Genomic DNA, 57,671 nt, shown 5'->3' on the forward strand with positions numbered 1-57,671 from the left:
TTTGTGATTATATATATACATATGTTCGTTGCCATTTATTATGGTTCATATAAAAATGGGCGCGAGATGATTTGGATTAGCGGCATGATACTTTTTGTTGTATTCTCTGCAGAAGCATTTAGCGGATATATGTTACCTTGGGGGCAGATGAGTTATTGGGCTGCGGCTGTTATTACCAATCTTTTTGGAGGTATTCCTTTGATTGGTAGTGATGTTGTTGAATGGGTTCGTGGTAATTATGTGGTAGCAGATTCCACATTGACTAGATTTTTTATGTTGCATGTTTTCTTATTGCCTGTTGTAATCTTAAGTATGATAGCTGTGCACTTTTATGCTCTTAGAACCCCACATGTAAATAATCAAGATGGAGAAGAAATTGATTTTGAGGCAGAAGCTTCTAAGTATATGGCTGGCGATAGAAGAGGAGCTAAGGTTATTAGGTTTTGGCCTGATTTTCTATGTAAGGATATTTTTATAATCTCTTTATTTATGATTCTATTTTTTGCTTTGGTTTGTTATCATTTTGATTTTGCTATGGATCCTATCAATTTTGAGAGGGCTAATCCTCTTGCTACTCCTCCTCATATCTATCCGGAGTGGTATTTCCTTTGGAGTTATGAAGTATTACGTGGGATATTCTTTAGTGCGAATCTAGGTTTGGTATTTTTTGGTATTGCGCAAGTGGTATTTTTATTATTACCTTGGCTTGATAGGAGTAATGTTGTTAAACCAGCTCACAAAAGACCTGGATTCTTGTTATTTTTTATATTATTAATCATTGATCTGATTGTATTAACGGTATATGGCAAGTTGCCACCAGAGGGTAGTGCTAAATATGTAGGATTAGTAGCCTCTATAAGCTTTCTTATCTTATTGTTTGTTGTCTTGCCTTATGTAACTATGAAAGAAAATAAGCAGGGAGATAACCTATGAGAGAGATAAAGATATTTATTATAGTTGCTTTTATTATTGGAGTGATGTATTATGGTGTTGAACCATTGGCACACCATGCCATGCATCCTGATACTGCTCCTAGCGATTACCAATTTAAAGATTTGGATAAGTTTGGCAAGATTAATGTAGATTTGGGTGATGTGCAAGCAGGTAAAGAGTTATTTGCTGATAATTGTGTTTCTTGTCATACATTAAATTCGCAGTTAGAAACTGTATTTAATGAACGTAATCCAAAATCTATTCAGCCAGCAGGTAATGATGGTGGTGTTGTACCTCCAGATTTATCAAATGCTGGTTTGATATTTGATCCTAATTTTTTAGCACATTTTATCAAAGACCCTGTTCGAGCTTCGTTATTAGATTCCAAGTTTCAGGTATCTTGTGATGGATTAGATGATGGTTCTATGTCTGCATGTGAAGCGTCTAATGAGGGTAAGGAAACTTACCCTATGAATGCGTTTAATGGCATATTAAACGATGATGAAATATCTAGCATTGTGGCTTATTTAAGGTATATTGCGCCTAAGGAGCTTAGTGATAAAGAGGTATTTATAGAATCCTGTAATAGATGTCATTCTGCCGTATATGATAAGAATCAATATGATTCAAAATTTTATGCAGCTCATAATGCTAGTGTTGCTTCTCTTATTGCTAAGGTTGAAAAATATGGTGAAGAATCTTTCATGAACAATCTTGGCGAAGATGAAGCATCTTTCTTAAATTTGTTATTAGCTCATGCTAAATCAAAAGAGAAAAACTCCCTTACGGAAGCTCAAATTGATGAACAAAATGACAATATAAACAATAAAACTATTGAAGATTACGGTTTAGTTCCTTTGTTAAGAGATTCGCTTTATGAATCAACATTTAACAAACATGGCTTGCAAGCTATGACTAGTTCAGATATGATTAAGTCATATTTAGGCAATAATCCTCCAGATTTGTCAATGATGATTCGGGCTAAAGGTGCTCATGAATTATCTGAATTTATCAATAATCCTCAAAGAGTTCCACTTATTGAAATTCAACAGGCAATTATTAATAAGCTTGTAAAGGATAAGAGAGAAGAAGATAAGGCTGCATTATCTTCTGATTTGAGCGATGAGCAAAGAAATAATGAATATGAGAAAATTGATTTAAGAGGAGCGGAATACTATCATATATCTCTACCAGCCAATACAACTAAAAGTTCTTGGCAAAGTGATAATGACTATACTAATATGGCTAAAGAAATGGGAGTTATGCCATTTGGTAAATCTATGCCAAGAGTGGGACTGACACAAAAGGCAGAAGAACAGGTTGTCAATTATCTACAAACTATAGGAGATAGCAAGAAAGAAGAACGTGATTCACTTGGGCTATGGATTATAGCTTTCTTTGCATTGTTATCATTAATCGCATATATGTGGAAATCTAAAATATGGAGAGATTTACACTAGCATATAATTTATCTAGTCTATTAGCTTATACTTGCAATATTTCTAGCACTTATATGGTGCTATACTTAATACTATTTTTGTAATACTTTCTTCAAGTTTTGTGAGTTTATTGTTAGTTTTTAATAATATTTGTTTTGTTGTTCATTTGCTATGTTATTTTGATAGTTTAGTGTAAATTGTGTTTGTTGTGTTACAATACATATTATTAATTTATTATTATGTTATATTGGATTATAGACTATGAAACAAAATAGTAAAAAAGTTGCATTATTAATGAGTGGCGGTGTTGATAGTTCTTATTCTGCATATCTATTACAACAACAAGGTTATGAGGTTATGGGGATTTATTTAAAACTTCATGACAAGAAAAATAAACATCAAGTTTTTATAAAGAATTGTGAAAAAGTTTCTTCTTTTTTAAATATTGATTTCCAAATTATTGATATTAGAGATGAATTCAAAAAATCTGTTTATGACGAATTTATTTCATCATATAAAAGAGGGGAAACTCCAAACCCTTGTGCTTTATGCAATCCATTAATGAAGTTTGGCATAGCCCTTAATATTGCCTTGCAAAATGGTTGTGAATATATTGCAACAGGACATTATGCTCGTATTAGTGAGATAAATGGAATAAAGAGGATTCAAGAAGCAGTTGATAAGAGCAAAGATCAAAGCTATTTTCTTTATGCAATTTCTCAAGATGCAATTAACAGGCTCATTTTCCCACTTGGTGATATGCTTAAAGAAGATGTAAAGCCAAGGGCATTTGAAGCATTGCCAATATTGGGCAGCTTGGATACATATAAAGAGTCTCAAGAGATTTGTTTTGTAGAAACTGATTATATTGATATTTTAAAAAAACATATAAACGTAAATCAAAGTGGAATTGTACGTGATACTAATGGCAATGTTGTTGGTGAGCATAAAGGCTATATGCAATATACCATTGGCAAGAGACGAGGATTTAATGTGAAGGGTGCTCATGAGCCTCATTTTGTGCTAAAAATAGATCCTAGCAAAAATGAAATTGTTGTAGGAAGCAAGGAAGATCTGAAGACTTTTCATGTAACCGCCATTAATAAGTCTTTGCCTAGAAGCTTTGATGGAGGTAACTTTAAAGCTAAAGTGCGCTATCGTAGCACGCCCAGTAATGCTAAGATTGTTATTAGCGATGATAAGATCATAGCATCTTTGGAGGAACCAGTCTATGGTGTAGCAAAGGGTCAAGCACTAGTTATATATCAAGATGATATAGTTTTAGGCGGCGGTGTTATTATCGAATAGAGATTTTATTGCTCTATTAAATTACTTATCATCAAATATATAATTATATCAAATCTTTTTAAAAACTATTAGACTGGAAAATATCTTTTTAAATTTATGTAAATTGTATAGCAAATATTTATAGCCAATTCACATGGTAATATAAATTTAATTTATTAGAATCTCCATTTTTATATCGTATGATTCTAGTCTTGGAGGCATTATATCTAGGAGTGCCTGCTGTGTTGGCAATGAGCATGATTCAATATATAGTTTGATAATCAAAGTAGAATCCATAATATCGGTTTGTATATTAAAAATAGCTTCTTTTTGTTTAGCAAGAGTTACACCTATTGCTAATGTGAAACTAAGCACTTGTAAAACATAATCACTAGGTAATAAATTTATATATGATTGCGATATTTGTTTTGGTCTTTTCTTGTGTGAAGTTTCTAGTAATGTTGCTATTGTATATCTTTGTTGATGTGAGAATCCATAATTCAAGCAATTTAGGGCAATGTATGAACTATGTTTATGCGCTTGATAGAAGTTAAAATTTGCCCCGATATTATAAAGTTCACTAGCTACCTTTAGATAATATAGATATTCAAATTTTAGATCTAGTCTTTGCGATAGATGCTTTTGAAACAGTATAAAAAGTTTCTTTGCATGATTATAGATAGACCTAGAATCATTAACATTTATCAGAAATATGTCTTGAAGAGATCTTACGCTTGGATTAAATCCGACTGGAAGTATACCATTTTGATTCCTTAACATATCATTTAAGAATACCCCCTCTCTCACACCAACACCGCTAATAATTAGCTTATGTGCTTGTAATTCCTCTAATATGACTTGCAAAATGAGTAGTCCCGGTCGAATAGAATCTATCCTACTATTTTCTATTCCCATATCTAATAATTCTTGTGTATTGGCATGAACGATTTTGTTTATATCTTGGATAATATCTTTTGCGTTTAGCTCATAGCCGTGTAAAAAATTTAGAGGATATGATAGTTTGCTCATTTTATACTTTGCATATGCTCTTATGCTCCCACCGATTCCAAAAACATTTAGTTCATCGTTTAGCCCAGACTTATGACAAAAATCAATGATTGATTTACTACCTGTTCTTACATATTCTTTTGTATATCTATATGCTTCTTCGATTTTATTATGATCAAAAAATAACTCTTTTAGTCGAATGCTGCCTAGGTTCAAAGATACCATGTCTTTTATATTTCTGTTATTAATGCAAGCCAACTCTGTGCTTCCACCGCCTATGTCTATTGTGATTCCGCTTGCTTTGTGTATTAAATTTGCACATGCTATAGCACCGAAAAATGCTTCTTTTGTACCATTGATAATTTTTATATCAATGCTACATTCCTTTTTTACTTCTCTTATAAATTCCATATTATTTGGAGCATCTCTTATAGCAGAAGTTGCTATGCAAATTAGTTTTCGGCTTTTAAATGATTGACTTACTTGTTTAAAATTTTTTAGTGCAATTAGTGCCCTTTTCATTGCTTGGGGTTGTAAATAAGAATCATGCTCATAGCTTCCTTCTGAAATTCTTACCTTTGATTTTAATTCATGTATTAAATGGAATCCGTATCGACTTGTTTTTTGAAATATAGCCATTCTAGCAGAGTTTGAACCTATGTCAATAACTGTTGTTACTTTAGCCATATATATCCTTAAATGATTGTGTAATTAGATATTGCTATGAGCCTTTTTCTCCAAATCTGAATACATGATTGCATCCATAGGGCATACTTCTATACATTGCGGATTTGAGGTGTAACCGTTGCACATAATGCAATGTTCTTGTTTTATTGTGTAGATTGGATCGGCAACTTTAATTGCTCTAGTTGGACATACTTCATTACACGCATCGCAGGCAATACAATTATGGTTTATGAAGAGCATATATTTCCTTAAGAATTATTGTATGAAAATTGTAGCTAAAAATATTAAGGATTATTTGTCTTATTGTGCTAAGGCTTTAAAAAATTTGATATTCTTTTAATAACTTGAATGTTTGAGATTATAATTACAATAAAAAACATAAAGGTTTCTATGATGTCATCTAAAGATATACTTTCATTGGTAGCAGAAGACAATATTGATGGTTTAAGCATTATGGAGCTTAGTAAACTCTATGACTATGATATTTTTACATTGGGTGAGGTTGCAGATTCTATTCGTAGGGATAGATATGGTAGTAAGGTTTTTTTTAATATCAATAGGCATATAAATCCTACAAATATCTGTGCTGATGTTTGTAAATTTTGTGCATTCTCTGCGAGTAGAAAGAATCCAAATCCATACAGTATGAGTATTGATGAAGTTCTAAACCAATGTATAGACGCGTATAATCGTGGGGCAAAAGAGGTGCATATTGTATCTGCACATAGTCCAGATTATAATTATGATCATTATTTATCAATGTTTGCCACTATTAAAAAGGCATTGCCAAATTTGCATATAAAGGCTATGGGTGGAGCCGAGGTTGATTATCTTACAAGGAAATTTAATCTTCCATTAGAAAAAGTATTAGAAGATTTGTTGGAATCTGGAGTTGATTCTTTGCCTGGTGGTGGAGCTGAAATTTTCGATGAAGAAATTCGCAAAAAGATTTGCCATGGTAAGGCGAATTCGAATCGTTGGTTTGAGGTGCATAAATATTGGCATAGTATGGGAAAGATGAGCAATGCTACTATGCTCTTTGGTCATATAGAATCTCGTCATCATAGAATAGATCATATGTTGCGACTAAGGGCAGCACAGACTTCACTAGATAGAGCTAATAATAAGGAAGGAGGCTTTAATGCCTTTATCCCATTGCTTTATCAAAGATTTAATAATTTTCTTAAGGTTAAAGACAGCCTTAGCGGGCAAGAGATTTTGAAGACTATTTCTATTGCTAGGATATTGCTTCAAAATATTCCACATATTAAAGCTTATTGGGCTTCTATATCATTTAATCTTGCAATGGTGGCGCAAGAATTTGGGGCAAATGATATGGATGGCACAATAGAAAATGAAAGTATACAATCAGCCGCTGGAGCAAAGAGTAAAAATGGCGTTTCTATGCAAGAGATGATATATCAAATTCAAAATGCAGGATTTGTTCCAGTAGAACGCGATAGTCTATATAATGAATTGCATAGCTATCAAAAGGCATCTTAGAATCTTTAGGTTTTTTTAAATGTTAAAATAAAGGTTTTTTGGTTATTTTATGTATTGGATTTCATGTCTGAATAAAGTTCAATTTAATTGCAATTTGACTAGCAAGGTTTTGTTGTATATAGTTAGATGATAAGGAGCTATTACGCTGATTGATGCATTACTGAAGTGATATAAAACAATAAACTATGATTATACTAAAAATATTAAAACTTCTTTTTCTTGCTTGGCATGAATTGCCTATATATTGATATAATATTTAGCATTGGCTAGTGTTTACGTTTTTGATATATGTTGTAGCATTCTGTGAATGAAATTGAAGGTTGCCTTTAATATATCAGAAACCTACAAAGTGATTCTATTTATCAAAACCTCAAGCAAGAAAATTCTCACCTCTTGGGGCAGGAGATGAATTGCTTACCTCCATTTAGGCGGTTTGTATTCTTAGGCAAAAATTGACTATAATATTTATTATATTCAATTTCCAGTTCCAACCTCCCTTTTGGAGCACAGAGACTTCTTTCCAGTCGTTTTGGGTTAGGAATTAGCCTAGTTAAGATTCTAAACAAAAAAGTCTATCAGTTGGCTAACAATATTTAGCTTTAGTTTGTTGCTATCACGACTTTTTAAGTAGGGTTGATTTATGAATAGTGATTGCTGTTTGCTTAAAAATCCAAAATAAATAATGTATAAATTAATTTGCTTGAGTAATGATAAATATATATCCGTATAATTTACAAGCTAAGATATAAAATCTACTTATTACCATATATCAATAATTATTATTTTGATAAGTCTTGAGTATAATTCATAAAGTTAGTTTAAAGAATGTTAAAACAATCTTTAATGATTTGTATAGGCAATCTAGCAAAAAGAATAATCCATTGTGCAGATAGCGACTAAGCCCATCTAATAAGCTTATTTGGGATTATAAAAAGAATAAGAAATTGTAACAAGGCAAAATAAATTGCTCTTATTAAGAAATGTCTATTTACGATTTTGTATATTTTAAAACTAATAACAACTATATTTATCTATTTTGTAATGTATCAAATGAACATTATGATTTTGAATTTTCTACTATATCTATGATTGTATTTGCCACTTTTCTAGCAGTTTTGTCAAGGAATTCTATCGGAGAAGTAAAGCCTACGCAAGAACAGTTAATCTCACCTAGAACATACTTGTCTTTGCCATTTGCGTCTGTATCAAGGATAAAGTCTGCTGTCCAAATCAAAGGCAAGTCATAATTGCCAAGTTTTGTTTTAATCTCTGGCAAATTGCTTAGGAAGTAGCCTACAAGTTCACTCCATTGCTCTGGTTTATCATAGCGGTATTTTGCACCACTAAAGAGTGTAGCAGAGAATGCATCCGCACCTTCAGCTGGTTTTTTATGCACAACATAAATAGGGTCTTTATAAAGCATAAGGATTCTAATCTCACCCTCTTTGATACGAGGCAGGAAAGTCATATCTACGAGCATTCCATTATCACCTTTGAGGTATTTTTCACAAAAATCCATAAATTCGCCAAGTTTGCGCTCTTCTACGTGATTATCTACCGCTTCAGTGCAGCGAATCTCTGCATCAAGTGGTAATTCACTCACGCCTTTATATTTATTTGGGTTTTTGATTTGCACACGCCAAATACCCTCACCTGTTGAACCGCGATTTTGTTTCAAAACTCTCTCGCCCTTTGCTAAAGTCTTAGGAAAGTTTTTCTTAAAATCGTGTTCACCACCTGCTTCCCATTTTACGCCAATTCTTTGTGCTTCTGCTGGGTCATAATATGCTAAAGTGTCTGTTGGCACAAGTTCTGTATTGCGGAGTTTTGTCAAGGCATCTTTTGCGCCATAGCCAATCATTGCATCAGGGTGTGGCATACCAATTACCCCATCAGCACAAAGTTTTCGTAATACATCAAAGTAGAGTTTTTCTTCTTTTAGATTTCCAGGATTCACACGAGAAACATACGCGTCAGCACCTTTTTTGACATATTCGTAAATCTCATTTTTCTTTGTCTCATCTTTTAGAATCTCATCAGTAAAGAATACGACTTCAGCACTCCAACCAAGTTTTTTGAGATAGTCCATCATGGGCACAGTGTCTTTTCTATGCCCATCTTTGCCCTTATCGCTACCGCCTACTGCTTCAAAAAACACAATATGTTTTTTCATAATGCCTCCTAAATAAAGTATATTAGCAACTATAACACATTTTATAGCATTATTGCATGTTAGTGTGCCTGATTTTATGAATTTTTGATCAATATTTGCTTGTTTTATATAATTTTCTATCATTTCAAATGAAAAATTAATTATTTGTGGTGTCTAATGTCAATTCTTAACAAATTATGTAACTCAAATCTTATAGATAATCATATAATGTGGAAGTACTTAAGTATTTTGATTCTAGCAGTTGCAATAACTGCTAGGATATTTCAATTTATTTTTCATAAAGATTTGTGGCTTGATGAGGCTATGCTTAGTGCTGCGCTATATGAGATAGATTTTAGCGATATATTCTTCTCTCCACTGCCTTATACTCAAGCTGCTCCGTTTGGATTTTTAGCTGTTATCAAGCTTGCTTGCTTATTATTTGGATATTCTGAATATAGTCTTTATTTTTTTCCGCTTATTTGCGGTATTGCCTCACTTATTTTATCCCTAAAGATTGCTAATAAAATCTATGGGGGGGGGGGGGGTGATTGCCTCTCTTGTGCCTTTGTGGCAATTTGTGCTGGTTCACTTGGGTTAATTCATTATTCAACTGAGTTTAAACAATATGGAATAGAAGCTTTTGTGGCATTTTTGCTTACATATATATACGTATCAGGTAAGAATTTTAAGATTTTTTCTTTATTTAGTGTTATATTAATCTTTTTTTCCAATACTATAATTTTTATAATTTTTGGTTTTTTTTGTGCTTATTTATATCGTAACATATATAATCTAAAAAGCTTTATTTCGAAAAATTTCCTGTATATTTTAGTTATACCATTTGTATTTATAATTTACTATCTAGGATACATAAGGTATCAGGCTGTGAGTGGATTCTATGAATATTGGGATAATTTTTTCTTGCCACATGATATTTTATCTTATCCCAAGTTTATTTCAGAAGTTCTACTAGATATATTTGTTGGCTATACTCCATTTGGGAAGACAAGAGTATTACCTATATATATTCATTTCTACATTGGGTTTATATTGGCTATATTGCAATTACAAAGATATATTTGTAGCTTGTATTGTGATCCTAGCTATTGCTATACTTCTTAGTATATGTAGAATATATCCTTTTGGTCATGGCGGTATTATTGGTGGTAGGCTTTCTTTATATCTAAGTGTGATTTTTTTATTTGCTATGCGCGTGCGGACTTGCTTTTATTATTCAATTTTGCAAGGGCATTTATTGGCGGAATTTTTGGGCAATTTTTATCATGTTATTAATGATTGTAGATATATGTAGATATTGGCAGAATCTATACAAACGTGAATATTATATACAGCAAACTCACGAGTTAATACTTCGTATAAGTAAGGATTTTAATTCTAATGATTGTCTTTTTGTCTATAATGGCGCAAATCCAGCCTTTAAGTATTATAGTTTCCTTGAAGGGTTATCTTTACCAAACAGGGTATTTAGAGAGATTTCAGATTTGCATATAGATTCTAAAGAGCATGTAAAATGTAGAAAAATCTTTGTGCTATTAAGCCATTCTTCTAATGAATTAGAAAAAGATATTAGCTCTAGCTTTATAGATGCTGGATATGATACATTGGTAATTAAGCCAAAATATCACGGATATGGGACATTTCTTATAATTGCAAATAACTATTGAAGTAAACTAGAATTAAAAATTTCTATCTAATTTTTTGTTATGGAAAATTCAATAGATAGCGAATCTTAAACATGTTTAATTAAATGATATTAGAAAGTTTAGTATAGCATAGATGCCAATATTATAATAATTCCAGTTATAAGTAACGCCTACATCTCCTTGCATTTTTATGTATTTTGCACTTATTACTTGCGCACTACCTCTAACATCTATTGATGTAGCTACTCCCTGCATAGATAATGATTGTAAATCCGCTAGCACAATAGTTTCATTGCTGCTACCTCTTTTTATATCTCTTCTTATTGCTATGTCAATATAGGCATTTCCACGTTTAAATGTAGCAAATGTACGTAATCCCAAATCAATATATATTCCAATGATACTTCCTGCTTTTTCTGTGCTTGCTATATAAAATGATGACTTTAAAAATGGGCGAAATACAACCCATTTGTATGGAAAATCGACTCCTAGATATTGCTGACTTAAATAATTAGATGTAGGATGTAATGAGCTATATCCACTATTTAGCCCAATGATAAAGTATGATGTTTGCTTAGATTTTATTGGTAGGCTTATTTCTGTTCCTATTATTCCTGATACTATAGATGATTTTATATTATTTTGTAGCCCGCTAACAGAAGATGATGTATATCCAAAATTACTTTTAGCATAAGCCCTTAGTTGCAATATATCAAAGCTATGCAGATATTCATATCCCAAGTTTATACCATTGATATTTAATAACTCAAAGTTTGAAAAGCTAAACATAGCAAGATATCCAATATTTATATTTCCCAAGTCTAAACCATTAGTGCTTTTATTATTGTTTTCAAAAGTAGGATTATTTGCGCTTATTTTGATTTCATTATCTCTACTCCAATCTGGTTCATTGTTATCTATTTGGCTTGATTGGCTATTATAATCTTTGAAAGTATTAGATAGGGATTTTTGTGAGAATGACATCATAATTGTAATTGCGAATAATATAATCCAAACTAGTTGTTTCATGCTTTGCTCCATTCTGTGTTATTTATACCACCAATAATAATACGCGCTAAATGGTGAGCCATACAGAGGAAAATTTGGCATAGCTATGTTGCTTTTTATGGCTATACGGAAGCTTTGGCTATAATAGTGTGGCACTACATAGAATCCCCATAGCAAAATTCTATCTATTGCGCGAATATTTGCTACTCTCTCATTATGGTTTTGTGTTTTATTTAGCATATCAATGAGTTTATCAATAGCTTTATTTTTAACTCCAGAAAAGTTTCTTGATCCATATATATCAGCACTCTTAGATGAGAAAAAATACTCTTGCTCATTGCCTGGGAATAGGCTTTGTGGAATTACACCTACGATTATGTCATAGTCAAATTTCTTTATTCTATTTTCATATTGTGCTGAATCTACAACTGAAATATCAAGTTGGATTCCTAAAATTGCTAGATTTTTTTTAAATGGTAATACAATTCTCTCAAATAATGGCGTATTGAGCAAAATCGTAAGTCTTACAGTTTCTCCATTTGAATCTACTAATACATTATCTACCACCTTATAGCCCGCGTTATCTAAGAGCCTCTTAGCGTATTTTAGATTCTCTCTTTTGGATTGGTGTAGTGTTGATGGAATAGGATAACTCTTAGTTAGTATACGAGAATCTATATCATCTAAATAATCTTTAGCAATAAGTAATTTAGAACTATTGGAGTTACTCATATATTTATGTTGAGAATTATTTATTTGACTATCCAATCTATCATCATTTTTATTTTTTGTATTTGAACTATTAGTGATGTTAGATTGGGTAGCAATGTTAGATTTGGAATCTGGAACTTCCTCCAGTATTCCAAGTTTTTTTAAAATTATCACCTCTGCTTTATTTTGGGAATCTAGCAAAAAGCCACTCGAAGCATATTCGGAATTTTCATAATAGCTTTTTGTGCGTTTATATTGCGAATAGAACAAGTAGCGATTAGTCCAATCAAAGTCAAAGCATTGCATGATTGCCTCCCGCAAGGCTTTATCTTTTAAGATTGTTTTTCTTGTATTGAGATAGAATCCCTGCATTCCCGCTGGCAATCCATGCAAAAGCTCAACTTTTTTAAATTTTCTTTCCTTGTAGCTCTTTACATCGTAGTCATTTGCCCATGACTTTGCTTTTCTCTCAAAGCGATAATCATAGCTTCCAGCCAAAAATGCGCGTAATGCTACATTTTCATCCTTATAGTATTCAACTACAATTTTATCAAAATTATATACTCCCTTATTTGCCATAAGGTCTTTTGCCCAATAGTTTTTATTGCGTTTATATGTTATGAATTTATTTACTTCAAATTTATCTATGCTATATGGACCACTTCCAATTGGGATTCTAAGTGGTTGTTTGCCAAAGAAGTTTTCTCCTTGTGCGTCTACATATAAATGCTTAGGTATAACATATAGTTGGGATATTATGAATGGTAATTCCTTATTTGTGTTAGTCTTGAATCTAAATTCAATTATGTGTTTATTTATAGTTCTTGCTTCTTTTATGTCGGCATAATAGATAGCATATGTTGGATCTCCTTTTTGTATTAGCATATCAAAGCTAAATTTCACATCTTCTGCGGTTATTGGTATTCCATCGTTAAACTTTGCTTTTTCGTTAATGTGAAATCTAACGCTATTTTTATCATTAGCTAGGCATATTTGTTTGGCTATCAATGGGTATATTGCAAAGGGTTCATCAAGACTTTGAGTCATTAAGCTATCATAAATTAGATTTAATGAATCTGCTTTATTTCCTTTTAGCACAAACAAATCTAAGCTATCAAATCCGCCAATTGCCATAGTCTTAAAAGTGCCTTCTTTTTTGGCATCTGGATTTGCGTATGGTAGATGTTTTGCTGTTATATGTTTAGGTTTGTTGTCCATAGATAATGCGCTATAGCATGTATAGATTTGATCTTTTTGCATGTTCTGATTTATGTTTTTGTGTTGATTTGCAATATTTTCTATGTTTTTGGAATCTAATGTATTTGCTTTTCCTACACTATTCACTATACTAAATATAAGCATAGTAATTATAATAGTAGGTGATATGATATTAAATTTTAGATTCTTTAGATTTTGCATTTTATTTAACTTACTTTTAATCATATTTTTCCAATTAGAATAAAACATACATATTTACATGCCACACAGGGGACATTCTAATACTATGACTTTGTATTAGGAGTTGCTCAAAAAAGACTGGATTATGTGGTGGAGCCGGTGGAGCTGGATTGGCTGGTGGACTAGTTGCTTGTTGTAGATACCATCTTGAAGATTCTCTAGCAGTAGAATCTAACTTTGCTCCAATGTCAATTCGTAAATTATTGCTAATGTAGAAATTAAATCCCGCGTGGAAAAACCAACCGCCTCCCGCGGCATATAATGTATCATTTCTAGTATTTGATATGATTTGACTGCGGTTCGTATCGTCAAATACTGGGACTTGATTACTGTATGTTCTATCGTCGTAAGTTCCTATGCTATATGATGTGAATTGATATCCACCACCAAGATATAATCCAACTCTTAGAGATATAATTTTATATCCTGATGTCTTTTCAATTACTACATGGATTGGTATATTTATACCTATGTCAGCTCCCGCACTATAGCTTAGCATTAACGCATTTGAGCTAATGCTATTGGCAAATCCAGGATTTGTGTTAAGAGGCACAGTTACACCTGGCTGTGATGTAGGAAATTGATCACGAAAGCAAATTGTTGTTAGGGTTGGCAACTCATTTTGATTACATGGTCTTAAATTTCCGTTTCTAACACCCTTTAGATTCCCAAAATTCACACTATTTGAGTAGCTAGCACTTATAAAGCCGCGCACAGTAAAAATATCCCAATCATCAATAGTAGTTTCTATACCTGCGTATATGCTTCTAATATCTTTTGCATTACCCTCATAGTTTCCTAGTTGCTCTTGGTTATAATAAAACCCACCGCTTTCATTTACACTAGAAGTATTCTTTGTCATTTGGTTTTTTGAATCTGTGTAAACCTTTGGTTCTGTAATAGAGCTTCCAAGTCCTAAGAAAAATTGCGTTCTTGATGCTTGAGATATGGAGTTAGATATGAAAAGCAAAAGGAATACTTTGGGCATTATTTTTATAGTTTGCTTTATTGGCTGTGAACATATATATAGTTTAACATATAGTATATAGCTTTGCTGCAAGTCTGTGTTTATTAATGGTATATCGCTACATGAAGCATTATATGTTTCTATAACGTTAGAGTTTTGGGAATTATTGATATGTTTTATGGTAGTATCATTTTGAGTTACATTTTGCTGCGTATTGTAAGATTTATATCGCTTGGTATTGCTCAATTTGTATTTGCATTGCAAGATTTTTAAAGAGTGTTTTTTGCTTTGTTTTATTATACGACTTAAGGTTATACGAGAATTGCCTTGTTTTGCATTCAACACAGTGCATAAAGCACTCCAGCATCTTGTATAATCATATTTCATAATTACCCCTTTTATATGAATATCTGTATTATGCGAAAAAAGATTGTATTGATTCTCTAATCCTATAGTAATTTTTCTCCCCATTCACAAAGTCTTTATATTTGCTTGAGTTTTTATATCCTTTCGCATATGAATGTAAATTCTTGCGAAACATAATGACCCCTCTATCTCCATAGAACTCAAACATCGAATCAAAATGACTAAGCACTAAATCTCTTTTAAGTATAATAGGTAATTCTTTAGTATTGCATCTAATCTGCCAAAATATCCAAGGTGATTTGAGTGCTGCTCTGCCTATCATTGCTCCGTCTGCGTTGGTAATTTGCATAACTTTTTGATATGTTTCTAGACTATCAATCTCTCCATTAGCAATAAGTGGTATATGCAAGATTTCCTTCATACTAGCTAAAGAATCATAATCAATTCTTTCTTTTTTATAGCAATCTGTCTTAGTTCTAGCATGCACAACGCAATAATCTACACCACTTTCATTGATTGCATGCGCTAGCTCGATTGGAATCTTTTTATCAAAACCTAATCTAACTTTCACAGAATGAATTTTTTTCGTGCTGTGTTTTTGTATATATTGAAGCAGTGATACAAATTTTGGTAAATCTTTAAGTAATGCGCTACCGTTACCATGATTTGCTACTTTTGGTGCTGGGCAACCGCAGTTAAAATCAATAATATCTACCCATTCAAGCATGTTAATCTTCTCTATTGCTTGTTTAAGTATGGATTCTTGGCTACCTGATATCTGCAATGCAAATGGGATTTCGTTTTGATTTTTTAATGTCATTTTCATTGTTTTCGTATTATCATATACAAGTGCATGCGAGCTTATCATTTCGCTAACTGTTATATCTACGCCAAAATCTTTTACAACTTTACGAAATGGCACATCGCTATATCCTGCTAGAGGTGCTAGCATTAATAGCGGAACAGGTAGATAAGATTGTTGTTTTGAGATTATACCTTGGTTTTGTATTGATATCTTTGGTGTTACATTTTTTTTGTCATTATTTTGCTCTGTTATATGTGGTTTGCTAGCCAAGTGGTTTTGTGTTTTTGTATTCTTAAAGGATTCTAAATATTGTTTTAAAGCCGTAACGCTATGATAGTGGTTTTTGTAGCACAACGATTTTTTCACTTTATCCTCTTTTGATATATTTAACATTCAAGTGTTGTATTTAGGTATAGTATATAGATTTATTTATGATTTATTAAGAATTTTTAATTTTTAATTAGCCGTATTTTGAAATCTAAAGCCCAATATAAAATATCTTTTTGCTAACTTATGCCAAATAAACTCAATTTACAACTATAGCACTAGATTCCAAAATTATCGGCAAATATTAAGCCTACTGCACTTCAAATAATTCAGTTGATAAATATCTCTCACCTGTGTCGTTTAGCATAGTAAGTATATTTGCATTTGGATGTTTTTTTGCTAGAATCTTTGCTGCATGCACATTAGCACCGCTTGATATTCCGACTAATATACCTTCTTTTGTAGCAACAATTCTTGCCATAGCAAATGCTTCATCATTTTCTACTTTGATAATTTCGCTATAAGCATTTGTATCTAATATTTGTGGGACAAATCCAGCTCCAATTCCTTGTATCTTATGTGGGCTTGGTGCTCCACCACTCAAAACCGGCGAGTTAGCTGGTTCTACTGCTACTATTTGCACACTAGGATAATGTTGTTTTAGCACCGCTGAAATACCAGTAATGCTACCACCTGTTCCAACGCCAGCTACAAAAATATCAACTTTTTCCCTACCAAATGAGCTAACTATTTCTTGTGCTGTGGTTTCTTTGTGAATCTTTACATTTGCTTTATTCTCAAATTGCCTAAGAATGATTGAATTTTTATTTGATTCATTTATTTCTTTTGCTCTTTCTAACGCACCCTTCATTCCTTTCTCTGGTGGTGTAAGCTCTAATTTTGCTCCTAACGCAGCTATAATTTTTCTTCTTTCTATGCTCATGGAGCTTGGCATTACAATAGTAAGCTTTAATCCAAGTGACGCACATACTCCTGCTAATCCTACACCTGTATTGCCACTTGTAGCTTCTATGATATTTGTGTCTTGATTAATCTGTCCGCTTTTTAGTCCTTCTGTAACCATTGCTATGGCAATTCTATCTTTAATAGAACCATTTGGGTTCATAAATTCGCATTTGCCAAATATATTTGCTCCGAATTTTTGGGATAGCTTATTTAGTTTTACTATTGGTGTATTACCAATAAGTTCTGTTACATTTTGTGCTATCATTGGAAAAACTCCTGTTTCAAAATATTGTATGTTAAGTGTATGTTTAAGCCTTTAGGCTAGAATTATTTTAACTATCAAAGGTTAATCGGGATTGGTTTTCTGATCATTTAAAGGAGAAGTTATGGGATTAAGTAATTTTATAGAAAAATATAATAACCTTGTGAAAGAAAGAAAACAGCAAGGTGTTCCTCCATTAGCATTAAATGTAGACCAAACAAAGGAGCTTATTGAAATTTTATCAAATAAAAGCAGTGGAGATAGGACATTTTGCAAAGAATTGTTAGTAAATCGTATAAGCCCTGGAGTAGATGATTCTGCGAAATTAAAGGCGGAATTTTTAGGAAAGATTGTCTCAGGTGATTTAAAAAGTATCGATTTTACACCTTCAGAAGCAGTTAAGATTTTAGGAACTATGCTTGGTGGATATAATGTTCCTTACTTAGTTCGTGCATTACAAAGTAATGATGAAAGCATATCTAGGGCTGCATCAGATGCACTTAAGCATACGTTGCTTGTATATGATGCATTTGATGATGTAGCTAGTCTTAGCGCGACTAACTCTTATGCCAAGGATGTTATAGAATCTTGGGCAAATGCAGAGTGGTTCTTATCTAAAACAAAGCTACCAGAAGAGATTAAGCTTGTTGTTTTAAAAATAGACGGAGAAACTAATACCGATGACTTAAGTCCTGCAAGCGATGCTTTTACTAGGAGTGATATCCCCCTGCATGCAAATGCAATGTTAAAAAGCAGAATTGATAATTATGAATCTCGTCTTAACAATATCAAGGAAGTGGCAGCTAAAAATAGTGCAGATGTGGTTTATGTTGGCGATGTTGTTGGCACAGGTAGTAGTAGAAAGTCGGCTTGCAATTCTATCGTATGGCATTTTGGCAAAGATATTCCTTATGTGCCAAATAAAAAAAGCGGTGGTTTTGTGATTGGTGGAATTATTGCTCCAATATTCTTTGCGACTTGTGAAGATAGCGGATGTTTACCTATTGTAGCAAATGTTGATGAGCTTAAAGAAGGAGATATTATTACTCTAAAACCTTATGAAGGTGAGATTATTAAGGATTCTAAAGTTGTTAGTAATTTTAGCCTTACTCCTAATACTATATTTGATGAAATTCGTGCAGGAGGTAGAATCCCGCTTATTATAGGTAGAGGGTTGACAAACAAAGCAAGAAAATTTTTAGGTTTGGGAGAATCTGATGTATTTACTAAACCAATTCAACCAGCTTCAAGTAGCAAAGGATTTACTTTAGCTCAAAAAATGGTAGGCATTGCATGCGGAAAAGATGGCGTTAGAGCAGGGGAGTATTGCGAGCCAAAAGCTACTACAGTTGGCTCTCAAGATACAACAGGTGCTATGACAAGAGATGAGGTAAAGGAATTGGCTAGTTTAAGCTATAGTTCTGATTTTGTTATGCAAAGCTTCTGCCATACTGCTGCATATCCAAAGCCAGCTGATGTAAGTTTGCAGGCTACCTTGCCGGATTTTATGACAAGTCGAGGTGGTGTGGCACTTCGCCCAAAAGATGGTGTAATACATTCTTGGCTTAATAGATTTTGCTTACCTGATACAGTTGGCACTGGTGGAGATTCTCATACTAGGTTTCCAATAGGTATTAGTTTTCCTGCAGGAAGCGGTCTTGTAGCATTTGCAGCTGTTACAGGAAGCATGCCTTTAAATATGCCAGAATCTGTATTAGTCAGATTTAAAGGAAAGATGAATCCGGGTATTACCCTGCGAGATTTAGTGAATGCAATTCCATACTATGCTATTAAAAATGGTCTTTTAACTGTGCCTAAGCAAAATAAGAAGAATATCTTTAGCGGCAAGGTGCTAGAGATTGAAGGATTAGAAGATATTAAGGTGGAGCAAGCCTTTGAGCTATCTGATGCAAGCGCAGAAAGAAGTGCGGCAGCTTGCACTATAGCTTTAAATAAAGAACCAATTATTGAATATTTAGAATCTAATATTGCCCTTATTGAAGCTATGATAAAAGATGGCTATGGAAATGTCCAGACGTTAAAGAGGAGAGCGCAGAAAATGAGAGATTGGATCAATAATCCAATTCTTTTAAGAGCTGATAAGGACGCAGAATATGCCGCAGTGATTGAAATTGATCTCGCAGAAATTAAAGAACCAATCCTTGCTTGTCCAAATGATCCAGATGATGTGGCCACTTTGGGTGAGGTTTTAGCAGATCCTAATAGACCAAAGAATATTGATGAAGTATTTATTGGGAGTTGCATGACAAATATTGGACATTTTAGAGCCTTTGGTGAAATTATGAAGAATGAGGGGCAAAGTGCTACTAGAACTTGGCTTGTGCCACCTACCAAGATGGATTCTAAGCAATTGAGCGACGAGGGCTATTTTAGTTTATTTGGTGCAACAGGTGCTAGGATAGAGATACCTGGATGTAGTCTATGTATGGGTAATCAGGCAAGAGTTAGAGATAATGCGGTTGTGTTTTCTACTTCTACTAGAAATTTTGATAACCGTATGGGTAAGGGTGCGAAAGTATATCTAGGAAGCGCGGAACTTGCAGCTGTTTGCGCAAAGCTAGGTAGACTTCCAAGTATAGATGAATATCTAAAAATAGTCCCACAAAAATTAGGTGAGAATACTAGTAAGGTATATCGATATTTAGAGTTTGACAAAATTAAAGATTTTACACTTTAATTTGCATTCTAGCTAATGTTTATATATTTTGATTTGGTTGGTTTTTGTGTTGTAGTTGTGAACGAAGATTCTATAATTTAAGTTTTTATTTTATTGTTGCAATTGCTTATTAATTACATGCTATTACTAATTAATTATGCACTTTCAAAAATATATAAGGCTTATGATAAAGTAGGTATATAAATAGTGTTTTCCTAGTGGCTCAAAAATTTTATTTTTTATAATTCATATAATGATTAAAGTATAATAACTTAATAGTTTATAAAGGTGTTAATATATAAAACTTAATTTATAAATAATAGCAAATATTAATAGTATTATAAATGGTAAATAAATGTTACCTATTTGTTTTACTTAGAGTTTGATTGATTATTATTTTTCTTTGTTAACATGAATTGCATAATAATCTTAAATCCGTTAAGAATATTTTACTAATTATTATAGTTTTATTCTAGTTTTGAAATAGTTATAAATTTAATTCAAAATGTGCATTCTATATATGTGTTTTGCTATAATCCTCTGACTACGAAAACAAGGAATTCCATGCCAATATATACCCCCCATAGTGCAATTGCTAAGCAAGATTTTACTAGTAAGAAAGAATGTTTTGATATTGACTTTGAAGCATTGGCAAAGTATTCAAAACCCGGACCACGTTATACAAGCTACCCTACTGCAAATGAATTTTCTAATAATTTTACCCATATAAATCTACGAGAATGTCTTAAAGATTCTGATGTACATTATAAAGATAAACCGCTTTCGTTATATACACATTTGCCTTTTTGTAAAAGTGCATGTTATTTTTGTGGTTGTAATGTCATTTATACAAGCAAGGAAGAGCGAAAAGAGCGATATATAAATTATCTTGAAAAAGAGCTAAGTATCCTTTCTAATTCCTTTGATACTAATCGCGATGTTGTTCAATTCCATTTTGGTGGTGGCACTCCGACATTCTTTAATGCTTCGCAATTGCACAGGGTTTTTACTATGATACGACATGTTTTTCCAAATTTTAGTAATGATTGCGAAATTAGCTGTGAGATAGATCCTAGATATTTTCAAGATGAGCAAATGGCGGTTTTAAGAGAGAATGGCTGCAATCGCGTAAGCTTTGGCGTGCAGGACTTTGATTCTAAAGTTCAGCAAGCAGTTAATAGAATTCAACCTATAGAATTGGTAGCAAATAGCGTATTAATGGCTAGGAAATATGGTATCAGCTCGATTAATTTTGACTTGATTTATGGATTGCCATATCAAAATGTTGATAGCTTTATTGCGACTCTGCAAACTGTTATTTCCTTGCAACCTGATAGATTGGCAATCTTTAATTATGCTCATGTACCTTGGGTTAAGAAAACTATGCGAAAGATCAATGAAGATACTTTGCCTAATCCATCACATAAGTTACTTATGTTAAGGGAGATTATTTCTTTTTTAAAATCTAATGGCTATCAAATGATTGGCATGGATCATTTTGCAAAAACTAATGATTCTTTATATGATTCGTTACAAAAAGGTAAGTTAAGGCGTAATTTTCAAGGATATACTACAAAAGGTTTTTCTCAAACTATTGGCATTGGTGTAACCTCTATTGGCGAAGGTGTAAATTATTACACACAAAACCATAAGGATATACAAAAGTATGAAATAGCATTAGATTCCAATGAGTTACCTGTTGCATGTGGAATTATCTTGCAACCTGAAGATATATTGCGCAAGGAAGTGATAATGAGCCTTATGAATACATCTAGGCTAGATTTTAGATATTTTAATAGAACGTTTGATATTGACTTTATATCTCATTTTGATAAAGAATTGCAGCAAATTAGTAATTTTGCAGAACTTGGATTTTTAGAATTAGATTCTAGCGGAGTTAGGGTTAATCCTACAGGGAATATGCTTATTCGTAATATTGCTATGATATTTGATACATATTTAGTAAGTAATGTTACTAAACGATTTAGTAAAACTATTTAGTCCTTTGGGGGAATTATGAGCGAGAACCATTCAACCATTATGCAGAAGAGCGCGTTAAGCTGTGTAAAATGCGCAAAATGTATTCCAACTTGCACAATATATTCCATTAATAGAGATGAAGTTACTGCACCTAGGGGCTATCTAGATTTAGTTAGTGCTTATGCAGAGGGTAAGCTTAAAATGGACATGGAGTTTAAAGATTCTATAGAATCTTGTTTCCTATGCACTACTTGTGTTACTCAATGTCCAATAAGCTTACCAATAGATGTAGTAATTGAACGTGCTCGTGTGGATATTGCGCAGAAGTATGGTATCCCACTCTATAAAAGGATAGCTTTTTATCTGCTTGGGAATCGAAAAGTTTTGAATATTCTTTTTTCGTTTGGATTTTATTTTAATCCTTGCTTATTCAAGACATCTAATGGGCATAAGAAATTGCGCTTTGTCCCATCTAGATTTAGAGATTTGCTTGATGGTAGGGTGATTGCTCCCTTGCTATCAAAGAGTTTTTTACAACGTTATAGTGGTTGGCAGAGAATTAATAATACAATCAAGGGATATACATCAGATTCTAAGCCATTACAAAAAGTTGGTATTTATATTGGTTGTTTAAGCAATTACAATTATATTGATGTAGGAATTAGCCTTGTTAAGATACTTCAGAGGTTAGATATTGATGTTTTTATCCCGAATAAACAGGAATGTTGCGGGGCACCAGCATTTTTTAGCGGCGATATTCGCAATACAACAAGACTTATAAAAAAGAATTTAGATTATTTCATGACATTTATTCATGAGATAGATGTTGTTCTTATCCCAGAGGCTACTTGTGCATCTATGTTAAAGCTTGATTGGTTACATGCCTTAGAGATAGAAACTGAAGTTTTTGGAATGGATAATACGGAGTATATACAAAAGCTTGATATTCTAACCAAAAAGACATTTATGGCTAGTGAATGGCTTTATAAACACACGAGATTAATGGACTTGCTAAAAAATTTTCCTATTGATAAAAATATTGATAAAGTTATTACATATCATGATCCATGTCATGCTAAGAAAACTTTGAAGATTTTTCAAGAGCCGAGACATCTTTTATCAAACTTTCATATAGTGGAGATGAAAGATAGCAATGTTTGTTGTGGGTTTGGAGGGGTAACAATACAGAGTGAAAAATATCATCTAGCAAAGCATATTGGTGATAATAAGGCTTTAAATATTGCAAACAGTGGAGCAAATGTTGTTAGTGCCGAGTGTAGTGCATGTCGCATGCAGATTAATGATTCGCTAGAGCGCAATAATGTGCAAGTTGAGTTCAAACATCCTTTAGAGTTAATCGCTCAAAATCTAGGATTGTAATAATTCATGCTTAAAAGCTTTTAAGAATTTATTTTTTGGATCAAAGTTCTGCCAAATTTTATCTTGCCATTGACTATTGGGTCATATTGTTTGACACTAAAAATCTTATACCACCTTTTCTAAGATTCCATTTAAATGGCTCTAACAGACATAGCATTTTTCTTTTATAATCACTAGTGATATAATAATTATCCATAACTAATATTCCATGATCATCAAAGTATTTACATTTCTCTGGAATCTCATCTAGTAGCAAAATCTTTAATTTCTTATATCTAGGATGCTATTTTATTTTAATATTTGTATACCAAAATCCAGCTGCTCTAACTAGCTCTCTTTTGGGATTTAAAAACCAATCAATCTCACTATTCCCGCACATACTTGTTTTTTGTGAAATATAGCAAATAAGTGTTATTTTTGGCGTTTGTAATATTTGAGATAATTATAAACTTCTTTTTAGATTCTATTAATATTTTCCAGAAATTTCTCATGCGTGAAAGAGCAGATTGGTACAAGCAATATCTGCTTGCATTTTTAGAATCCTAAAGATAAAGGAGAATTAAAGCTACCTAATAGCCCCTTGGCGATTCTCTTAACTCCCTTATTCCCTCTTTGCTTAAAATATATCCGGTGCGTCCAGCATTAAACAAATCAGTAGGAGTGCCATAATACGTGCAAATAGGCTTTTTAAACCCCAATTGAAAGAAGTTTTTAATAAAAAATAAAGCAAAAGTAGGGCTATCTTTTTAGTCTCTATTTCTCCTACAGCATTATCACAGTTACAAAACACAACCTTATCTTTCCAAATAGATTTGGGATATATACAAAGCTCTTTTTTTATAGTCTTCTAAACTTGTATAGAATTCATCATTTTTTACTATCCTTGCTTTGTTGAGTAATGCTTGTTTATTTAAGCCTCTCTCCTCTAAACTTGGCATAATTTTTGGCACGACTTTTATATAGTTTTGCTTTTCTGACTTTTTATAAAGACTTCTTTGATAAAATCATCATGAGCTTAGATAAATCCACATATACAGAAAACAAGAATTCATTATAAAATACATTTCTTTATTAGCCTGCTCTCGCAAATGCAAAAAAGTATTTTTTATATCTTTTTCAATTTGTCACATATTTTTGACATCACAGGTAAAACTATAGCTATAAATATTATCTTTGCTTTTGCCTGTGAGTGATATTCTTTTAGTTGTCTTGCTGGGTCATTAGTATACCAATTTTGCATTTTGTAGATTCTAAAGAAGCTTGAATGATATAGAGATTCTTTCATTATTAGCCTTTTCTTGGCTTTTATAACGCATTTTATTACTCAAAGCAAGGCTTTGCTTTAAAGCTTACCAAAGCTTTGCTAGGTAATTAGTTGATATTTTTAAATGTAGCACTTTCTAAGTTTTCCTGCCAAGTTTTAAAATACAAAAAGTTTTGTATTTTAAATAGCAATCAATGCTATTTAAAATATTTTTTGCAATAATATATCACCAAATCATAATTTCCTTAATAATTTCGTTACGTTTATTTCAATTCATTTGGCGGATACGTCTATTCCATACCATCATAATCTTCTTATATTATAGGTTTTACTCATGAAATCTATATAATAAACAGGACAATTTCCATATTTACCAAATGTAGTATCCATGCTAGATTCCGCATAGTGATAATTGCTTTTATCGGTATTTATCTCTCCTATAGCTTGGATTAGATTATACAAGTTTGCTTCCATAAGATTAAAAGCACTATCGCTTTTGCAGCCTTTGCGCACCTTTATTCTTACATTATGCAAGATGCTTGCCAAAGTTATGGGCTGGCATTATGTGTTCAAACTCAATACTATTAACCCTAATGTTTGCTTTATTATTTTTTGTTAAAGGCTTTCTTGGTGTTTAATAAATGCTTGAAATGATTTACATGCCATTATCTGTGAATTGAAAAGTGGCTTGACAATAAAAATCTTGTGTAAATTATGCCTACCACATGCTTTTAGTGAGCAATTTCTTTGATTCTGCGAAGTTTTGCTGGCTAGCATTTCCCATGAATATAAATCACGTTGCTATCGCAAATATAATTAGGGGAAATAATAAATGTTTTTATTGCCAAGTAATACTTGGAATCTTTTAGCCATAATTACCATTATTGTTAGAATAAATCTGAGAGTTTACGAATAAAAATTGTGCATACCATAATCGGAGCTAGAACTCTAAGTGAATATAGCCATGAAAAAAACAATATATCACTTTTGAAATAGGGTTTAGTCCACTCTCTTAATTTCTGTTTGGGAACAACATATGCGATAAATATTGAGAAGAAGAATCCGCACCAAGTAAGCAATATATTCGCGCTAAGCCAATCTGCTATATCAAAAAGACTTTTGCCTAATATAGTAAAATACTTTCCATATTCTGCATTCATTGATAATATGATGAAAATACCGCATACAAAGATTCCAAATGTAACAGAATATGTAATTATATATCTAGGATATTTACTTCTATCGCAGATATATTTTATGCATGGTTCAAGCAAGGATACAGTGGAAGAGATTCCAGCAAATATTAGCCCTGCCATAAAAAGGAAGCAAAGTATAGTTCCAAGAGATCCAAATTTTTCAAACATTACAGGTAATGTAACAAAAATTAATCCAGGGCCTTCTGATATATTGCTTTCACTTCCGTATGTAAATACAAATGTAAAAATTATTAGTCCAGCCATAATGGAAATAATTATGCCTGGAATAAGAATATATAGGGACGTTTTTAGCAAATTTTGATTCTTGCTTGAGTGTGAAGAATATGTAAGTATTGTCCCTGCTCCAATAGATAGAGAAAAGAACACTTGTCCCATTGCATTTACCAATACATTAGAATCTATTTTTGAGAAATCTGGCTTAAACATAAATATTAGGCTATCTGTGAATTTTGGTAGAAATGCAGCGTAGCATAGTAAGCCAAAGAATATACAAAAAAGTAATGGAATTAGAACTATGTTTAACTTTTCTATACCTTTGATTCCGTGTACTATACTATATGCTGTTGCTATTAAGATTAACCCAAAACAAACAATTTGATATAACATTTGTTTGTTACTTGAAATTAGGGCTTCAAATATTATGCCACTCTCATCAAATGTTTGCGGTAGATTAAAGCTAACAAAAAATAGATAATAAAGCACCCAGCCTAATACCACGCAATAGAATGTTAAAATAATAGGTCCTGCAAACAACGCTACACCCATGAATCTCCATTTAGTATTTGGATTTCCTGTGATAACCTTAAAGCTATCTGGGACATTTTTTCTACCTTGTTGTCCAATTAACATTTCTGCAATCAGCATAGCACAACCAATTACAATTGAAATACCTAAGAATACAAGTACAAACGCAGCTCCCCCGCTAGTCCCAGTTACAGCTGGGAAACGCCAAATATGACCTAATCCAATTGAGCTACCAAGCACTGCAAGAACGAATCCTATTTTACCAAAATTATTTTGCATGAACGATCCTTATTGCTGTAGTATTTATCTAGTCTTAATTAAGAGAGCAACATAAACCATTCTCAAAGCTAGACATGCTAATATTTTACAAATATTTTAAAAGATTTTTTCACGTAATGATTGATAATTTCATAAATATAATTTTTAATAGTATTTATTGATGTTAAGGCTATATTAGTTCTATCAAAGCGTATGATTGAGTTTAATGTTAAAATGTTTGTTTAATTGCAATTTATAACTCCAAATAAAGCTTACTTTTTATCAATTAATTACTTTATGTATATAACCTACACATTTGTTTTATTAAATATAATTAATATATTGTTTATCTCGGACTTTATAATAATAGAAATAAACAAAGTAAATAAAACATTATGATAGTTTTTAGCATTATAAGAGGCATATAAAACTTCAAGATATGGCATCATATTGTTATGATAATATGATTAAATCATTAATAAATAAAACTTTGACTATCCTTTACTTAGAATATATTATTAAGCTTAATTTTCAAACAAACTGTTTTAATTGTAACTATGCTGACACTAGCAATATAGAATCTAATTAGATGCTAAAATATTACATATTGCAATAGATGGTATCTAGTCAGTTGATGTGAATAAGATTCTATTCTAAATACTAGTTTTTATCTTGATCAATAAGCTTACCCACTTTAATCCAAGGCATCATTGATCGCAACCTCTCACCTACTTTTTCTATCTGATGATTTGCTAGATTGTTACGTTCTGAATTCATTCTAGCATAGCCAGCCTTACGCTCTAAGACAAAATCTTTTGCAAATCTCCCATCTTGAATATCCTTTAGAATCTGTCTCATGGCTTTTTTAGATTCTTCGTTTATCACCTTTGGACCACTTACCATATCGCCATATTCTGCAGTATTAGATATAGAGTAGCGCATATCTGCTAAACCACCTTGATAGATAAGATCAACTATTAGCTTTAACTCATGTAAGCATTCAAAATATGCCATCTCTTCTGGATATCCAGCCTCTACTAATGTTTCAAAACCAGCTTTTACAAGGCTTGTAATGCCGCCACATAACACAGCTTGCTCTCCAAACAAATCTGTTTCAGTTTCGTCTTTGAATGTTGTTTCAATAATTCCACTACGTCCTCCACCAATAGCACTTGCATAACTTAATGCTATAGCTTTTGCATCACCTCTGCTTGTGTCTTGCTCTATGGCAATTAGATCTGGTATTCCACCACCTTTTACAAATTCACTTCTAACAGTATGTCCTGGTGCTTTTGGTGCTACCATAATAACACCAACGCCTTTAGGGGCTTTAATCTGCCCAAAGTGGATATTAAATCCATGACCAAAGGCAATAATCTTATCTTCGCTTAGATGTGGTCTAATATCTCGTTCAAACACATCAGCTTGTAACTCATCAGGTATTAAAATCATAATAACGTCAGCTTGCTTTGTTGCTTCACTAACTTCTAGCACCTTAAAGCCTTTTAATTCTGCTTTACTCCAGCTTTTACCACCTTTATAAAGCCCAATAAGCACCTCTTTCACACCAGAATCACGTAAATTCTCTGCATGCGCATGTCCTTGAGAACCAAAACCAATGATGGCTACCTTTTTTCTCTGAATAAGTGCTAGGTCGCAATCTTTGTCATAATATACTTTTAATGCCATAGTATTCCTTATTTAAAATGCTAAAATATACTAATATGATAGCATAAAACAAAAAATTAGGGGGTGGAATGATGCAAGAGAAATTTTCAAAATATGAAATTATGCGAGACATTTTGCTAGAAGTTATTGAGGAAAATAGTCCAAAGGTTAAGCAAATATTTTTATTGCTTATTCAATCATTGAATGATAAAAACGATGATTTAAAGAAGTTAAAATCAATATTTGATGGTATTAATGATAGTGAGCAACTCATGGGTGTTATAAAAGCATGTTCATTGCACAATATAATCCTAAATATCGATGAAGAACAGGAGCAAGCCCAGATTGCGAGCGTTTCAAGAAGTATTGCAGAGGTGTATCATAATCTAGAATCTGAAGGTTTTGATAGATTAGATTGTGACAGGGTGCTAGAATCAATTCGGTTTTATCCTGTCTTTACTGCCCATCCAACAGAATCAAGGAGGCGCACATTCCTTGAAGCACACCAAGAAATCACCACAGAGTTGGAAAAGATTGAACAATTCTCTAATGCCCCTAGCTCATTTATAAATAAAGAAAGAGAAATTAGACAAAGCCAAGATAATATTAAGTATCGCTTGCATTTATTATGGAATAGTCATTTAGTGCGCAGTGAAAAATTAGAGGTAATATTTGAGCTTGATAATTTACTTTATATCGTAGAAAATAGTATCTTACCTAGCGCATTGCGTGTTCTAAATCAAGTTTCAAATCGACTAAATAAGCCGTTAAAAATATCTCCAATTAAGTTAGGAAGTTGGATAGGCGGAGATAGAGATGGTAATCCATTTGTAACAAATGAAATGATGACTCGCGTAATGAAAATACAACATGAACTAATTATTAATACCTACATTGAACGGATAAATAAGTTAATAAGAGAGTTATCAATATCAGTAGATTTCTGCCAGCCTAGCAATGAATTACAAAAATCCTTGCAAAAAGAAAAAGCTTATTTAAATCAAACTTCTCTAAAACTACATGAAAGAGAGCCATTTAGAGCGAAGTTAAATATAATCAAACTAAAGCTACAAAATCGCTTGCTAAAGGTGAATTCCATTAATGATATAGATTTCACATATCGCAATCCAAAAGAATTGTTAGATGACATTGATATGCTTATTGATTCGCTTGATTCAATCTCATCAACAAGACTTAGGAGTTTACGTAATCTAGTGTTACTTGGAGGATTTCACTTAATGCAGCTTGATTTTCGTGAGCATAGAGATATGTATCTTAGTGCCGTATCAGAAATGCTATGTCTGCTTGGGTATACAGATAGCGATTTCTTACATAGGCATGAGTCAAAAAAGATTGAGATACTTAATAAAGTGTTAAGTGAAGCGCCAATTAATTTAAATGGGATTCTTTGGGATGTAAGCTCTCAAACAAGGCATACATTGAATGCGTTTTTGAGAGTTTTATGGGCAAAGAATGCTATTAGTAAGGACGTGTTGAAAAGTTTTATTGTTTCTATGACTACGACCGCAAGTGATTTATTGGCTGTGTTATATCTTGCATACTGTAGTGGATTGTGGCAGAGAGGTAAAGTAAAGGTGCTTGACAATGGGCAAACAGTAATAAAAGAGGGCAAATCTGGAATTTTCATTACGCCGCTGTTTGAGACTATTGATGATTTGGAGAATGCAGAGGAAATCTTAGAGACTTTAACTAAGAATGAGCACTATAAACAATATTTGCAAGATTCAGGCAATGCGCAACAAATTATGATTGGTTATTCGGATTCTAGCAAAGATGGCGGTATCTTTGCATCGAACTATTCACTATACAAGGCTATATCAAATCTTGTAAGATTGGAATCTAGACTTGGCATTCATTTTATGTTATTTCATGGTAAAGGAGGTAGCATTAGTCGTGGTGGTGGTCGGCTTGAGAATGCTCTTTTGGCATTTCCAACAGGTAGCATAGGCACAACCCTTAAAACAACAGAGCAAGGTGAGATTATTTCATCTCGCTATTTGAATCCTAGAATAGCCATTAGGAGTTTCGCGCTTACATTGGCTAGCTTACTAAATAAGGCTGTGCATGATAATTTTTGCACGACTGATATTAAAGACATAGATATGGATACATATAACTCAAAGCAATTGTATTGTCAGAGAGATCCGTTTCTTCCAAGGTTAGAAGAGCTATCTAGGATTTCATATCGTGCTTATAGAGATCTGGTCTATGAAACCCCAAATTTTGTAGAATATTTTAAAAATGCCACGCCTATAGAATTCATACAGAATCTAAATTTAGGTTCTCGTCCAAGTAAGCGAAAAGATACTCAGAGGGTTGAAGATTTAAGAGCTATTCCTTGGGTGTTTTCTTGGACGCAAAATCGCTCTATTATCCCTGCTTGGTATGGGCTTGGTAGTGCGCTTAGTGGCTTAGCTGATAAACAATTATTACAAGGTTGCTATGCTGAATCTATATTCTTTAAAACTACCATTGATAATATAGCCCAAGGATTTATAAATGTAGATATGGAAATAGCTGAATGTTATAATGAATTTGTAGGCGAGTTAGGATTGAGGAAAAGCGTATGGAGCAAGATTTACAATGAATATCAAAAAACACTTGAATGGTTACTCATTGTGCGGAATGAAAATTATTTGTTAGAGGCAAATTCTAAATTAAGGGATAGGATTCTGGCTCGTATGCCAAATGTCAAAGCTTTAAGTCTATTGCAAATTGAATTGATTAAGAGATATAAAAGTGCTCAATATAGCGACTTGAAAACTAGGCTTATAGAACAGATACATGGCACAATCATTGGTATTGCACAAGGTATTCGCAATACAGGCTGATTTTCATCTTATTAATTAGTCTTGCTAAATCTTGGAAGCTAGATATAGTATGTGATATCTTTTTAATGTGTTAATTTGAAAAATCTATCTTTAACATGAAAAAACCTCATGATGTTAATGTTTTGTTTTGATTGTATTTTGTCTTCCTTTATCATTTAAGTGGAATAAACATATCTATTTTTAGACTCTTTGTGTTATTTCTAAGTAATTGATTGATAAGGGCAAAATGTATTTAGAATTGCAATCCGTTATATCTATATATTCTTAATCTTTAGAAATAAATTTAAATTCTTTGATCCTTAACTACTATAAATCTTTAATATATCTTGATAATGTTCAATTCTTCTATCTCGGAAAAAGGGCCAAATATCCCGCACTGCCTTTATTCTCTCTAAATCAATTCTAGCATATAAAATTTCCTCTTTATCATTGCTAGCCTTAGCTAGTATCTCACCTTGTGGACCGCATACAAAGCTATTACCAAAGAATCTTATCCCTTGAATGGTTTTATATGAGATATTATCGTCAATATTAAATATTGAATTCTTTCTTGACAAATCAACATTTCTATTGTTCTCGCAAGATAAATCCATCTCAAATCCAACGCGATTAATACTAGCTACTGGAATTCCATTTGCTATAGCATGTCCTCTTTGTATTATTTCCCATGCTTCAAGCTGTCTTTTATGTTCATCTTTGCTATCACAATCAAACCAGCCAATGGCAGTTGGATAAATTAATATATCTGCTCCACGCATGGACATTATCCTAGCTGCTTCAGGAAACCACTGATCCCAACAAATAAGCACGCCTAACCTACCCACACTAGTATTAATAGGCTCAAAACCTAAATCTCCTGGTGTAAAGTAAAATTTCTCGTAAAATTGCGGATCATCTGGAATGTGCATTTTGCGATATTTGCCAGCAATACTTCCATCTCTTTCAAAAACTACAGCTGTATTATGATAAATTCCTCGCGCTCTTTTCTCAAATAGCGATGTAACTAGGACTACATCATATTCCTTAGCTACTTTTGAAAAAAAATCCACATTCTCCTCAAAGCTATTAGCAAATTCAATATATTTTGTCTCTTCGCTTTGGCAGAAGTATTGAGTTGTATGTAGCTCTTGTAGTAGCACTAGTTTAGCGTTTTTGCTAGCCTCTTCTATGTGAGTCTTTGTCTTTTCCTTCATTCTTTGCATATTGCGTATGTGAAAAGATTCCAATTCTCCATTTATATTTGGGCTAAAGTATAGTTCATCAAATACAAACTGCTCTTGAATTAACGCGATATCTAGATAGTTATATAATCCCATATTATTCTTCATCATAGTCTATATCTGGGTTTTCATAGTCATCATCATCGTATTGGCTAGAGTATCTTATACTTGAATCTTCATCATAGTCATAATCATCGCTATTGTCTTCAGTAGAATCGTCATAATTATAAGAAAATTCATCATCAAGCATTTCGTAATTATCATCATCATTTATTGACATACTATCTCCTCGAATTTAATGAAGTTTAATATAAATTATAACTTGATAATTAGGAAAAAAATATAATTACTTTTGATTTTTGCATGCTATTTTTTGCATTATATTCTTATATAAAGTTAGGAATTATTTTTGCTTATGAACTTATAATATCTAAAGTTTTAAGGGATATGCATGATTGATATACAAGGTTCATTAAGTAATAATAATTTAGGATTGTATAATAAACAAACGCATTATATAAAAAGAGGAGTTATTGCACAAAATAATAGCGCGGCGAAGATGAATGAAGAAGTTTCTACATCTTCTCAATCCAAAAGAGAGACATATGGGCTTGCTATCTTGGAGCTTATGAGTGATCAGGAGTATCAAGCTTGGCTTCGTGCTACTGCTGGTATGAGTGAAGCTGAAAAGATGTTGGCAGTCCAAAAGCTTTATCCGCTAGCAGATATTGAGAAACTAAAATCTAAGAAATTAGCCCTTGCTGAAAATAGTTTGGTTCAGCAAGAACGTGCCAATAGAGAGAATAAGGCTGTGCAACCATTTATTATTAATGCTAATAAACTTAATGGTATGAAGGTTTTTAATGCCAATTCAGATTTTGTTCAGCGATATAAAAATGCTCTTGAAAATATTTCTATAGAAGTTGCTTTGAATGGATAATTTGGATATATTAAATATAGATAAGCCATATATAAAAAAAGTAGATTCTAGTAAGTATATTCAAAAAATAATTGTCTAGTCAAATACATCGAACAAGTCTTAGGGAAAAGCATGAATACACAAACAAATATAGAATCTAGCATAGATAAGACATCATATAATGCCAAAAGAATAGGGATAGTCGTCCCAATATATAATGTAGAAAAATATCTCAATGAATGTTTAGAATCTGTAAAAAATCAAACATATACAAACTTTCAAGCAATTCTAGTTGATGATGGCTCAATTGATTCTAGCTGTGATATTGCAATGCAATATATAAAACTTGATTCTCGCTTCACTTTGATAAAAAAGCCAAATGCAGGATTGTCTAGTGCTAGAAATGTAGGAATAGAATATCTTAAAAATAACTATACATATAGTTTTGATTACTCTAAGTCCCTTTTTGATTCTAAAATAACAAAAACACCTAACACATCTAGCAATACAATCAAACAGAAATCTGTAAATATGAACAATAATGCAAGAAACTACTTAATTAATGATGTTGCTAATTATGTAGGCTCTAATGAAAATAATGAGGTTAATGACACTAGCGCAAATACTGTGGGGGGGGGGGGGGGGGCAAACCTCTATAATTCAAATAGATTCTTCAAACTTCTCTAAATCTTTACTTTGTTTTAAAGTCCAAAACTCAAATCCCTATAATATATCCCATATCTATATGCTAGATACAAATCCTAATGTGCAAATGTTAGAATCAAATGATTCTAACACAAACCTCGCTATTAATATACAGCCAATAGATTATATTATTTTCTTAGATTCTGATGATTATTGGAAAGAGGATTTACTTCAAAAATGTTTACAATATTCTAATCATGAAATAGTTTGGTTTGATTATAAAATGTTTTGTGATGGTGTAGATATGGAGGAAAAAGTTAAAAAAATACAAACATGGCTTCAATCGTATGGATTTACAAAGAATCAAGAAATCTCACCCCTAGATTGGTCTAGAAATGCAAGCAAAGCTAATGGTTTTGCTTCTGTTTGGAATGTTTTTATTGATTTTTCATTTCTATCTAGGATAAATCTAAAATTTCTTGATTGGGTTATATATGAGGATAGATTATTTGGGGTTTTGCTTTTTATGCAAGCTAAATCTATATTTGTATTATATGAAAAACTCCATTGCTATAGAATTCGTCCAAATAGTCTTGCAGGCTATAAACAGAACTATAATAAAGATGACTTCTCGCCATATATACATAACATTTATGAAGCCTTTGATGAAGATGGAAAAACCACAAAAGCATATCATGCTCTAAGTAGCTGGATTCTAATGGGAGAGAGATTATGTAAATTTTTGCAAGATAATGAGAAAGATACAGATGATAATTTCAAAGAAATACTAGAAAATATCAAGAAATTTATCTTGCCAGAATATTGCAATGGTGCTAGAGGCTTTTCAGATTTTACAAAAGACCCATTGAATATTACTAATCATTTATTATTGGCTATGCGCTATGTCCCTAATTATTTTAACAAATATGAGAGGATAAAAATTACTCGACCTATTTTCTATCGCTTTATAATAAAGCCATATTATGCAATTACAATGATAGAGAGAAATTTGCGTAAGCTTATAAAAGGTATTGGTAAATGATTAGAGTAAAAAAAATTAGAAAAGAAATAATCTAGGCTTTATCTATTGCATTTGATAAAGAAACTTACTTTTCAATAATATTAAGTATGAAATATTTAATCAATTTATAATAACAAGGCTTGATATGTATTTATATACAATCTAGAGACTAATCAATGCTTACTAAATTGTTGTTGTAGCCACATTTTAAATTTTGTCGAGATGTATTTATGCGGTTTATTTAGTTTAGATTCTAACTTTGCAAGCCTTGAATCCATTTGGCGCATTCTGTCTGCTATAGAATCTAATACAGCCTTATTTGCTGTGATTGCTTGGGATTGTATATTATACATTTCTGTAAACTCATCTAAAAATCCATGAGTTTGCATAGCCATATTCCACCATTCATCACTATAAGGATATTTTTGCAGCTTTAAGTCCTGTGTTATGGCATATGTAGTTCGCCATGGCTTTGATGGACCATTGAAATGAGCTATTTTTAAATTATCTATTACATGCCGCATATTTTCATCATGTAAAGAGTCTATACATTGATATATTAGCAATCCATACTCTGGAGGTAATTTAACTATATTTGAGTTAATAACTGCATTTAGGGCATCTTGATCTGGAAATTGTGCTTTATAGTGTCTTAGAAAGTTTAGGTATTTTATACAGAATTACAGGCAAAAAAGAAATATAAGAAACACTAAATAAATATTCTAAACCACAGCATAAACAAGCAGATAATATTTAGGTATGACAAAAAATATTCAATAGCCACAAATCTTAAGCAAGGAAGTAAAAGAAACAAGAAAAGCCTTTGACTACAAGTGGTCTAGTTTTGAAGAAATTGGCTTAAATCTTTAGCATACTGGCTACATGATAGCTACTAAGAAGTTAAATATAGTCCAATAGATGTTTTTACATTTATTTTCTTAATTGCAATAAAATAGTAACGCATAAAATAAATGAGCTTTTATGATTCTACATAAAAGTGCAAAAAGGACTATTTATAAAGGTTTAAGCTATATAAATAATACCATTAAGTTTTTGCTTACCACTGCAATTTCCCTGTGCGGTTTGGTTTTTTTAATATCTGTTCAACATTGTTCATATCTTTAATACTTAAAGTTTCTCCATAAAGATTACAAATGCCATTTAGAGCATTGTAGATTTCTTTATCGTTATTGTTTGTATATGCTAATTGATAATCCTTAAATGAAGATTCTATAACTATTAATCTTTCTCTATGTGTTTTCTTAATAAGCTGTTCTAATTGCTCTCTACTATCCATTAATATAGGCAATTTCTCTGCAACTAAGTTTGCTATCTCTTCTGCCCTTAACTTTGCTTTATCCCTTGCTGCAAATACGCTAAAGAGAGAATCTATAACCATGTCTATGCTTCTGCTTGTAATTACAACTGCAAATGAGGATGCTACAATGGCTAACACAGGAGCGATAAAGGGTGCAAGTGGACCCATGATTCCTAGTAATGCGACTTTTAATTGCTTTTCTAAACCTATCGTGCCAACAACCCAAGCTGCTGAAAAGAGAGATTTTAAGATTGTTTTTACAAGTGTTCTAAAATCTTTAATTTCACCCTTTATATAAGAATAGATTCCATTATAAATGGATTTTGCAGCAGTTCGTAAGTTATCCCAAATCAGTTTTAAACTATTGGCTACACTTTTAAAAATCTGCCCTACAATCCCAATTACTATATCAGTAGCACCAAACCCAGCACCCCTTGTAAAATTGCTTTGAAAGACTTCTTTTACTTTTTGCAATAACCGTTTGATTCTAGTCATAACAGAAGTTTCAGAATCTATGCTACCGCTAAACATATCTTTTACTTCCCAGATGATTCCATTTGCCAGTGTTGATAATGTAACTACAATCGCATCACTGAAGCCTGCTTGAACTATATGTCCGCCTGCTGCTATGCTTTGCGTTAGCACGGCGGTTGAGCGTGGGTTTTCAGCCATAAGGCGATTACAAGTGTTGTTAGCATTTAGCTTTTCTAGGGCAATTTTTGCTTTTTGCGCTTTTGACACTTTTTTTTCATCGTTTGGATTTTGCTCCCCTTTTGCAATCATTTCTTCTAATTTTTCTTTATGTTTTTTATATTCATTAAAAGGCACTCTAAGTTCATCTGGGGATGTGTCTCCGTATAAATACTTATCCGTTAGCAATCCGTTTGTGTTCTTGATAACCTTAAGCTGGGCGGTTTTTATCACATTGCCATTTTTATCAAGGGTTACTGTGTCTGTGGTCCCGTGATTTGTTTTTGCTAGATCACCAATTTTATTAAAGTCAATATTTTTTAAGTCATCGCCATGATTCGCTATGATATGCTCTACTTTTGCCCTTTTTGTATCTTTGAGATTCTCTATTTTTTTGCCACTCGCAAGTATTTCACTCGTTTTTTTAATATCTGCTAGAGTATCTGTTCTATAGGTTTTATTACCACTATTAAAAAGAGAATCTTCTATATTTTTCATACCTACATCAAGCTCTTCAAATGCATTTCCATAATACTTATCATTTTTTTTGTGTTGATTATACGTCTTATTGACATCAAGTGTCATTTGTACACTTGAACCATAAGCTTTATAAGTATTTAGGCTAAAGATATTTAATCCAAAGCGCGCCAAAGTCTGTGTGCCGATTTCTTCAATTACTTCTTCATAAAGTGCTTTTTGTGTCATATTTATCCTTTTTATAAGTAAACATAGCGCATATTTTTGCGATAAGCTTTTGTGACATTTTTATAAGGCTATGGTTATCCCCACTTTCTTTGAATCTCATTCATAAGCTCTTTGCACTTTTCTTGATGTTCTCTTAGTTGTCTTGTCAATGTGTCTTCATCATTCATTATAGGTGCATTGATTGTTTTAACTACTACTTCTGCAAACTGCATTAAGTTTTTTAATGCTCTTTGTTCTATCTTTCTCCAAGCAGAAATGCTCGTGCCTTTATCTTGCATAATCCCATCTACATCTGTGAGCAACTCTTGCATTTCTTGTCTATTCGTCTCTAAAACACCTATTTTCTCAATACTTTTGGCAAGTATTTCTTTATGCATTAGTGCCTCTCCATTCATAGCCTCGCACAATGCTTTTACACTATCGTAATAGGCATAAGCGTCATATTTTTTCTTTTCCGCACTTGCGGCAAATACTGAAGCTGCCACGGCAATTACAGGCGCAACGACAATGCCACCAAGCACTAAAGTCCCTCCAGCCATGCCAAGCCCGCCAGCAGCAAGGCTACCACCGCCAAACCACGCCAAAGTCGCATTTGTAGCAGCCACACCACTTAAAGTGCTAATAGCTGTCCCTGTTGAAGCGCATGCTAGTAATCCTGCTCCGCCAAACGCACCAAATCCAGCCAAAGCACCAGCTGCAGCACTTCCAGCTGCAGCACCTAATGTTGTTTCTAGCGATATGATGAATTGTCTTACTTCTGCTAGTTTATACATCGTATCTTTTCCTACAACACGTGCTAAATCTACATTATTTTCTACATCGAATTTGTCTATAAGCTCTGCATAGTGCGTTAGCTCATTTTCAACGATATCTGCTTGTAGCTCCCCTAAGGTTTTAAAGCTATCTTGCGCCTTATTTATTGCGGCATTTAGCTCAGATTCTGCTTCATCATATAAATCCTTTGCTTTTTCATGCCAACGGTTAGCCGTCTTTGTATCCTCATACGCGTCATAGCCCTTTTTTGCTCCAAATAGAGCTGTAGCTACCGCCGCTCCACCAAGTAAAACAGGTATTAATGGTAATGGCATATTGCCTCCTTACAAATTTAATATTAATCTAGATAAAGTGTTTTGTTAACAAACACTTTATTATTTAGAATCTTAATGCTTTATCTATATCTTCTTTTTCTTGCAATGCCTTGCAAGATTCTATATTGAGTGCGTAAAACTCCTCTTTGCTATGTAGCTGCTTGTAATCTCTCTCATACATGGCATTAATCCTACATATAATGGGACGGTTTGCATAAATCTTGCAAAGATTATTTTGCATGTCTAAATACTTGCAAATCCCATTGCCTAAGTTATAAGATTCTAGCTCCTTGATGCCGCTAATATTTTTACAGCATGCTCCACATTTTGTGCAAGGAAAGTCCATATAGTGCCTTAAAGCCTAATGAGATTTTTACCCTGATCGGTTAGTACAAGCATAGCCTTAGTCCAATCTGCATAAATCACTGCAAGTTCATTGCTTAAGCCAAGTTCTTTAATCATTGTCTTTAACACTTCTTTTTCGCCTGCATGAAGAGATTCTAAAGTAGTGATATTATCCGCCATTGCTAATGCCATCGTCTCTAGCAGTACGACTTTTTGATGTGTCTTATCTTTAAACTTCGTTAAAATAGCCTTTAAATCAAATTCGCTTTCATTATATGTAATGTTATCAATTTGCATTTCTGCACAATACGCTGCAATAACTTGCTTCTGCGCGTCTGAAAAATTATTATTACTCCATGCAAAATGATGTGCAATTGCTAAAAATGCTTGTTTCTCTTCTTTGTTTAGCATACTTAAAAACATATTTACTCCTTAATAATAAAACCACGAATAACATATTAAGATTCTACGGATTCGCGACTTGGCCATGATACAAAAAAAAAAAAACAAGTCAAGGCAAATGAGAATATTTGTTCAAGATAATTGTAATATATGCATTGCTACCTCAAAAATACTCCATCAGCAGCATTTTTATTAAAGCCAGTTAAAAGTTGGGATTGTTACCTGTATAAAAGGTTTATTTTTGTCAAGCTTTGTTATGTAAGATAGTAAAAAAGCCTTTTAGTCGCTTAACCATAGCAGCAAATGTCTCTTTGGTAGGGAGTGTTGTGTAATAGGATTCAAAAAAATGAACTGTTGTCCCAGTGTCTGTTTGAATTTGAAGTTCACTCTCTTTACTCGTAATCCTCTCTTAATTCGTTATAATTTTTAATAATTCTATTGTAGATAGTCGCGCTTTATGCGCCAATATTTGTGGTGCTATGACTTGTTGGCTTGCCATTCATAGCTCGTCTTGTGTGTCTAATAGTTATCCATACGATATTTTCTAACAATACCTCCACTTTAATTTTAAAAAACTATACAGTTTTAGAGAATAAATCACTAATCCAACTTTCTATAGATTGCAATAAAGCCATCAGGCTTTTATTAAAAAAGCGTGGGGGGGGGGGTGTATTTCATCTTGATTTTACGCTAAGAGTCCATAGAATATTGCGCATATAGAATCCACATACAAAAACAGCAATTATTCCTCCAATATAACCTATATACCCAATATTTAGGCTATCTATGACAAGCCCACCAATGGCTGCTCCTCCACCTATGCCTACATTATAGATTCCAGAGAATATACTCATAGCGATTGCTGTGCCTTTTGGGCAAAGTGCTATTATTTGGGATTGAAAGGCTAGATTAAAAAAGTTCATAGAAAGCCCCCAAATAAGACAAACCATAATCATGGCATAGGCACTAATCGCACCAAAATTTAGCATAAATAGACATATACACACGCCAAAAATAGCGAATCCTACAAAAAGCTTAGCTCTTCCTTCATAAAATCTCGCAAATATTGCACTTCCTACAACACCTACTAAACCAAATGCCACAAGTGTTAGAGTGATGCCATCTTCACTAAAATGTGCTACTTTTGCTAAGAATGGCTCAATATAGCTATATGCGGTAAAATGCGCAGTAATTAGTGCAGCTGTGATTAAATAGATTGCCATTAAGCTTTTATTTTTGAAAATTTTAGGTAGGATTGCTAGGCTTATAGAGTCTGTGCTTTCAAGTTTTGGAAAAGCCTGCCAAAGCATAATCAAAGTAAGAAATGCCAATATTCCAATGGCTAAAAAGCTCATTCTCCAGCCAATATATAGCCCAATAACTCTTCCAAGTGGTAGCCCTAGTATAATGGCTATTGCGCCTCCTGTGATAATAAAGCTAAGAGCTAAGCCTTGTTTGTTTGGTTGGACTATACGCACCGCCATAGGAGAGGCAATGGACCAAAAAATAGCATGTGCACAGGCTACAGCAATGCGAGATGCTATTAGAGTATAGTAGTTTTGCGAAAGAGCAGAGGCTATATGGCTTAAGACAAATATGGCAATGGTAAATAACATAAGCCGCTTTAGAGCTATATTAGATAGCAAAAGCATAAGCGGAAGTGAGACTAGGGCTACTACCCATGCATAGATTGTTATCATTATTCCTGTGTGTGCATCGCTCATTCCAAAATCATTTGCAATAAGGCTTAAAAGTCCTATTGGTATAAACTCTGAAGTGTTAAAGACAAATACAGCAAAAGATAGTGAAAGCAAAGCTAAATATGGAATCTTCTTAATGGTTTTAGTGTCTTTTGTATGTGATTTGTTGTTAATAGATTCTATATTTTGGCTGATTATGTCTAAAGATTGTTTATATGGATTATTAGATTCCCTTTTTTTTGAGTCTGTGTATTCGTTTCTTTTTGCTCTTTTCACCTTTATTTCCTTCTTAGAAGTCTATTATTACTTAAAGAAAAAATTTGAGATTATGCAGCAAAAGCGGGAATTCTCTAAAGCCATCATCTTGCATAAAATGCCCTCCAACTTGTGTTTGTATAAAATTGGCTTGTAGATTCTTAGCTAGAGTTTGGCTTAAGCTTGTTGGCACGATAGAATCATCTCTAGCAGAAATTACAAGGCGATTTGAACAAATATTGCAAACTTTACCAAAATCAAAATTGCTTTGTATAAAACTATTTAATTGCGGATAGATAGGTAATAATTCATAAAAGCCTGATACAAGCACAATAGCATTAATGCGAATGTTATTTGGTTGTTTAGAAAGGAAATTTAACACAGCAGCACAACCTAAGCTATGACCTATAAAAATTGTGCTTTCATCTATTTTTTTTACTATATTTTGCATGGTTGATAGCCATTCTTCTGAGTTAGGGGCATCGGCATTTGGCATAGCGGGGATAAAAGTTGTAATGCCGTTTTTAGATAGCTGTTCTTTAAGCCACATAAACCAATGTTTTTGCGGATAGGCTCTAAAGCCATGAGTGATATATACTTGCATATTTCTCCTTATAAGCTTAGCATAGCATAATTTTACAACGACAAATTAAGCAGACAAAATTTAAATAGAACTTAGGGACTGTGATATATACTCTAGTTGATTGATAAGAGATTGTAATTCTTTTTGCTTCTTTATTAGAGAATCTCTAAGATTTTGTGAGTTAGCCTTTTTCCTTTGGTCTAGCATTTGGGTTAGAGACTCTTCCTTATCTGCAATTTGCAACTTGATATATTCTTGTTGCTGCTTGGATAGTTGTGTGAAATATGTAGAAAATGCTTGAGAGATTTCATTGCTTTTCTTAGAAATTGCCTCATAGAATAATGAAAAAGATTCATCAAATACAGAATCCATCTGTATTGCTAGTTCGTTTTGAGTGCTTGCAGAATGCTTATTTATTAGCTCTGGCACGCTAGATTGCAACAATGCAAGACTTTTATGTATTTGTTCTTTACTAGCCTGAATGGAAATCTTTGGTTGTATAACCTTGGCTATTTTGTGATTATTGGTGCTACTTAAGTCATTTGATATTGATTCTATATTTTTCATATCTTGATTACTTAATAATTGCATAATTTTTTCTGAAATTTTTTGTTTATAATCTCTGCTAGTATCTACAAAGCAATCATGCAATGCTTGGTCTAATACTTCACAAATATGTTGTTTTGTCGGAATCTTATTGTTTGCATAACCATAGATTGCGTCATGATAGATTCTGCTTTTAAGTTTTTCTTGTTCTATCTTTAGATGCTTCCTAATGATATTTTCTGAAATTTGTAAGAACTCCTGTAATTCATCTGCTTTTATTTGTAACTCCCTTTGTTTATCCTCTAGTGATTTTAATAGATCTTCATTTGATTTTTTTAGTGAATCTAGCATAATCTCTAGTTCCTCATTTGAGGCGTTTAAGATTTGGGATTCTAATGCCACTTCCTCTTGTGCTAGGCTTGCTACCTTTAAAAACGCACGATAAGCAAGATAAAGTATATCTTTATGCTTGAGGCTATTTTCACCCAATAGTATTTTGTCTAAGTATTGCTCTACATCTAATATACCCGTTTTCTCAAGTGTGTAGCCCTGCGCTAACGCCTCATTGCCCCTATTTGTTTTATGTAATAATGCTAAAAAGCTAGCTATTGGTATGAAGTCAATTCTCGTCAATAAAGATTCTATATCGCCTTTGTAATTGGATTTTTTTAGTTGTATGGATAAGCTAGATTTGGTATATTCAAGAGATTGATGTAATTCTTTTTCGCCTATTAAGTCAGCCCTTGTTAGCACTACTAGCAATCTTGATATATTTTGTTCAACAAGAGATTCTATAATGAAGTCAATATCAATTTGTGTTGCAGCACAACTTGCATTCATGGCATGTATTAACACATCGCATTTTTGTATATATGCTTTAGTAATTTCCTCTCTTTTTGTAACAGGGTCATCAAGTCCGGGTGTATCAACAATTTCAACTCCATTTTGCAAGAATTTCAAATCTGTTTGTAATTCAATCTCCTTAACAAGATTGCAAAGCTTACTTTCATGATTTGCTGAAGTAAATATGTTTAGCTCATCTAAGCTTATATCTTGTGTTCTGCTCTCTTTGGTGATATAGTTATTTAGTGAATCACCAAATTTTTTTTCACTTTGCAAAATGAAATCTTTGAGACTGGTATCACTTTCTGCTAAGTCCTTTAATTCCTGCCATTCTTTTTGATTCCAAAAGCGCACTTTTGCGCAATTCTTGTCTCCATATTTTAGAATGGTTAAATTCGCTGTTTCGGGTATTGTAGAGCTACCTAGTATCTCTTTGCCCAAGAGAGCGTTTAAGAATGTGCTTTTTCCAGCACTAAGCACGCCTGTGATTCCTATAGAGAATTTTTGATTTTTCATATTATTTAGAATATTGTTTAGCTTAAGATATATAGATTTGTTTAGCTCTAATTCTAAAAATCTTGCATATATGGATTCTAACTCCGCGACTAATGTCTGTAAATCAAGCTTTTGTGCTTGTAATTTAGAATCCTTTCTTGTTTTAGATATGGATACATTAAGGAAATTGATAAAATTACGCGCATATGTATTAGTAATAATATCGGCTGCACTCAATCTAAATATATAATTCTTCAAATCATACAATTCATTAATTTGTATATTTTGTAGTATATATCCTTGAATCATTTTAATATTTTCTATTGTCATTTCTTGCTCTTGCAAAATACATGTATTGTATATGCTCTGAAATGAATTAGTGGAGGCATATAATGCAAAATTGGATTCATTTACAGATAGAATTATGCTTTTTGCTTCAGGTGCTAGATTCTTGGTTTTTGTAGAATCTATAATTAGCTCTATATCATTTGGCATATAATTTTTATCTGATTGATTATAAAACAATTGAAAAAAATTCTCTGTAATTTCCATGTATCACTCCTTGAGATGAAATTTGATTCTACATTATTAGCCACAATACTACAAGATTGACAGATATAACTTTGTAATATATTGTTGTGTTAAGTAGGTAATCTAGTAACACATGCTTGATTTAATCTTGTTTCAATATAAATATCAGCATATCCTAGGTAGGATTTCACCCTCTGGATATTCTAAGAATCTTTTGCTGCCATATTTCATTTGTATTGCTACTCGTTTAAAGAATATTTCATCAAGATCTCCAGATGATATATGAGCAAAGTCCTTGCGCACTCTTCCTATTATTTGAGCATATTTACCTAAGGGATTGTTTTGCAATATTTCTAATGTTTTGTTTGCATCACATTTAGGAATTGCTAATAAGCATATTCCTTCATTTGCAAGTATATATGGATCAAGTCCTAATATTTCACATACTCCAAGCACCTCTGTATCAATGTTTATATCCTCCTCAAAAATCTCAATATATGCACTAGATTCAATAGCCCATTCATTAAGAGTGCTTGCTATACCTCCACGCGTAGCATCTCTTAATGCATGAATGTTTATATCGCTTTTAAAAATATTTTCTAGTAATGGATATAGACTTGCGCAGTCGCTTTGTAAATTATTTGATATTTCCATGTTGTTTTGCTCTAAGAATATTGTTGCACCATGATTGCCAATCTTTCCACTTATGATAATGCAGTCATCATGTTGCAAATTCCTAGCACTAATCCCAGATTTTTGCAAGCTACCAATGCAACTAGTATTAATGAATATTTGCGAGTCTCCTTGTGATATTTTAGGTAGGACCTTCGTATCAGCAGAGAGAATCTGCATTTCCAAATTCTTGCATTCCCGAGCAATAGAGTTAGCAATTTTTTTTAGATTCTTTATCTCAAATCCTTCCTCTATAATGAAGCCTATATTTATAAATAGAGGCTTTGCACCCATCATAGCTACATCATTGCTGCTACCGCATATACTAAGCTTGCCAATGTTTCCTCCTGCAAAGAATGGCGGATTGATAATATATGAATCTGTGCTAGTAACAGCTAGTGCAGATTCTTTAGATATGTTGTCTTTGTGATTATGAATTGTAAAAATTGCAGAATCCTCATTAGCATAAGGCATTATGTCTTCAAAAAAAGGCATAAAGACTTCTTGTGTTAGTTGTGCAGAGTGTAAACCACCACTACCATGCGCAAGTGTAACAATATCCATATAGATCCTTTTATAATTTAATGGGGCGAAATTATACATCAAGCATACTTTCAGTAAAGAAAGTTTTATATAAGTTTTGCTAGAATAGCTACTTTTTGTGAATAACTTGAAACTAGAGGGAAGCCAATGAAGATAGCTATTGTGGAAGATGATATTAACATGAGAAAAAGCCTTGAATATTTTTTTTCAGATTATAAGGATTTGGAAATCACTAGCTTTAAGAATCCAAAGGATGCTTTGAAGTGTCTTGATTCTAGCTTTGATTTGATCATCACAGACATCAACATGCCTCAAATGGACGGTTTGGAATTTTTAAGCCAGCTAAATGGAAAATACGAAGCAATAGTTATTACAGGTAATGCTACCTTAAATAAGGCAATAGAATCTATTAGATTAGGGGTTAAAGATTTCTTTCAAAAGCCTTTTGAACCAGAGGATTTGCTAGCGGCAATCTATCGCACAAAAAAGATTGTTGAGTTTAATAGAAGCAATAAATCTAATGTATCTGCAAAGAAACCTTTAAGTAAAGAAAAGCTATTTAAATCTAGTTCACCGCAGTTAGAAGCAGCAAAATCTTTAGCTCTAAAAGTTGCTCCAACAGATGCATCTGTTCTATTGCTTGGAGCCAGCGGTGTGGGTAAAGAAGTCTTTGCTAGATTCATTCATGAGAATTCAAAACGTTCTAGTTCTCCATTTATAGCATTAAATATGGCGGCAATACCTGAACATCTTTTAGAATCAGAGCTATTTGGATATGAAAAAGGAGCGTTTACAGATGCCATTGGCACAAAGCTCGGGCTTTTAGAATCAGCACAAGGCGGCACTGTCTTTTTAGATGAGATTGGCGAGATGCCAATTGGCTTGCAAGCAAAATTGCTACGCGCATTGCAAGAGAAAGAAATAATAAGACTTGGTTCATCAAAGCCAATAAAAATTGATACACGTTTTATATCTGCAACCAATGCAAATATTCAAGAAAAGATTACAAATCAGGAATTTAGAGAAGATTTATTCTTTAGGTTGCAAACTGTGCCTATTAAGATTCCACCGCTAAAAGATCGTAGAGAGGAAATATTGCCATTAGCAAAGGAACATATTAAAGAAGTTTGCGCTAGTTATGGATTTAATAATAAAAAAATAGATAAAGATGCGGAGGAGAGAATGTTAAACTATAGTTGGCCCGGGAATATTAGGGAGCTTTTAAGTGTTATAGAGAGGGCTTGTATATTAAGCGAAGGAGATCATATCTGTGTGCAAGATTTGTATTTAGATGAAAGAGAAAAAGGTTTATTCAATTAGATACCTTTTTTTATTTTGTTTTTTAAGTTTTTTACGCTTATTATGTATTTTCTATTATTTATTCTTGTATCTGATTTTATTTATTGCATTGTTAATTAAATTTATACTAAATTTTTATTCATTAAACTTTGAGTCTCATTTATATGAGTTTTATAATTTTAATGACTTAACCTATTGGCTTGGCTACAAAATTTATGTAAAGCTTAATAAATTTAAAGTCCTAGCTTTACAATATTAACTATTGTCGTCTCATTTTGTTTTGCGATAGAATCTTAATAGTAACATCACTCTCATCTTCATCAATATATCTAATAGTAAAATAAATCTCATATTTAGCCGATTTATCGCCTTTTTTGTCGCTCCAACCATTGCCAAAATCTTCTAAAACTTCTGTGTAATAATTCGCGCTACATATCCTAGATTTAGCATTATTATCTAGACCTTTTGATTGTATATTTTCTATCCTAGATACAATCTTGTTATATATTATTGACTGTGTTTTTTCCCATAGTTGCATAAATTTTTCCAGAGATTGTTTGCCATTTCTGCGCATTTCTTCTTTTGCTCTAATCTGTGCTTGAGAGTTCATACTAACCAGTGCGAGTTTTTTATAAACAATATCATCTGTGCATAATGGTAGATTTACTTTGTTTGGTAGATTTGACTGATTTGATTTAATGGGATTTTTATTTTTATTGGTTATTTGTATGGTATCTGATACAATTTTTACTATGAGATTATCATTATTACATGTTATTCTATAGCTTGCTTCATACATTGGAGATTTATCCCCTTTTTTATCACTCCAACCATTGCCAAAATCTTCTAAAACTTCTGTGTAATATCTTGCCTTGCATATACGCATAAGTTTATTATTGTCAAAAGATTGTTCTCTTACATCACTTACATGTGATGTAAGCTTTGGTATTACGGTCTCGCTTGTGTTATCCCATAGCTCGATGAAGTTTTTGGCTACCTGTTCTCCTTTTTTAGCCAATTCTTCCTTGTAACGAGCTTTTGCATGGGATCTTATGCTAGATATAATAACCTTTTGTATAACTGCTCTATCGTTACACCTTGGCATGCTATCGCATTTATAATATTGTTGACTAGTATCATAATCTGTATTTAGGCTTTGTATTATTTCGTTGTAATCTATTTCTGATATATAATTCAAATTTTCTTTTTGTGCCTTTTTGATATATGATTCTTTATTTTGTGCTTGGTTTAAGTTTAATTCTTTGGCTTTTTCATTGATTTCATCTTTGATTTGATTGTTTGAATCTAATCCTATAATTAATTCATTTTGTTCTTTATTTTCATTTTTTTTAAAGTCTTCATTCTCAATTGCTTTATTGGAATCTAAATCATTGGCTTTAGATTCACTTATATAATCTTTTATAGCATTATCGGAATTTAGATTGTCGCCTGTTTTATCTTGCCTTTGTTCTTCTATGTTTTCTTTTACATTATCTTCATTGAAATCTTTGTTTGCAACTTCTTTTTGTTTTGATGTCTCATCTTTTAGTATATCATCGTTTTGATTCTTATCTTTGGAATCTTCTTTTACTTTATTTTGCATATTTCTTAGTATGATATACAAATCCGATTGCAAATCTTGATCTGTAACTTCATCAATTTTTATACCATTGTCTTTTGATAATTCGTCTATTGCTTCATTTGATTCTACTTGTATTTGTATTTCAATTTGTTCCTTGCCTTCTTTATTTAGAGCAATTTCATCTTTTTCACTGCCTATTGCTTTGTTTTGCTCCGTATTATTAAGATTTAATTTTTTAGCAATTTGGTTTTGTGCGTTTAACATTATTTTATCTTGTGCTATTTTATCGGAATTTAGATTGTCGCCTGTTTTATCTTGCCTTTGTTCTTCTATGTTTTCTTTTACATTATCTTCATTGAAATCTTTGTTTGCAACTTCTTTTTGTTTTGATGTCTCATCTTTTAGTATATCATCGTTTTGATTCTTATCTTTGGAATCTTCTTTTACTTTATTTTGCGCTAATTTATTAGAATATATTTCTTTATCTTTAGAATCTAATTCTATAACTACATTATCTTGAGTTTGTTTATCTTTGTCTAATTTGTCTAAGCTTTCATTTTTGATTGTTTCTTGATTTTTATCTTGAATATCACTATGTTTTTGTAGCGAATTAGAATCTTTGCTTGATTTTGCTTTATTTTGTGTTATTTCTATTGATTTGTCATTTTTATCTTTATTTGTCTGGTTGCTTGATCTATAGGAATGGTGAGAATCTTTGGCTGCTATGTTGCTTTTGTCATTGTTTGAAGCCTCAATTTGAATCTTTTCATTTTGTTTTATCTTATCTTTATCTTGCGTTAGTTCTCTTTTGATGTTATCATTTAAGCTTGTTTCAATAGGCTTTTTTCCCCCTTGTGTATTTTGTTCTATCTTAGAATCTTTTGTAGCTTCATTTTTAATCGTGTACGCATTTTGCTTGTTATATGGACTTTGATTCTTGGGATTTCTTTGGCTTTCTGCAATAGCATTTGATATGTTTGTCTCATCTATGTTGTTTTCTCGTATATTTGAATTATTACTTAATTGATTTTGGTTATTCTTGCTCGTAGTAGATGTTTGTTCTATATTGGTTTGTCTTATGTTTTGATTTGAGATGTCATTATTCATTGTTTTATTAGATTGCTCGTTTGATACTTTGTTACTAGAGTGTGAACTAGGTAGATCTAATACACTTTCTTTATTGCTAGTGTTTAAATAACTCGCTGTAATAAAAACTGCAAGCCCAAATATAATGATAGCAACAAGAGCTATAATTCTTTTACCCATACTGCACAGCTCCATACACAGAATACGCTCAAATAGTAATGGAAATATTGTTAAATTAAACTTAAAACTGCATAGATATTATGATTTATGTAGTATTATAAAACTATATTGTCATATGTCCGATATAATTACGAATTTCATATCCTGTAATTCAAGGAGCTAGGACATGCCTACAAGAAAAACCACTCAATCTTGCAAAACTGATAATAAAATTCAAGAAAAATTAGAAAATTTATTTAAAAACTCAAAGGAAATATATATTTCTTATGAGGTTATTGCCCAAACTATTGATGAAGAGCCAACTATGGCAGTTGTTACTAAAATAAAATCACTTTGCAAAACATACAAGAAAAAGATTATTAGTTCCTCTGAAATGGCTAAAAATTTAAATGAAGAAGACAAAATTCAAGAACAGAAAAAAAGACGTAAAGATATAGAGATGTCTCTCAATGAGGAATTTGATTTCCAAAAGGAGAGGGAATTATTAGAGTGGAGTAGAAGCGATAGCCCCGTTCGTATGTATTTGCGTGAAATGGGGCAGATTCCGCTTTTGAGTAAAGAAGAGGAAGTAAGTCTTAGCAAAGATATGGAAAAAGGCGAAGATATTATTATTGATGCGATTTGCTCTGTGCCGTATCTAATTGACTTTATCCATGATTATAAAGACGCTTTAATCAATCGAGAAAGACGCGTGAAAGAGCTTTTTAAAAGCTTTGAGGATATTCAAGAAAATGATGAAATGGATTTTCAAGAAGACGAAGAAATGGATTTTCAAGAAGACGAGGATTCAAAGCAAAAAGCCAAGCGTAATTATAAAGCAGATGAAGCTAGGATAGCAAAAGTGTTAGAGAGTTTCCAAGCTTTAAACGATGCAAAGAATGATTGGTTAGCTGTTCTAGAAAACGATATCCAAGATTCTAAAAACCACACAGAGCGAACTACAAATGAAGAGTTATTACATACATTTGTACTTGCACATAAAAAGCATATTTTAAAACAGAGATTATTGGCATTGGGACCTACTAGCAAACTTATCAATGAACTTACTAAAGCAATGGAGAATAGCCTAAAGAATGGAGATGGATTTGAGCGGGAATTAAAAAGACTAGAGTATAGACTTAATTTATTTAATGATACCCTTATACAAAATCATAAAAATATATTATCAAATATTACTAATATGACGCGCGAAGATATATTAGCTCAAGTGCCAGAGAATACTATGGTAGCTACTTATATAGAGTTGCAAAAACTTTATAAAACTCGTAAGGCTAGCGAGAATGGATTTAATTTAGAGCCAGATAAGCTAAAGGAGATATTAGAGCAGATTAAGCGTGGCAAAAAGATTTCTGATACAGCAAAAACAAAGATGAGTCGTAGTAACTTACGCCTTGTAGTAAGTATTGCTAAGAGATATACAAACCGCGGTTTACCATTTCTAGATCTAATCCAAGAGGGCAATATAGGTTTAATGAAAGCAGTTGATAAATTTGAATATCGTAAGCAATACAAGTTTTCCACCTATGCTACATGGTGGATAAAGCAAGCAATATCTAGGGCAATAGCAGACCAAGCGCGAACTATTAGAATCCCAATTCATATGATTGATACAATAAATAAGATTAAAAATATAATGCGCAAATATGTGCAAGAGAAAGGCGAAGAATTAGATGTAGAGGCTATTGCAGAGCAGGTTGGCTTGACTGTAGATAAAGTAAAAAATGTGATAAAAATTACAAAAGAACCAATTAGCCTAGAAGCACCTATTGGCAATGATGATGATGGAAAATTTGGCGATTTTGTAGAAGATAAGAGCATGGTTAGCTCTATAGACGATTTGTTAAAAGAGGATTTGAGACATCAAATTGATAATGTGCTAGATCTCTTGAATGAGAGAGAGAAAGCAGTTATTAAGATGAGGTTTGGATTATTGGAGGATGAGAGCGATAGGACTTTAGAGGAAATTGGTAAGGCATTAAATGTAACAAGGGAGAGGGTTAGGCAAATAGAATCAAGTGCCATTAAAAAGCTCAAACATCCACGAATAGGTCGCCAGTTACGACAATATTTAGGAAGCTAGATTGGCTATCATAAATTTTACATATGTTTGAGCTGCTTTTCTGTTTATTTATTCTTATTCATTTTATTTTTAAGTGTTATTGTAGTATTTGAGTTTTTAGAATCTACTTGATATTAATTTTTAGATTTCATAATGTGAGTTATGAGATTAGAAAATTATTTTATTAAATATGGTTATTATTTGACCTAGATTTCTTTTAATTGGTAAAATTTCTTCTTGCTATTTTTACTTATTGACCCTTTCATCTAGTGGCCAAGGATACCACCCTTTCACGGTGGAAACGGAAGTTCAAATCTTCCAAGGGTCGCCATATTTTCTTTTTAAAAATTATTATTCTATTTTATATGTTGAATTATCTTTATTATTGCAAGTAAATAATTTAGAATGCAGATTGGTAGCCTGTTATTAGTCTTGGCAAATTAAATGGATTTGTTTATGCCTTGATTTATAATAAAATTAATGCAATAGACCAATATTAGATAATTAGGCTATAAGAGCAGGAATCAAAAATAAGGGGATATGATGAATAGATTATATGGTTTGTATGGTATAAGCGATTGTAAGCTAACTCCATATGTAAACATATTTCAATATTTAGAATCTGCTATATCTGGTGGATTAAGGATATTCCAATTAAGAGACAAAATTCATAGCGATAATGATATAGAGGGGTTAGCTAGAGAATTGCAAGACTTCTGCCATTCAAAAGATGTTCTTTTTATTATTAATGATAGATATAAATTAGCATTAAAAATTAATGCAGATGGAATCCACCTAGGACGCGATGAATTAGACTGTTTCCAAGATTTGCGAAATAGTTTTAGCGGAATTATTGGTATTAGCTGTTATGCTAGTATAGAATCTGCTATGTATTATGAGGATTTGGGTGCTGACTATGTCGCATTTGGGGCATTTTTCCCATCTCATACAAAGCCAAATGCCACCACTGCGCCAGTAACATTGCTAAAAGAGGCAAAGGTAAAGTGCAAGATTCCTATTTGTGCTATTGGTGGTATTAATGTTAGTAATGTGGGATTGCTGAGAGATGCTGATATGATTGCTGTGATTTCTAGTCTATGGAGTAATGATAACCTTAGCTTACCATGTGAATCTAGCAACTTTATCCGATATAATGCAAGTAGTCTTTTATTAGCATGGAAATCTTAGCCATATATTAAGAGGTTTTTTATGATACAGCCCGCTCATTTGCAAAACCTTATTAGTCAGATTGCTACTGCAAGTAGCAATAGGGAGATTAATGCAACTTTGCCCATACTTTTGCGGGTTCTAAGTAAGCAAAGCGATAATAAGTATTTGGTTCAATTGGGTAAGCTTGTAGTAGAGACAAGCAGCAATAAGGAGCTTACACCGGGAATAAATTATTGGGCTAATGTAAGGCAGGGTAAAGATGGCATTGTTATATCTGATCTAATTAAGCAACCAATGATATTAGATCAACTTGAAAGTTCGCATGTAAAACTACATACTAGGGATTTGCGCGAATTGTTCAATGAGGCTAAAGCTAGCGGAAAACAAGTTGAGAGTCTTTTTAAGGAGTTTTTGCTTGATAGATTGCCAGTTGCCAATACTAGGCAGGAGTTTTTAGAATTATCTAATTTGTTAATTGCCTTACAAAATGGCGTATTTAGCATGGTAATCCAAGATGATAATGGCAGAGATAGACTAGTTCAGGTAAAAAAGCAAGTAGATTTCTTGGAATTTTATAGCGTATTTTGGCATTTAGGTGAGATTAGCGGTTTAGTTATGTTATCTGATTTGAGGCTTAGTGCTAGATTGTGTGTTATGAGCGATAAAGTAAAAAGTGTTTTGGAGAAGCATTTACAAGATTTGAAAGGCTTTGATGAGATTTTAATTGATATTGGTAGCAATGCTCCGCTGTGGGATTTAGGCAATTTTAATACTCCATATATGTTGGATTTACGTGGATAGAACTAATATTATATATGTCAAAGTGCGTTTGTTGTGAATAGAGATTAAAAGGTCAATTATATATTAAGTTTTTAAGTAAGCCAATAAGCAAATAGCCTTTTTTTTAATTCAACTAATATTCTAATCTTACTAAACTATCCTTATTATTGCCTACAATTTCAAATTTCTGATAGAATCTTGAAAAGACATCATCAAAGAAATATATATTATTACACCCCATTCCTACTAATATATTTCCCATTCTAGCAGCTCTCAATCCCATTTTACAATGTAGTAATATTTTTTTGTCTGGGTTATCTTTTGCTAGATTATGAATTGCATGCGGTTCTGTAATGTTTGGCACTCCTTTAATACGAGCGGTATTAACCTCTTCTTCGTCTCGAACGTCAACGATTATAAAGTCCTCTAAATTCATCTCATCTATATATACAGCTTTTGCTAAGCTCTTGAAGTTTGTTCCATATTGTTCCATATATTTCCTTTTTTTGTTTTTATTAATTCTTGCAATTACTATAATATTAAATTTAGATTATAGCTTCATATATTCGTCTTGCCAAAGATTTGGAATCAAGTTTTAAGCTTTGGTCTACTAAATCTACTTTTCCATGTTTAACAAACATATCTCCTATCTCAAAACTAATAATCTTTGGAATCTTGTCTAACATATCACTTGCATATAGTTCTGCTGCAAATTGCATAACCCTAGCTCCTACTCCATTGATTTTATAGTTATCGCTAAAGACAAATATATGGCTATATTGTGCTAAAGCCTGTTTGATTGATTTTGTATCTAGAGGTTTTAGAAACACTATATCCATTATATCTGCTTGGATCGCGTAATTAGCATACATAGATTCTAATGTGCTAGCAGCTCTACCTACTCCGTTTCCATATCCTAATAACAATATTTTATATGAGTTATATGGAGAATTGTTTATGTTTTGTAGTTTATTGGTATTTATTAAATAATCTTGTGAGTTATGATTTTTTACACTAAGATTTGCTTCAACGTCTTTATTTGTTAGATCTAGGTTAGATGTTAAGTCATTTTTATTTTTTTGTATAGCCTGTATAATATGTTTTAACTCTTCTTCCCAAATAAGGACCATTTGGGCTTTTCTCTCTTGCAGATAAGATTTATAATCTCTCCTAGCATTGGATAATGCAAAAGAGATAATTGAGTTTGCTATGTATCTTCGTTTTTGTATTTGTTGTAATTTGGAATCTGCTGTTAAAACTTTATTTTCCAATGCTTCGCTTGTTAGGCTTTCTTTGTTGTGACTAGGAGATTCTGATGTAAGTTTTAATGCTAATTTTGATATAAGCTTAGTTTGATCTTTATTGTTTTCATAAAAGTCTTGTGTTATAAATTTACCCCTAGGATAACGAATCCCAATTGGCGAATCTACCTCTATACTCCACCATAATGCTTGCTCTAGGCTAGCATTATCTCTAGGAGCAGTTAAAATAATATTTGGTATGCCTTGCAAGTAGGCTATATCTAGTAAGCCTTGATGCGTTTCCCCATCTTCTCCTACTAGTCCAGCTCTATCTATACAAAATACCACAGGAAGATTCATAATGCTTACATCATGCACAATTTGATCAAAGGCTCTCTGTAAGAATGTAGAATATATAGCTATATATGGTTTAAATCCTTCTTTTGCCATAGCAGCCATAGATGTTACAGCATGTTGTTCAGCTATTGCTACGTCAAAAAATCTATCTGGGAATTCATCTATTAGCCTATCTATGCCAGTCCCGCTAGGCATGGCTGCAGTAACGCCTACAATATTATCATTGCTTTTAGCCATATCAAATAGAGTTTTACTAAATATTTGGGTTGGATTCTCCATTTTATTTGTGTTTAGAGCCTTACCTGTGTTTAAGTCAAATGGAGGCACACCATGCCATTTTTCATATCTTCCTTCTGCTATTTGATAACCTTTACCTTTGGTAGTTTGGCAGTGAATTAGCACTGGGCGATTTAAATTTTGCGTGCTTTTTAACACAGATACTACTTCTTCTATGTTATTGCCATTTATTGGTCCAATATAATCAATGCCAAATTCTTCAAATAATAATCCGGGCGTAATTAGTTTAAAACTCTCTTCGAATCTTTTTGCAATGAAAGCTGTGCCATCGGGCATTTTTTCAACTATCTTTTTTACTTTCTCACGCATAGATTGATATAGTGGGCTAGCAATGGTCTTTGAGAGAATCTTAGATATAACGCCAATTGGCTTGGCAATGCTCATTTCATTATCATTTAGTAAAATAACTACAGGTAGCTTTAAGTCGCCTAGCTCATTTAATGCTTCATATACTAAACCTGCGCTCATTGCCCCATCTCCTATCATAGCTATAGGCTTGCCTGTTAATCGCGAATTGCCATTTTGCTTATTGCTAATTATATTTAGCCTACGAGCTTTGGCTACTCCTACTGCTAGCGATAGAGAGGTTGAACTGTGCCCAGCTATGAAGTAATCAAGCGTGCTTTCATATGGAGCTATAAAACCACTTATGCCGCCAAATTGCCTTAGTGTGCTAAATTGGCTATATCTGCCTGTTATTAGTTTATGAGCATATGCTTGATGGCTTACATCATAGATAAATGGGTGTTTAGCGCAGTCATATACGGCATGCATTCCAACAATTAGCTCTACTGCGCCAAGAGTAGAGCTTAAGTGTCCACCATTTTTGCTTACTACTTCTAGTATTCTATCCCTTATGGCTTGTGATATTTCTTCAAGCGATTTTATACTAGCACCTTGTAATCTTGTTCTGATATTACGTCCAGATTTGAATTGCTGTAAAATGCTTTGTGTTATGTTGCTGTCTTTTTTTGTTAGTTCTTGTGTTTTATCTTTATGGTTGTTGTTTGCTACTAAAGAATACTGTTGCATTTATATCCTTTCACTAACTTAATTTCCACAGGTTGCATTATAGCATAGCATTATGTTGTATGTCCTCTTGATTTTAGAATTCATTGTTATCTAAGTATTTGGAAATTTTAGTATTCTTAATAGTAGGTTGACTTTAATGCAACAATTAAGGATTTGTTGCTATAATGAGCATAAAATAATTTTAAATTTAACTTAAAAAAGAGCGTTTAATATGAGTGAGCATGCAACAAAGCAACATAATAATCCAAATAACTATGATTGCATTCCAAGCGTTAGTTTTGAATCATTGGGGTTAAATAAAAAGGTTTTAAGAGGAATTAAAGAGGCTGGCTTTACTATTCCTAGCCCTATTCAAGAGAAGGCAATTCCTCCCATAATGGAAAAAAGAGATGTGATAGCCCAAGCTCAAACTGGCACAGGTAAAACAGCTGCATTCGCATTGCCAATCCTTCATGGACTTAAGAATGATTCTAGCATTGAGGCATTAATAATTACGCCTACAAGAGAACTTGCAATGCAAATTAGCGATGATGTGTTTAAG

Annotated in this window: 43 protein-coding genes, 1 tRNA gene and 3 pseudogenes (2 of these 47 running past the window's edge); 20 read left to right on the forward strand and 27 right to left on the reverse strand. The window is 32.6% G+C overall.

Annotation, left to right across the window (positions count from 1 at the left end):
- From LS73_RS02390 to mnmA, 4 genes and pseudogenes are all read left to right on the forward strand, one after another.
- A protein-coding gene (locus tag LS73_RS02390) for a cytochrome b (protein WP_104692136.1) crosses the window boundary here: on the forward strand, window positions 1–933 show its 3' portion. The gene continues 303 nt to the left of window position 1, outside the view; the window shows 933 of its 1,236 coding nt (coding positions 304–1,236); the start codon falls outside the window, past its left edge; it ends in the stop codon at window positions 931–933.
- Window positions 934–1,013: 80 nt separating this feature from the next.
- Window positions 1,014–1,457: pseudogene (locus LS73_RS10590) on the forward strand (c-type cytochrome); the annotation flags it as partial.
- Between the two features lie 411 nt (window positions 1,458–1,868).
- A pseudogene (locus LS73_RS10595) lies at window positions 1,869–1,964 on the forward strand (cytochrome c1); the annotation flags it as partial.
- 669 nt (window positions 1,965–2,633) lie between these two features.
- Window positions 2,634–3,680: a tRNA 2-thiouridine(34) synthase MnmA gene (gene mnmA / locus LS73_RS02400; RefSeq protein ID WP_104692138.1), complete on the forward strand. Its 1,047-nt coding sequence runs from the start codon at window positions 2,634–2,636 to the stop codon at window positions 3,678–3,680.
- 147 nt (window positions 3,681–3,827) lie between these two features.
- On the opposite strand, the gene LS73_RS02405 is transcribed toward mnmA, so the two are convergent.
- Window positions 3,828–5,354: a Ppx/GppA phosphatase family protein gene (locus tag LS73_RS02405; RefSeq protein ID WP_034557850.1), complete on the reverse strand. Its 1,527-nt coding sequence runs from the start codon at window positions 5,352–5,354 to the stop codon at window positions 3,828–3,830.
- A gap of 24 nt (window positions 5,355–5,378) precedes the next feature.
- Complete coding sequence (locus LS73_RS02410; protein WP_034557851.1) at window positions 5,379–5,594, reverse strand: 4Fe-4S binding protein; 216 nt, start codon at window positions 5,592–5,594, stop codon at window positions 5,379–5,381.
- 150 nt (window positions 5,595–5,744) lie between these two features.
- Between LS73_RS02410 and mqnE the strand changes: the two genes are divergently transcribed.
- Window positions 5,745–6,857, forward strand: a complete 1,113-nt coding sequence (gene mqnE / locus LS73_RS02415) for an aminofutalosine synthase MqnE (protein WP_081955580.1) — start codon at window positions 5,745–5,747, stop codon at window positions 6,855–6,857.
- Window positions 6,858–7,914: 1,057 nt separating this feature from the next.
- On the opposite strand, the gene LS73_RS02420 is transcribed toward mqnE, so the two are convergent.
- Window positions 7,915–9,030 (reverse strand): Cj0069 family protein, encoded by a 1,116-nt coding sequence (locus LS73_RS02420; protein ID WP_034558160.1) that lies wholly within the window; start codon window positions 9,028–9,030, stop codon window positions 7,915–7,917.
- A 156-nt stretch (window positions 9,031–9,186) separates the two neighbouring features.
- Here LS73_RS02420 and LS73_RS02425 point away from each other — a divergent pair, with 156 nt between their 5' ends.
- The gene (locus tag LS73_RS02425) at window positions 9,187–10,134 is read left to right on the forward strand and encodes a hypothetical protein (protein ID WP_104692139.1); all 948 of its coding nucleotides are present in this window, start codon (window positions 9,187–9,189) and stop codon (window positions 10,132–10,134) included.
- A 161-nt stretch (window positions 10,135–10,295) separates the two neighbouring features.
- Window positions 10,296–10,697, forward strand: a complete 402-nt coding sequence (locus LS73_RS02430) for a hypothetical protein (RefSeq protein ID WP_034558432.1) — start codon at window positions 10,296–10,298, stop codon at window positions 10,695–10,697.
- A gap of 75 nt (window positions 10,698–10,772) precedes the next feature.
- On the opposite strand, the gene LS73_RS02435 is transcribed toward LS73_RS02430, so the two are convergent.
- The 5 genes from LS73_RS02435 to cysK form a co-directional block, all read right to left on the reverse strand.
- A complete protein-coding gene (locus LS73_RS02435) occupies window positions 10,773–11,705 on the reverse strand; it encodes a hypothetical protein (protein WP_034558430.1) in 933 nt (310 codons plus the stop codon).
- 18 nt (window positions 11,706–11,723) lie between these two features.
- Window positions 11,724–13,838 carry an extracellular solute-binding protein gene (locus LS73_RS02440; RefSeq protein ID WP_233708805.1) on the reverse strand — a complete coding sequence of 705 codons (2,115 nt, stop codon included), beginning with the start codon at window positions 13,836–13,838 and terminating at the stop codon, window positions 11,724–11,726.
- Window positions 13,839–13,848: 10 nt separating this feature from the next.
- The gene (locus LS73_RS02445) at window positions 13,849–15,207 is read right to left on the reverse strand and encodes a hypothetical protein (RefSeq protein WP_138069973.1); all 1,359 of its coding nucleotides are present in this window, start codon (window positions 15,205–15,207) and stop codon (window positions 13,849–13,851) included.
- A gap of 28 nt (window positions 15,208–15,235) precedes the next feature.
- Window positions 15,236–16,138: a tRNA dihydrouridine synthase gene (locus tag LS73_RS02450; protein WP_081955630.1), complete on the reverse strand. Its 903-nt coding sequence runs from the start codon at window positions 16,136–16,138 to the stop codon at window positions 15,236–15,238.
- Between the two features lie 430 nt (window positions 16,139–16,568).
- Complete coding sequence (gene cysK, locus LS73_RS02455; RefSeq protein ID WP_034558428.1) at window positions 16,569–17,489, reverse strand: cysteine synthase A; 921 nt, start codon at window positions 17,487–17,489, stop codon at window positions 16,569–16,571.
- A 121-nt stretch (window positions 17,490–17,610) separates the two neighbouring features.
- On the opposite strand from cysK, the gene acnB reads away from it, so the two are divergent.
- From acnB to LS73_RS02470, 3 genes are all read left to right on the forward strand, one after another.
- On the forward strand, window positions 17,611–20,184 hold the full coding sequence (gene acnB, locus LS73_RS02460) for a bifunctional aconitate hydratase 2/2-methylisocitrate dehydratase (RefSeq protein ID WP_034558426.1): 2,574 nt from the start codon (window positions 17,611–17,613) through the stop codon (window positions 20,182–20,184).
- 543 nt (window positions 20,185–20,727) lie between these two features.
- Window positions 20,728–22,164, forward strand: a complete 1,437-nt coding sequence (gene hemN, locus LS73_RS02465; RefSeq protein ID WP_081955606.1) for an oxygen-independent coproporphyrinogen III oxidase — start codon at window positions 20,728–20,730, stop codon at window positions 22,162–22,164.
- Between the two features lie 15 nt (window positions 22,165–22,179).
- Complete coding sequence (locus LS73_RS02470) at window positions 22,180–23,523, forward strand: (Fe-S)-binding protein (RefSeq protein ID WP_052089776.1); 1,344 nt, start codon at window positions 22,180–22,182, stop codon at window positions 23,521–23,523.
- 73 nt (window positions 23,524–23,596) lie between these two features.
- On the opposite strand, the gene LS73_RS02475 is transcribed toward LS73_RS02470, so the two are convergent.
- From LS73_RS02475 to ilvC, 5 genes are all read right to left on the reverse strand, one after another.
- Entirely contained in the window at window positions 23,597–23,779 is a 183-nt protein-coding gene (locus tag LS73_RS02475; RefSeq protein WP_138069974.1) for a hypothetical protein, read from the reverse strand.
- A gap of 849 nt (window positions 23,780–24,628) precedes the next feature.
- The gene (locus LS73_RS02480; protein WP_052089774.1) at window positions 24,629–24,808 is read right to left on the reverse strand and encodes a hypothetical protein; all 180 of its coding nucleotides are present in this window, start codon (window positions 24,806–24,808) and stop codon (window positions 24,629–24,631) included.
- 282 nt (window positions 24,809–25,090) lie between these two features.
- Window positions 25,091–25,300 carry an HNH endonuclease family protein gene (locus LS73_RS02485; protein ID WP_138069975.1) on the reverse strand — a complete coding sequence of 70 codons (210 nt, stop codon included), beginning with the start codon at window positions 25,298–25,300 and terminating at the stop codon, window positions 25,091–25,093.
- A 374-nt stretch (window positions 25,301–25,674) separates the two neighbouring features.
- Window positions 25,675–27,027, reverse strand: coding sequence for a sodium-dependent transporter (locus LS73_RS02490; protein WP_034558424.1), 1,353 nt, complete (start codon window positions 27,025–27,027; stop codon window positions 25,675–25,677).
- Between the two features lie 639 nt (window positions 27,028–27,666).
- On the reverse strand, window positions 27,667–28,695 hold the full coding sequence (gene ilvC, locus LS73_RS02495) for a ketol-acid reductoisomerase (RefSeq protein WP_104692142.1): 1,029 nt from the start codon (window positions 28,693–28,695) through the stop codon (window positions 27,667–27,669).
- A gap of 71 nt (window positions 28,696–28,766) precedes the next feature.
- On the opposite strand from ilvC, the gene LS73_RS02500 reads away from it, so the two are divergent.
- Window positions 28,767–31,526, forward strand: coding sequence for a phosphoenolpyruvate carboxylase (locus LS73_RS02500; protein ID WP_052089690.1), 2,760 nt, complete (start codon window positions 28,767–28,769; stop codon window positions 31,524–31,526).
- 299 nt (window positions 31,527–31,825) lie between these two features.
- On the opposite strand, the gene LS73_RS02505 is transcribed toward LS73_RS02500, so the two are convergent.
- Entirely contained in the window at window positions 31,826–32,719 is an 894-nt protein-coding gene (locus LS73_RS02505) for a carbon-nitrogen hydrolase (protein ID WP_104692144.1), read from the reverse strand.
- Between the two features lie 124 nt (window positions 32,720–32,843).
- The gene (locus LS73_RS09920) at window positions 32,844–33,026 is read right to left on the reverse strand and encodes a hypothetical protein (RefSeq protein ID WP_034558019.1); all 183 of its coding nucleotides are present in this window, start codon (window positions 33,024–33,026) and stop codon (window positions 32,844–32,846) included.
- A 171-nt stretch (window positions 33,027–33,197) separates the two neighbouring features.
- Between LS73_RS09920 and LS73_RS02515 the strand changes: the two genes are divergently transcribed.
- From LS73_RS02515 to LS73_RS02525, 3 genes and pseudogenes are all read left to right on the forward strand, one after another.
- Window positions 33,198–33,686 (forward strand): hypothetical protein, encoded by a 489-nt coding sequence (locus LS73_RS02515; RefSeq protein ID WP_104692143.1) that lies wholly within the window; start codon window positions 33,198–33,200, stop codon window positions 33,684–33,686.
- 111 nt (window positions 33,687–33,797) lie between these two features.
- Window positions 33,798–34,100: pseudogene (locus LS73_RS10155) on the forward strand (glycosyltransferase family 2 protein); the annotation flags it as partial.
- 172 nt (window positions 34,101–34,272) lie between these two features.
- Window positions 34,273–35,352 carry a glycosyltransferase family 2 protein gene (locus LS73_RS02525; protein ID WP_138069976.1) on the forward strand — a complete coding sequence of 360 codons (1,080 nt, stop codon included), beginning with the start codon at window positions 34,273–34,275 and terminating at the stop codon, window positions 35,350–35,352.
- 152 nt (window positions 35,353–35,504) lie between these two features.
- Here the strand turns inward: LS73_RS02525 and LS73_RS02530 are convergent, their stop codons facing one another.
- From LS73_RS02530 to hypE, 9 genes are all read right to left on the reverse strand, one after another.
- A complete protein-coding gene (locus tag LS73_RS02530; protein WP_104692259.1) occupies window positions 35,505–36,005 on the reverse strand; it encodes a glycosyltransferase in 501 nt (166 codons plus the stop codon).
- 383 nt (window positions 36,006–36,388) lie between these two features.
- Complete coding sequence (locus LS73_RS10160) at window positions 36,389–38,044, reverse strand: phage tail family protein (RefSeq protein WP_034556944.1); 1,656 nt, start codon at window positions 38,042–38,044, stop codon at window positions 36,389–36,391.
- A 74-nt stretch (window positions 38,045–38,118) separates the two neighbouring features.
- The gene (locus tag LS73_RS02540) at window positions 38,119–39,132 is read right to left on the reverse strand and encodes a hypothetical protein (RefSeq protein WP_034556942.1); all 1,014 of its coding nucleotides are present in this window, start codon (window positions 39,130–39,132) and stop codon (window positions 38,119–38,121) included.
- 64 nt (window positions 39,133–39,196) lie between these two features.
- Entirely contained in the window at window positions 39,197–39,478 is a 282-nt protein-coding gene (locus LS73_RS02545; RefSeq protein ID WP_034556939.1) for a YkgJ family cysteine cluster protein, read from the reverse strand.
- Window positions 39,479–39,486: 8 nt separating this feature from the next.
- A complete protein-coding gene (locus tag LS73_RS02550) occupies window positions 39,487–39,900 on the reverse strand; it encodes a co-chaperone DjlA (RefSeq protein WP_034556936.1) in 414 nt (137 codons plus the stop codon).
- A gap of 653 nt (window positions 39,901–40,553) precedes the next feature.
- Entirely contained in the window at window positions 40,554–41,855 is a 1,302-nt protein-coding gene (locus tag LS73_RS02555) for a sugar transporter (protein WP_233708900.1), read from the reverse strand.
- A gap of 31 nt (window positions 41,856–41,886) precedes the next feature.
- Window positions 41,887–42,438, reverse strand: a complete 552-nt coding sequence (locus LS73_RS02560) for an RBBP9/YdeN family alpha/beta hydrolase (RefSeq protein ID WP_034556935.1) — start codon at window positions 42,436–42,438, stop codon at window positions 41,887–41,889.
- A gap of 60 nt (window positions 42,439–42,498) precedes the next feature.
- On the reverse strand, window positions 42,499–44,853 hold the full coding sequence (locus LS73_RS02565) for a dynamin family protein (protein ID WP_034556934.1): 2,355 nt from the start codon (window positions 44,851–44,853) through the stop codon (window positions 42,499–42,501).
- A gap of 144 nt (window positions 44,854–44,997) precedes the next feature.
- Entirely contained in the window at window positions 44,998–46,068 is a 1,071-nt protein-coding gene (hypE, locus tag LS73_RS02570) for a hydrogenase expression/formation protein HypE (RefSeq protein WP_034556932.1), read from the reverse strand.
- A gap of 126 nt (window positions 46,069–46,194) precedes the next feature.
- On the opposite strand from hypE, the gene LS73_RS02575 reads away from it, so the two are divergent.
- Complete coding sequence (locus LS73_RS02575) at window positions 46,195–47,367, forward strand: sigma-54-dependent transcriptional regulator (protein WP_034556928.1); 1,173 nt, start codon at window positions 46,195–46,197, stop codon at window positions 47,365–47,367.
- A 238-nt stretch (window positions 47,368–47,605) separates the two neighbouring features.
- On the opposite strand, the gene LS73_RS02580 is transcribed toward LS73_RS02575, so the two are convergent.
- Entirely contained in the window at window positions 47,606–50,194 is a 2,589-nt protein-coding gene (locus LS73_RS02580; RefSeq protein ID WP_104692260.1) for a hypothetical protein, read from the reverse strand.
- A 166-nt stretch (window positions 50,195–50,360) separates the two neighbouring features.
- Here LS73_RS02580 and rpoD point away from each other — a divergent pair, with 166 nt between their 5' ends.
- The 4 genes from rpoD (at window position 50,361) to LS73_RS02600 (ending at window position 54,224) form a co-directional block, all read left to right on the forward strand.
- Window positions 50,361–52,274: an RNA polymerase sigma factor RpoD gene (gene rpoD, locus LS73_RS02585; protein WP_034556973.1), complete on the forward strand. Its 1,914-nt coding sequence runs from the start codon at window positions 50,361–50,363 to the stop codon at window positions 52,272–52,274.
- Window positions 52,275–52,508: 234 nt separating this feature from the next.
- Window positions 52,509–52,584: transfer RNA gene (locus LS73_RS02590), tRNA-Glu, on the forward strand.
- A 212-nt stretch (window positions 52,585–52,796) separates the two neighbouring features.
- Window positions 52,797–53,441: a thiamine phosphate synthase gene (thiE, locus tag LS73_RS02595; protein ID WP_233708899.1), complete on the forward strand. Its 645-nt coding sequence runs from the start codon at window positions 52,797–52,799 to the stop codon at window positions 53,439–53,441.
- Between the two features lie 21 nt (window positions 53,442–53,462).
- Complete coding sequence (locus tag LS73_RS02600; protein WP_034556975.1) at window positions 53,463–54,224, forward strand: hypothetical protein; 762 nt, start codon at window positions 53,463–53,465, stop codon at window positions 54,222–54,224.
- Between the two features lie 112 nt (window positions 54,225–54,336).
- Here the strand turns inward: LS73_RS02600 and LS73_RS02605 are convergent, their stop codons facing one another.
- Together LS73_RS02605 and dxs are read right to left on the reverse strand one after the other, a co-directional pair.
- The gene (locus LS73_RS02605) at window positions 54,337–54,696 is read right to left on the reverse strand and encodes a rhodanese-like domain-containing protein (protein WP_034556977.1); all 360 of its coding nucleotides are present in this window, start codon (window positions 54,694–54,696) and stop codon (window positions 54,337–54,339) included.
- A gap of 52 nt (window positions 54,697–54,748) precedes the next feature.
- Window positions 54,749–57,130: a 1-deoxy-D-xylulose-5-phosphate synthase gene (gene dxs, locus LS73_RS02610; RefSeq protein WP_052089476.1), complete on the reverse strand. Its 2,382-nt coding sequence runs from the start codon at window positions 57,128–57,130 to the stop codon at window positions 54,749–54,751.
- A gap of 211 nt (window positions 57,131–57,341) precedes the next feature.
- Between dxs and LS73_RS02615 the strand changes: the two genes are divergently transcribed.
- Window positions 57,342–57,671, forward strand: partial view of a DEAD/DEAH box helicase gene (locus tag LS73_RS02615; RefSeq protein ID WP_034556978.1) — the beginning only. It continues 1,227 nt past the right edge of the window; only the first 330 of its 1,557 coding nucleotides appear in the window; its start codon is at window positions 57,342–57,344; the stop codon falls past the right edge of the window.

Origin of the sequence: Helicobacter muridarum (genome assembly GCF_000765805.2) — a bacterium.
Taxonomy (GTDB): Bacteria; Campylobacterota; Campylobacteria; order Campylobacterales; family Helicobacteraceae; genus Helicobacter_A; species Helicobacter_A muridarum.

Bases quoted from the DNA above. Each gene is read 5' to 3' on its own strand.
- LS73_RS02405 (WP_034557850.1), bottom strand. From the start codon at position 5,354: ATGGCTAAAGTAACAACAGTTATTGACATAGGTTCAAACTCTGCTAGA.
- thiE (WP_233708899.1), top strand. From the start codon at position 52,797: ATGAATAGATTATATGGTTTGTATGGTATAAGCGATTGTAAGCTAACT.
- LS73_RS02550 (WP_034556936.1), bottom strand. From the start codon at position 39,900: ATGTTTTTAAGTATGCTAAACAAAGAAGAGAAACAAGCATTTTTAGCA.
- LS73_RS09920 (WP_034558019.1), bottom strand. From the start codon at position 33,026: ATGTCAATAAATGATGATGATAATTACGAAATGCTTGATGATGAATTT.
- LS73_RS02430 (WP_034558432.1), top strand. From the start codon at position 10,296: ATGTTATTAATGATTGTAGATATATGTAGATATTGGCAGAATCTATAC.
- LS73_RS02580 (WP_104692260.1), bottom strand. From the start codon at position 50,194: ATGGGTAAAAGAATTATAGCTCTTGTTGCTATCATTATATTTGGGCTT.
- mnmA (WP_104692138.1), top strand. From the start codon at position 2,634: ATGAAACAAAATAGTAAAAAAGTTGCATTATTAATGAGTGGCGGTGTT.
- LS73_RS02525 (WP_138069976.1), top strand. From the start codon at position 34,273: ATGACACTAGCGCAAATACTGTGGGGGGGGGGGGGGGGGCAAACCTCT.
- LS73_RS02540 (WP_034556942.1), bottom strand. From the start codon at position 39,132: ATGCCATTACCATTAATACCTGTTTTACTTGGTGGAGCGGCGGTAGCT.
- LS73_RS02560 (WP_034556935.1), bottom strand. From the start codon at position 42,438: ATGCAAGTATATATCACTCATGGCTTTAGAGCCTATCCGCAAAAACAT.
- LS73_RS02435 (WP_034558430.1), bottom strand. From the start codon at position 11,705: ATGAAACAACTAGTTTGGATTATATTATTCGCAATTACAATTATGATG.
- LS73_RS02450 (WP_081955630.1), bottom strand. From the start codon at position 16,138: ATGCTAGCACCTCTAGCAGGATATAGCGATGTGCCATTTCGTAAAGTT.
- LS73_RS02440 (WP_233708805.1), bottom strand. From the start codon at position 13,838: ATGATTAAAAGTAAGTTAAATAAAATGCAAAATCTAAAGAATCTAAAA.
- dxs (WP_052089476.1), bottom strand. From the start codon at position 57,130: ATGCAACAGTATTCTTTAGTAGCAAACAACAACCATAAAGATAAAACA.
- LS73_RS02600 (WP_034556975.1), top strand. From the start codon at position 53,463: ATGATACAGCCCGCTCATTTGCAAAACCTTATTAGTCAGATTGCTACT.
- LS73_RS02480 (WP_052089774.1), bottom strand. From the start codon at position 24,808: ATGAAAGAATCTCTATATCATTCAAGCTTCTTTAGAATCTACAAAATG.
- LS73_RS02500 (WP_052089690.1), top strand. From the start codon at position 28,767: ATGCAAGAGAAATTTTCAAAATATGAAATTATGCGAGACATTTTGCTA.
- LS73_RS02490 (WP_034558424.1), bottom strand. From the start codon at position 27,027: ATGCAAAATAATTTTGGTAAAATAGGATTCGTTCTTGCAGTGCTTGGT.
- LS73_RS02575 (WP_034556928.1), top strand. From the start codon at position 46,195: ATGAAGATAGCTATTGTGGAAGATGATATTAACATGAGAAAAAGCCTT.
- LS73_RS02545 (WP_034556939.1), bottom strand. From the start codon at position 39,478: ATGGACTTTCCTTGCACAAAATGTGGAGCATGCTGTAAAAATATTAGC.
- hypE (WP_034556932.1), bottom strand. From the start codon at position 46,068: ATGGATATTGTTACACTTGCGCATGGTAGTGGTGGTTTACACTCTGCA.
- mqnE (WP_081955580.1), top strand. From the start codon at position 5,745: ATGATGTCATCTAAAGATATACTTTCATTGGTAGCAGAAGACAATATT.
- LS73_RS02515 (WP_104692143.1), top strand. From the start codon at position 33,198: ATGATTGATATACAAGGTTCATTAAGTAATAATAATTTAGGATTGTAT.
- LS73_RS10160 (WP_034556944.1), bottom strand. From the start codon at position 38,044: ATGACACAAAAAGCACTTTATGAAGAAGTAATTGAAGAAATCGGCACA.
- rpoD (WP_034556973.1), top strand. From the start codon at position 50,361: ATGCCTACAAGAAAAACCACTCAATCTTGCAAAACTGATAATAAAATT.
- LS73_RS02605 (WP_034556977.1), bottom strand. From the start codon at position 54,696: ATGGAACAATATGGAACAAACTTCAAGAGCTTAGCAAAAGCTGTATAT.
- cysK (WP_034558428.1), bottom strand. From the start codon at position 17,489: ATGATAGCACAAAATGTAACAGAACTTATTGGTAATACACCAATAGTA.
- LS73_RS02425 (WP_104692139.1), top strand. From the start codon at position 9,187: ATGTCAATTCTTAACAAATTATGTAACTCAAATCTTATAGATAATCAT.
- ilvC (WP_104692142.1), bottom strand. From the start codon at position 28,695: ATGGCATTAAAAGTATATTATGACAAAGATTGCGACCTAGCACTTATT.
- LS73_RS02410 (WP_034557851.1), bottom strand. From the start codon at position 5,594: ATGCTCTTCATAAACCATAATTGTATTGCCTGCGATGCGTGTAATGAA.
- LS73_RS02420 (WP_034558160.1), bottom strand. From the start codon at position 9,030: ATGAAAAAACATATTGTGTTTTTTGAAGCAGTAGGCGGTAGCGATAAG.
- acnB (WP_034558426.1), top strand. From the start codon at position 17,611: ATGGGATTAAGTAATTTTATAGAAAAATATAATAACCTTGTGAAAGAA.
- LS73_RS02565 (WP_034556934.1), bottom strand. From the start codon at position 44,853: ATGGAAATTACAGAGAATTTTTTTCAATTGTTTTATAATCAATCAGAT.
- hemN (WP_081955606.1), top strand. From the start codon at position 20,728: ATGCCAATATATACCCCCCATAGTGCAATTGCTAAGCAAGATTTTACT.
- LS73_RS02470 (WP_052089776.1), top strand. From the start codon at position 22,180: ATGAGCGAGAACCATTCAACCATTATGCAGAAGAGCGCGTTAAGCTGT.
- LS73_RS02505 (WP_104692144.1), bottom strand. From the start codon at position 32,719: ATGAAGGAAAAGACAAAGACTCACATAGAAGAGGCTAGCAAAAACGCT.
- LS73_RS02445 (WP_138069973.1), bottom strand. From the start codon at position 15,207: ATGAAATATGATTATACAAGATGCTGGAGTGCTTTATGCACTGTGTTG.